Origin of the sequence: Halomonas gemina (assembly GCF_023554995.1) — a bacterium.
In the GTDB taxonomy this organism is placed as follows: Bacteria; Pseudomonadota; Gammaproteobacteria; order Pseudomonadales; family Halomonadaceae; genus Halomonas; species Halomonas gemina.
Genome location: NZ_JAMJPK010000005.1, coordinates 1 through 55056, shown reverse-complemented (window position 1 = coordinate 55056; position 55056 = coordinate 1). Strand labels below are relative to the sequence as shown.

Annotated in this window: 57 protein-coding genes and 1 rRNA gene (1 of these 58 only partly in view); 30 read left to right on the top strand and 28 right to left on the bottom strand. The window is 67.4% G+C overall.

The features are described from left to right. The 7 genes from M8009_RS11740 to M8009_RS11715 all read left to right on the top strand — a co-directional run. Positions 1-50 carry the 3' portion of an ABC transporter permease gene (locus M8009_RS11740; protein ID WP_250061303.1) on the top strand. It extends 682 nt beyond the left edge of the window, so only the last 50 of its 732 coding nucleotides appear in the window; the start codon falls outside the window, past its left edge; the stop codon is at positions 48-50. Positions 51-98: 48 nt separating this feature from the next. Then, positions 99-980, top strand: a complete 882-nt coding sequence (locus tag M8009_RS11735) for a glycine betaine ABC transporter substrate-binding protein (RefSeq protein ID WP_250061300.1) — start codon at positions 99-101, stop codon at positions 978-980. 71 nt (positions 981-1051) lie between these two features. After that, the gene (locus M8009_RS11730) at positions 1052-1936 is read left to right on the top strand and encodes a glycine betaine ABC transporter substrate-binding protein (RefSeq protein ID WP_250061299.1); all 885 of its coding nucleotides are present in this window, start codon (positions 1052-1054) and stop codon (positions 1934-1936) included. Positions 1937-2106: 170 nt separating this feature from the next. After that, positions 2107-2235: a hypothetical protein gene (locus M8009_RS19105; RefSeq protein WP_284047809.1), complete on the top strand. Its 129-nt coding sequence runs from the start codon at positions 2107-2109 to the stop codon at positions 2233-2235. Between the two features lie 34 nt (positions 2236-2269). Further along, complete coding sequence (locus tag M8009_RS11725; RefSeq protein ID WP_250061297.1) at positions 2270-3112, top strand: nitrilase-related carbon-nitrogen hydrolase; 843 nt, start codon at positions 2270-2272, stop codon at positions 3110-3112. 22 nt (positions 3113-3134) lie between these two features. Continuing rightward, positions 3135-4043 carry a complex I NDUFA9 subunit family protein gene (locus M8009_RS11720; protein WP_250061295.1) on the top strand — a complete coding sequence of 303 codons (909 nt, stop codon included), beginning with the start codon at positions 3135-3137 and terminating at the stop codon, positions 4041-4043. Positions 4044-4099: 56 nt separating this feature from the next. Continuing rightward, on the top strand, positions 4100-5077 hold the full coding sequence (locus M8009_RS11715; RefSeq protein WP_250061293.1) for a ribose-phosphate diphosphokinase: 978 nt from the start codon (positions 4100-4102) through the stop codon (positions 5075-5077). Between the two features lie 59 nt (positions 5078-5136). On the opposite strand, the gene M8009_RS11710 is transcribed toward M8009_RS11715, so the two are convergent. After that, entirely contained in the window at positions 5137-6177 is a 1041-nt protein-coding gene (locus M8009_RS11710; RefSeq protein ID WP_250061291.1) for a phosphotransferase, read from the bottom strand. Between the two features lie 244 nt (positions 6178-6421). Here M8009_RS11710 and M8009_RS11705 point away from each other — a divergent pair, with 244 nt between their 5' ends. Further along, positions 6422-7363, top strand: a complete 942-nt coding sequence (locus tag M8009_RS11705) for a 2-dehydropantoate 2-reductase (RefSeq protein ID WP_250061289.1) — start codon at positions 6422-6424, stop codon at positions 7361-7363. Between the two features lie 8 nt (positions 7364-7371). On the opposite strand, the gene gloA is transcribed toward M8009_RS11705, so the two are convergent. The 3 genes from gloA to M8009_RS11690 form a co-directional block, all read right to left on the bottom strand. After that, positions 7372-7905 (bottom strand): lactoylglutathione lyase, encoded by a 534-nt coding sequence (gene gloA, locus M8009_RS11700; RefSeq protein WP_250061287.1) that lies wholly within the window; start codon positions 7903-7905, stop codon positions 7372-7374. A gap of 76 nt (positions 7906-7981) precedes the next feature. Next, a complete protein-coding gene (locus M8009_RS11695; RefSeq protein ID WP_250061285.1) occupies positions 7982-9565 on the bottom strand; it encodes a GMC family oxidoreductase in 1584 nt (527 codons plus the stop codon). A 53-nt stretch (positions 9566-9618) separates the two neighbouring features. Further along, positions 9619-10188 carry a twin-arginine translocation signal domain-containing protein gene (locus tag M8009_RS11690; RefSeq protein ID WP_250061283.1) on the bottom strand — a complete coding sequence of 190 codons (570 nt, stop codon included), beginning with the start codon at positions 10186-10188 and terminating at the stop codon, positions 9619-9621. Positions 10189-10430: 242 nt separating this feature from the next. Here M8009_RS11690 and M8009_RS11685 point away from each other — a divergent pair, with 242 nt between their 5' ends. From M8009_RS11685 to M8009_RS11675, 3 genes are all read left to right on the top strand, one after another. Continuing rightward, on the top strand, positions 10431-10715 hold the full coding sequence (locus M8009_RS11685; protein ID WP_250061281.1) for a ribbon-helix-helix domain-containing protein: 285 nt from the start codon (positions 10431-10433) through the stop codon (positions 10713-10715). Between the two features lie 91 nt (positions 10716-10806). After that, complete coding sequence (locus M8009_RS11680; protein ID WP_250061279.1) at positions 10807-11445, top strand: DsbA family oxidoreductase; 639 nt, start codon at positions 10807-10809, stop codon at positions 11443-11445. Positions 11446-11549: 104 nt separating this feature from the next. Further along, a complete protein-coding gene (locus M8009_RS11675) occupies positions 11550-12692 on the top strand; it encodes a histone deacetylase family protein (protein ID WP_250061270.1) in 1143 nt (380 codons plus the stop codon). Here M8009_RS11675 and M8009_RS11670 read toward each other — a convergent pair. The 4 genes from M8009_RS11670 to M8009_RS11655 all read right to left on the bottom strand — a co-directional run bounded on the left by M8009_RS11670 (position 12677) and on the right by M8009_RS11655 (position 15970). After that, positions 12677-13828, bottom strand: coding sequence for a CapA family protein (locus M8009_RS11670; RefSeq protein WP_250061268.1), 1152 nt, complete (start codon positions 13826-13828; stop codon positions 12677-12679). The two genes, M8009_RS11675 and M8009_RS11670, sit on opposite strands and share 16 nt — an antisense overlap. A gap of 80 nt (positions 13829-13908) precedes the next feature. Next, entirely contained in the window at positions 13909-14412 is a 504-nt protein-coding gene (locus tag M8009_RS11665) for an Hsp20/alpha crystallin family protein (RefSeq protein WP_250061267.1), read from the bottom strand. A 185-nt stretch (positions 14413-14597) separates the two neighbouring features. Then, a complete protein-coding gene (locus M8009_RS11660; protein WP_250061265.1) occupies positions 14598-15035 on the bottom strand; it encodes a nucleoside deaminase in 438 nt (145 codons plus the stop codon). Positions 15036-15211: 176 nt separating this feature from the next. Beyond that, entirely contained in the window at positions 15212-15970 is a 759-nt protein-coding gene (locus M8009_RS11655) for a VIT1/CCC1 transporter family protein (protein WP_250061263.1), read from the bottom strand. A gap of 135 nt (positions 15971-16105) precedes the next feature. On the opposite strand from M8009_RS11655, the gene M8009_RS11650 reads away from it, so the two are divergent. The 6 genes from M8009_RS11650 to M8009_RS11625 all read left to right on the top strand — a co-directional run bounded on the left by M8009_RS11650 (position 16106) and on the right by M8009_RS11625 (position 22506). Further along, the gene (locus M8009_RS11650) at positions 16106-17851 is read left to right on the top strand and encodes a M14 family metallopeptidase (RefSeq protein WP_250061261.1); all 1746 of its coding nucleotides are present in this window, start codon (positions 16106-16108) and stop codon (positions 17849-17851) included. Positions 17852-17909: 58 nt separating this feature from the next. Next, positions 17910-18359, top strand: a complete 450-nt coding sequence (locus tag M8009_RS11645) for a GNAT family N-acetyltransferase (protein WP_250061259.1) — start codon at positions 17910-17912, stop codon at positions 18357-18359. Between the two features lie 90 nt (positions 18360-18449). Continuing rightward, complete coding sequence (locus tag M8009_RS11640; protein WP_250061257.1) at positions 18450-19544, top strand: SO_0444 family Cu/Zn efflux transporter; 1095 nt, start codon at positions 18450-18452, stop codon at positions 19542-19544. A gap of 95 nt (positions 19545-19639) precedes the next feature. Further along, positions 19640-20230, top strand: coding sequence for an NADPH-dependent FMN reductase (locus tag M8009_RS11635; RefSeq protein ID WP_250061255.1), 591 nt, complete (start codon positions 19640-19642; stop codon positions 20228-20230). A gap of 18 nt (positions 20231-20248) precedes the next feature. Then, positions 20249-21208: a zinc metalloprotease HtpX gene (locus M8009_RS11630; protein ID WP_250061253.1), complete on the top strand. Its 960-nt coding sequence runs from the start codon at positions 20249-20251 to the stop codon at positions 21206-21208. 47 nt (positions 21209-21255) lie between these two features. Beyond that, complete coding sequence (locus M8009_RS11625; RefSeq protein WP_250061251.1) at positions 21256-22506, top strand: M20/M25/M40 family metallo-hydrolase; 1251 nt, start codon at positions 21256-21258, stop codon at positions 22504-22506. Between the two features lie 69 nt (positions 22507-22575). Here M8009_RS11625 and M8009_RS11620 read toward each other — a convergent pair whose 3' ends face one another. The 6 genes from M8009_RS11620 to M8009_RS11595 form a co-directional block, all read right to left on the bottom strand. After that, positions 22576-23469 (bottom strand): ribose-phosphate diphosphokinase, encoded by an 894-nt coding sequence (locus M8009_RS11620; protein WP_250061249.1) that lies wholly within the window; start codon positions 23467-23469, stop codon positions 22576-22578. Positions 23470-23482: 13 nt separating this feature from the next. After that, entirely contained in the window at positions 23483-25066 is a 1584-nt protein-coding gene (locus tag M8009_RS11615; RefSeq protein WP_250061247.1) for a thymidine phosphorylase family protein, read from the bottom strand. Between the two features lie 95 nt (positions 25067-25161). After that, a complete protein-coding gene (locus tag M8009_RS11610; protein ID WP_250061246.1) occupies positions 25162-26109 on the bottom strand; it encodes a GGDEF domain-containing protein in 948 nt (315 codons plus the stop codon). A gap of 85 nt (positions 26110-26194) precedes the next feature. After that, positions 26195-26566: a thiol-disulfide oxidoreductase DCC family protein gene (locus M8009_RS11605; RefSeq protein WP_250061244.1), complete on the bottom strand. Its 372-nt coding sequence runs from the start codon at positions 26564-26566 to the stop codon at positions 26195-26197. A gap of 389 nt (positions 26567-26955) precedes the next feature. Continuing rightward, entirely contained in the window at positions 26956-27435 is a 480-nt protein-coding gene (locus M8009_RS11600) for an MgtC/SapB family protein (RefSeq protein WP_250061242.1), read from the bottom strand. A gap of 322 nt (positions 27436-27757) precedes the next feature. Further along, a complete protein-coding gene (locus M8009_RS11595; RefSeq protein WP_430886913.1) occupies positions 27758-27934 on the bottom strand; it encodes a hypothetical protein in 177 nt (58 codons plus the stop codon). A gap of 300 nt (positions 27935-28234) precedes the next feature. On the opposite strand from M8009_RS11595, the gene M8009_RS11590 reads away from it, so the two are divergent. After that, a complete protein-coding gene (locus tag M8009_RS11590) occupies positions 28235-28780 on the top strand; it encodes a phasin family protein (protein ID WP_250061240.1) in 546 nt (181 codons plus the stop codon). 273 nt (positions 28781-29053) lie between these two features. On the opposite strand, the gene M8009_RS11585 is transcribed toward M8009_RS11590, so the two are convergent. From M8009_RS11585 to M8009_RS11575, 3 genes are all read right to left on the bottom strand, one after another. After that, positions 29054-30544 (bottom strand): CoA-acylating methylmalonate-semialdehyde dehydrogenase, encoded by a 1491-nt coding sequence (locus tag M8009_RS11585; protein WP_250061238.1) that lies wholly within the window; start codon positions 30542-30544, stop codon positions 29054-29056. A 16-nt stretch (positions 30545-30560) separates the two neighbouring features. After that, complete coding sequence (locus tag M8009_RS11580) at positions 30561-31844, bottom strand: M24 family metallopeptidase (RefSeq protein WP_250061236.1); 1284 nt, start codon at positions 31842-31844, stop codon at positions 30561-30563. Between the two features lie 85 nt (positions 31845-31929). Next, entirely contained in the window at positions 31930-32811 is an 882-nt protein-coding gene (locus M8009_RS11575) for a HalD/BesD family halogenase (protein WP_250061234.1), read from the bottom strand. A gap of 109 nt (positions 32812-32920) precedes the next feature. On the opposite strand from M8009_RS11575, the gene M8009_RS11570 reads away from it, so the two are divergent. Beyond that, a complete protein-coding gene (locus M8009_RS11570) occupies positions 32921-33805 on the top strand; it encodes a LysR family transcriptional regulator (RefSeq protein WP_250061232.1) in 885 nt (294 codons plus the stop codon). Positions 33806-33899: 94 nt separating this feature from the next. Here M8009_RS11570 and M8009_RS11565 read toward each other — a convergent pair whose 3' ends face one another. After that, the gene (locus M8009_RS11565; RefSeq protein ID WP_250061230.1) at positions 33900-34376 is read right to left on the bottom strand and encodes a YbhB/YbcL family Raf kinase inhibitor-like protein; all 477 of its coding nucleotides are present in this window, start codon (positions 34374-34376) and stop codon (positions 33900-33902) included. Positions 34377-34529: 153 nt separating this feature from the next. Between M8009_RS11565 and M8009_RS11560 the strand changes: the two genes are divergently transcribed. Together M8009_RS11560 and M8009_RS11555 are read left to right on the top strand one after the other, a co-directional pair. Then, positions 34530-34991, top strand: coding sequence for a flavodoxin family protein (locus M8009_RS11560; protein WP_250061228.1), 462 nt, complete (start codon positions 34530-34532; stop codon positions 34989-34991). A gap of 263 nt (positions 34992-35254) precedes the next feature. Further along, positions 35255-36277: a TAXI family TRAP transporter solute-binding subunit gene (locus tag M8009_RS11555; protein WP_250061226.1), complete on the top strand. Its 1023-nt coding sequence runs from the start codon at positions 35255-35257 to the stop codon at positions 36275-36277. Positions 36278-36358: 81 nt separating this feature from the next. Here the strand turns inward: M8009_RS11555 and fadA are convergent, their stop codons facing one another. Together fadA and fadB are read right to left on the bottom strand one after the other, a co-directional pair. Continuing rightward, positions 36359-37537 (bottom strand): acetyl-CoA C-acyltransferase FadA, encoded by a 1179-nt coding sequence (gene fadA, locus M8009_RS11550; RefSeq protein ID WP_250061225.1) that lies wholly within the window; start codon positions 37535-37537, stop codon positions 36359-36361. A gap of 63 nt (positions 37538-37600) precedes the next feature. Further along, positions 37601-39802, bottom strand: a complete 2202-nt coding sequence (gene fadB / locus M8009_RS11545) for a fatty acid oxidation complex subunit alpha FadB (protein WP_250061223.1) — start codon at positions 39800-39802, stop codon at positions 37601-37603. Between the two features lie 163 nt (positions 39803-39965). On the opposite strand from fadB, the gene M8009_RS11540 reads away from it, so the two are divergent. Then, positions 39966-41297, top strand: a complete 1332-nt coding sequence (locus tag M8009_RS11540; protein WP_250061221.1) for a DUF5924 family protein — start codon at positions 39966-39968, stop codon at positions 41295-41297. A 69-nt stretch (positions 41298-41366) separates the two neighbouring features. Further along, a complete protein-coding gene (gene slyA, locus M8009_RS11535; protein WP_250061219.1) occupies positions 41367-41810 on the top strand; it encodes a transcriptional regulator SlyA in 444 nt (147 codons plus the stop codon). A 6-nt stretch (positions 41811-41816) separates the two neighbouring features. Here the strand turns inward: slyA and M8009_RS11530 are convergent, their stop codons facing one another. After that, positions 41817-42347 carry a preprotein translocase subunit YajC gene (locus M8009_RS11530; RefSeq protein WP_250061217.1) on the bottom strand — a complete coding sequence of 177 codons (531 nt, stop codon included), beginning with the start codon at positions 42345-42347 and terminating at the stop codon, positions 41817-41819. Between the two features lie 106 nt (positions 42348-42453). Here M8009_RS11530 and M8009_RS11525 point away from each other — a divergent pair, with 106 nt between their 5' ends. Then, on the top strand, positions 42454-42909 hold the full coding sequence (locus M8009_RS11525) for a universal stress protein (protein ID WP_250061215.1): 456 nt from the start codon (positions 42454-42456) through the stop codon (positions 42907-42909). Positions 42910-42992: 83 nt separating this feature from the next. On the opposite strand, the gene M8009_RS11520 is transcribed toward M8009_RS11525, so the two are convergent. Further along, entirely contained in the window at positions 42993-44924 is a 1932-nt protein-coding gene (locus tag M8009_RS11520; RefSeq protein WP_250061213.1) for an ATP-binding cassette domain-containing protein, read from the bottom strand. 100 nt (positions 44925-45024) lie between these two features. On the opposite strand from M8009_RS11520, the gene M8009_RS11515 reads away from it, so the two are divergent. Next, complete coding sequence (locus tag M8009_RS11515) at positions 45025-45912, top strand: TatD family hydrolase (RefSeq protein WP_250061211.1); 888 nt, start codon at positions 45025-45027, stop codon at positions 45910-45912. 1 nt (position 45913) lies between these two features. Continuing rightward, positions 45914-46468 (top strand): hypothetical protein, encoded by a 555-nt coding sequence (locus M8009_RS11510; protein ID WP_250061207.1) that lies wholly within the window; start codon positions 45914-45916, stop codon positions 46466-46468. Positions 46469-46484: 16 nt separating this feature from the next. On the opposite strand, the gene M8009_RS11505 is transcribed toward M8009_RS11510, so the two are convergent. Continuing rightward, on the bottom strand, positions 46485-48656 hold the full coding sequence (locus M8009_RS11505; protein WP_250061205.1) for a thiamine pyrophosphate-dependent enzyme: 2172 nt from the start codon (positions 48654-48656) through the stop codon (positions 46485-46487). 36 nt (positions 48657-48692) lie between these two features. Next, the gene (locus M8009_RS11500) at positions 48693-49268 is read right to left on the bottom strand and encodes an elongation factor P hydroxylase (RefSeq protein WP_347709843.1); all 576 of its coding nucleotides are present in this window, start codon (positions 49266-49268) and stop codon (positions 48693-48695) included. Positions 49269-49474: 206 nt separating this feature from the next. Here M8009_RS11500 and M8009_RS11495 point away from each other — a divergent pair, with 206 nt between their 5' ends. The 3 genes from M8009_RS11495 to M8009_RS11485 all read left to right on the top strand — a co-directional run bounded on the left by M8009_RS11495 (position 49475) and on the right by M8009_RS11485 (position 52734). Then, positions 49475-50866: an MATE family efflux transporter gene (locus M8009_RS11495; RefSeq protein ID WP_250061908.1), complete on the top strand. Its 1392-nt coding sequence runs from the start codon at positions 49475-49477 to the stop codon at positions 50864-50866. Further along, positions 50838-51920, top strand: a complete 1083-nt coding sequence (locus M8009_RS11490; protein WP_250061203.1) for a DUF3080 family protein — start codon at positions 50838-50840, stop codon at positions 51918-51920. The genes M8009_RS11495 and M8009_RS11490 overlap by 29 nt, the downstream gene beginning before the upstream one ends. A gap of 97 nt (positions 51921-52017) precedes the next feature. Beyond that, positions 52018-52734, top strand: a complete 717-nt coding sequence (locus tag M8009_RS11485; protein ID WP_250061202.1) for a hypothetical protein — start codon at positions 52018-52020, stop codon at positions 52732-52734. A 15-nt stretch (positions 52735-52749) separates the two neighbouring features. Here M8009_RS11485 and tusA read toward each other — a convergent pair whose 3' ends face one another. Further along, on the bottom strand, positions 52750-53001 hold the full coding sequence (gene tusA / locus M8009_RS11480; protein WP_106228983.1) for a sulfurtransferase TusA: 252 nt from the start codon (positions 52999-53001) through the stop codon (positions 52750-52752). Positions 53002-53042: 41 nt separating this feature from the next. Here tusA and M8009_RS11475 point away from each other — a divergent pair, with 41 nt between their 5' ends. After that, a complete protein-coding gene (locus M8009_RS11475) occupies positions 53043-53333 on the top strand; it encodes an antibiotic biosynthesis monooxygenase family protein (protein WP_106228982.1) in 291 nt (96 codons plus the stop codon). A gap of 11 nt (positions 53334-53344) precedes the next feature. Here M8009_RS11475 and rlmM read toward each other — a convergent pair whose 3' ends face one another. The 3 genes from rlmM to rrf form a co-directional block, all read right to left on the bottom strand. Continuing rightward, positions 53345-54418 (bottom strand): 23S rRNA (cytidine(2498)-2'-O)-methyltransferase RlmM, encoded by a 1074-nt coding sequence (rlmM, locus tag M8009_RS11470; protein ID WP_250061201.1) that lies wholly within the window; start codon positions 54416-54418, stop codon positions 53345-53347. Continuing rightward, positions 54415-54843, bottom strand: a complete 429-nt coding sequence (locus M8009_RS11465) for a DUF2721 domain-containing protein (protein WP_250061200.1) — start codon at positions 54841-54843, stop codon at positions 54415-54417. Before M8009_RS11465 ends, rlmM begins: the two co-directional genes overlap by 4 nt. A gap of 113 nt (positions 54844-54956) precedes the next feature. Then, positions 54957-55056: ribosomal RNA gene (gene rrf, locus M8009_RS11460) — 5S ribosomal RNA — on the bottom strand; the annotation flags it as partial.

Below are 55056 nucleotides of genomic sequence, written 5' to 3'. Positions count from 1 at the left end.
CCGTCGCGTTCCTGGTGGTGCCACGCGGGGTCAACCCGTCGCGCGCCTGATCGTTCGAACCGTGCCACATTATTGTTACACCACAAGGAGAAGCACTCATGAAACGCTTGATGACTACCCTGTCCAGCCTGGCCCTGGCCGGTGCCATGACCACCGCCGGTGCCGCCGAGATTACCGTTGGCGGCAAGAACTTCACCGAGCAGCAGATCCTCTCCAACATGACCACCCAATACCTTGAGGGGCTTGGCTACGATGTGGAGAACCGCTCCGGCATGGGCTCCGCCGTGCTGCGTCAGGCTCAGGAAAACGGCCAGATCGACCTCTACTGGGAGTACACCGGCACCTCGTTGATCAACTACAACGACGTCACCGAACGCCTGTCGCCCGAAGACACCTACGCACGGGTCAAGGAGCTCGACGCCGAGAAGGGCCTGGTGTGGCTGGAGCCTTCCGACGCCAACAATACCTACGCCCTGGCCATGCGCGAGGAGGACGCCGAAGAGCGCGGCATCGCCACCCTTTCCGACCTGGCCCAGGCGGTCAATGACGGCGAGGACCTGACCTTCGCCCTGAACGCGGAGTTCTATGCCCGCGAAGACGGCTGGCGCCCACTCCAGGAAGCCTATGACTTCCAGGTCGACCGCGGCGACGTCAGGCGCATGGACTCCGGCCTGGTCTACCCCGCCCTGCGCGACGGCGACGTCGAAGTGGGCCTGGTCTTTGCCACCGACGGGCGTATCCCGGCCTTCAACTTTCACGTGCTGGAAGACGACCAGAACTACTTCCCGGCCTACGCCCTGACACCGGTCGTACGCCAGGAGACCCTCGAAGAGAGCCCAGAGCTTGCCGAACAGATGAACGAGCTGTCGGCGCTGCTCGACGACGAAACCATGGCCGAACTCAACGCGCGGGTCGACGTGGAGCGCGAGAACATCGAAGATGTGGCCCGCACCTTCCTCGAGAACAACGAGCTGCTTTAATCAGGCCAGGACACTTCAAAGCCCCACCCCGAAAGGGGGGGGCAATTTCTGTCAGGAGCTAATTTGATTCTATGCAACATACTTTGAAGACCGCTCTAATCGCCGCCTTGTTGGCAGCTACATCTTCAATCGCCCATGCAGAGACAATTACCGTTGGCGGAAAGAACTTCACCGAACAGTTGCTCCTCGCCGACATGACGGTCCAGTATCTTGAAGCCAAAGGCCATGATGTCGATGAGCGTTCCGGAATGGGAACCTCTGTGCTTCGTCAGGCTCAGGAAACCGGGCAGGTAGATCTCTATTGGGAATACACCGGAACCTCGCTGATCAGCTACAACAAAGTGACCGAGAAGCTGACACCAGAAGAGGCCTATCAGCGCGTCAAAGAACTTGATGCAGAGAAAGGCTTGGTGTGGCTGGAACCCTCCGAGGCCAACAATACCTACGCGCTGGCTATGCGCGAGGATCATGCGAAAGAGCTCGGCATCACCTCCATTTCTGACCTTGCCGAAACTATCAATTCAGGCAATGAATTGGTGCTCGCCTCGAACGCCACATTCTATTCCCGTGATGATGGACTGCGCCCGATGCAGGAAACCTATGGTTTCGAGTTCGGCAGACGCAATGTCAAGCGTATGGACCAGGGACTCACGCTCCCGGCACTTGACCAGGGTGAAGTCGACGTAGCCATGACTACTGCGACCAATGGTCGAATTCCGGCATTAGACTTGACGGTGCTTGAAGATGACCGGCAGTTCTTTCCTGACTACGCGCTGACTCCGGTGGTGCGTCAGGAGACACTGGAAGCCAACCCCACCCTCGCCGATCAGATGAACGCGCTGTCGGCACTGCTCGATGACGAGACCATGGCTAGACTCAATGCTAAAGTCGATGTCGAGAAAGAAAGTGTTGAGGACGTAGCCCAGTCTTTCCTCGAAAGCAACGACCTGCTATAACGGCCAGGCATTGCCGGCACACGCATCGAGGCCGCCCACGGGCGGCCTTCTTGTGCTCTTAGCAGCCGGCCTGTCCTCGCCTACCGGCATGGCTAAGAACGGTACCTGGTTGGTCGACGACCGGCCGCCCCCTCGCTAGCATGACGCAAACTCACTGGAGACCGCCCCCGATGACGAATTCCTTCTTGCTGATGATGGGCGGCGCCCTGGTCGTGCTGGCGGTGCTGCACTGGCTGCTGTTCCGGCTAGTCAAGCGGGCGATGGCCCGCTCCGCGAAAAAGGTCCGACCCAAGGACTGATACCCTTCCCACCCCTCCACCAAGAGCCCCGATCATGCACTATCAGGACAGACTCCGGGTCGGCGCCGCCCAGATCAACGCCACCCTCAGCGAGGTGGATGCCAACCTGGCGCAGCATCTCGACATTATCCAGGACGCCTGCGAGCAGGGCGTCGAGCTGCTGGTCTTCCCCGAGCTCTCGCTCACCGGCTATGGGCTGGGTAGCCGGGTAATGCAGGTGGCGATGCCGCTGGAGGACCCGCGCCTGCGTGAGCTGGCACTGGCCTGCCGCGAGATGCAGACGGTGGTGGGCTTCGTCGAGGAAGCGAGTCCCGGCGAGTACTACAACGCGCTGGCCATCCTCCAGGACGGCGAGATCGCCGCGGTACACCGCAAGCTGAACCTGCCCACCTACGGCGGTCTCGAGGAGGGCAAGTGGTTCACCCACGGCAGCGAGCTCACCCAGACCCCGGTACGCCCCGGCTGGTCGGCCACCCAGCTGATCTGCGCCGACCTGTGGAACCCCGCACTGGTCCACGCCGCCCTGCTGCGCCGTCCCACGGTGCTCTGCGCGCCGATCAACTCGGCCTCGGGCATCGTCAGCGACGACTTCTCCAACGAGCAGAACTGGGCCCTGAACGTGCGCTTCTACGCCATGACCTACGGCACGCCGGTGATCATGGCCAACCGCTTCGGCCCCGAGGGCCAGAGCCACTTCTGGGGCGGCTCACGCATCCTCGGCCCGCGCGGCGAGCTGCTCGCCGAGGCCGAGGAGCGCGAGATGCTGATCACCGCCGAGCTGTCACGCACCGCCATCGCCCGGGCACGCTTCGAGCTGCCCACCCATCGCGATGCCGACACGCCACTGGTGCGCGAGCTGATGGCCGGCTACCGTTGAGCGACCACGCTGGAGGGCGATGATGCGCGAGGGTCCGGTCACGGTCTTCGGTGGCACCGGCTTTCTCGGCGACGCCATCGTCCGCGAGCTGGTCGAGGCCGGCCGCGCCGTGCGCATCGCCGCCCGCCACCCGGCCCTGCCCGCCTGGCTGGAGGACGGGGATCCGGTGGAACTCGCCACCGCCGACCTCCGCGACGAGGCGAGCATCGATGCGGCACTCGCGGGCGCCAGCGCCGTGATCAACGCCGTCAGCCTCTATGTCGAGACCCGCGATGCCAGCTTCGAGGCCATCCATGTCGCGGGCGCCGGGCGGCTGGCCGGCCGGGCCCGGGCGGCCGGCATCGAGCGGCTGGTGCTGGTCTCGGGGATCGGCGCCCGCCACGACTCGGCCTCGGCCTACGTGCGGGCCCGCGCCCGAGGGGAGGACGCGGTGCTGGAGGCCATGCCCAAGGCGATCATCGTGCGACCCAGCGTGCTGTTCGGCCCCGGGGACGCCTTCCTCACCGGCCTGGAGGGCCTGACCCGGCTGCCGCTGATCCCGCTGTTCGGCCGCGGCACGACCCGGCTGCAGCCGGTACACGTGGTGGACGTGGCGCGGGCCATCGCCCGGCTCACCGGCCACCCCGCCACCGAGCGGCGCCTCTTCGAGTTCGGCGGCCCCGAGGTGCTGAGCTACCGCGAGATCCTCGCGACGCTGCTCGCCCATCTGCAGCGCGAGCGACCGCTGGTGCCGATCCCCTTCCTCGCCTGGCGGCTACTGGCGGCCCTGGCCGCCTGGCTGCCTGGTCCGCCGCTGACGCGCGATCAGGTGATCCTGATGCAGGCGGACAACGTCGCCGACGCGGACATCGGCGGCTTCCGCGACCTGGACATCCTGCCCCGTTCGCTGCGCGAGAGCCTGCCATCCTGCCTGGCGACTTCCGACTCCTGACCCCCGAATGACTTTCTGGTCGTCAGACGCGGGACCCAGCGTCTATGCTGCATGACATGAAACTCTTCTCACTCAATGCCAGCCGGCCCTTCGGCGAGAAGGTGGCGCAGGCGCTTGGCATCCCCCTCGCCGAACACGAGGAACGCGACTTCGAGGACGGCGAGCACAAGGCGCGACCGCTGGAAAGCGTGCGTGGCGAGGATGTCTTCGTCCTGCAAAGCCTCAACGGCGACCCGGAACAGGGGGTCAACGAGCGGCTCTGTCGGCTGCTGTTCTTCCTGGGCAGCGTCCGCGACGCGGGAGCCCGGCGTGTTACTGCGGTGATTCCCTATATCGCCTATGCGCGCAAGGACCGCCGGACCAAGTCACGTGACCCCCTCACCTCACGCTATCTAGCCATGCTGCTGGAGGCCATGGGCATCGACGCTGTCATGAGCCTCGATGTCCATAATCCCGCGGCCTTCCAGAACGCCTTTCGCTGCCCCGCCCATACCCTCGATACGCGTCGCCTGTTCGCCGATCACATGCGCAAGCGCTGCGGCGAAGGGCCGGTGGTGGTGGCCTCCCCCGACCCGGGCGGCGTGAAGCGGGCACAGGGCTTCAGGGAAATGCTCGAACCCATGCTGGGCCGCGAGATCGGCTCGGCCTACATGGAGAAGCGCCGCAGCGAGGGCAAGGTCAGCGGCACCCTGCTGGCCGGCGAGGTCGAGGGTGCCACCGTGCTGGTCGTGGATGACCTGATCAGTACGGGTGGGACCCTGCTACGCGCCGCCCAGGCCTGCCTGGACCATGGCGCGCAGCGGGTATACGGCCTGGCGGCACACGGCCTCTTCGTCGGCGATGCCAACCGGGTGATCAGCGACCCGCAACTGGCGAAGATCATGGTTACCGACACCGTCCCGCCGACCCGCCTCGATGCCGAAGTGGCTCGCCAGCACCTGGAGGTAGTCAGTGCCGCCCCGCTCTTCGCCGAGGCGATCCGCCGGACTCATGAGAATGGCTCGCTCACCGAGCTGCTCGAGGGCCCTTCATAACGGCAGCACCCTCCTAGGTGTTTAGTCCCGAGTGGCCAGGGATCCATGCAGATTTTCTGCTAGTCGAGCTCACGACAGGCCCGCCGCGCCATGGCCAGGTACTGCCTGGCCCGCGGCTCCCACTTGTCCGGGGTGCGCGGATCCGGCTCGAGCAGGTGGGCGAGGGTCAGGCGCGCCCTGAGACAGGCGCGATAGGCCGTGTAGAAGGCCAGCAACCGCCTGCATGGCCGCTCGCCGAGCATCCGGGCACACTCGTTGACCAGCTGCTTGCCGACCCAGGCGGCACCCAGCCGGTCGCACTCGAGCCCAAGGAAGCTCAGCTCGTCGAAAGGGTCCACCCGCCGCAGGGGCTGGCTGAACTCGAGGCAGTCGATGACAACCGGGGGGTCGGTCAGGCAGACGTGCTCGGGGCGCAGGTCACCATGCCCCTCGACGACTCGCCCCTGGCGCACACGATCCCCCAGCAGGTCGGGCTCCTCCTTTAGCAGGCGCTCGAGCCGGCCCAGCACTGCTGCCACCTCGTCGCTCGGCAGCGAGAAACGCGTATCACCGATGACCTCCCGATTCCTGTCGTGTTCATGCGCGAAGTGGGCCAGGTACTCCTTCACCGAGATCTCGACAGGTTCGAGTCCCTGATAGAAGTCCGCGAGCCGTTCGGCGACGCGGGTGATCCGTGCCCTGGTGACGGTGCCCTTTGCCAGCGCCACATCCAGCAGGAGGTGCTCGGGCAGTCGCGTCATCACGACGAGCCAGTCGACCACCTCTCCCTCCCCATCGATCTCCAGGGTGCCTTCGGAAGTCAGCCTCAACGACGACACACCAAGGTAGACCTCCGGTGCCAGGCGGCGGTTGAGGCGCACCTCCTCATGACAGAGAAACTCGCGGTCGCGCAGGAAGTGGCAGTCGCGGTGCTTGTACTCGACGGGCTTCTTGAGCTTGTAGACACGCTCCCCCGCCAGGAAGACCCAGGCCATGTGGGTCTCCCTGACATCGACCTCACCCTCGAACTCGGGGTAAGCCCGAGAACTCGAGAGGAACTCGACCTTGTCCCGTAGAGAGACGTCATTTGCGGCAGCGTTGGGGGATGAATCCTTGGCCATATGTGTCCTCTCCCGACATCGCAAAAAGGTATCACACCCTCTTGACGAGCCACGACTCGAGCGTGATCGTCCCGATGCCGTCGCATCCTGCAGTCGATGTCGAGGTTGCCGTCAAGGTCCTGTGCCATGAACAAGGCCGGAAGCCGACACCGACCGGCCCCGCAGCTCCAGTTCGCCCATCGCCGCGGCGCGCCCATGGCGGTATGCTCGGCAGAGCCATCACCGACAGGAACGGAGAGAGAGAATGAAGGTCGCGATCATGGGCAGCGGCGGCGTGGGGGGCTACTTCGGCGCCCGCCTGGCACAGGGCGGCGAGGAAGTCACCTTCATCGCCAGGGGCGAGCACCTGGCGGCCATCCGTCGAAGCGGCCTGGCGGTGTCGAGCATTGAGGGCGACGTGACCCTCGACCCGGCCAGGGCCACCGACGACCCGGCCGAGGTGGGAATCGTGGATGCGGTGATCGTGGCGGTGAAGGCCTGGCAGGTCCGCGCGGCCGCCGAGGCGATCAGGCCGATGGTCGGCCCCCGGACCCTGGTACTGCCGCTGGAGAATGGCGTCGAGGCGGCGGACGTCCTGGCCGGGGTACTCGGCGAGGCACCGGTGCTCGACGGGCTTTGCGGCATCCTCGCCTGGCGCGAGGCCCCGGGCCGCATTCGCCATGCGGGCGTATCGCCCTTCGTGCGCCTGGGCACCCGGCACCCCGGTCAGGATGACGGCGCCCGACGACTGCGCGACGCCCTGGAGCGCGCCCCGGGCGTCAGTGCCGAGATGCCCGACGACATCCAGGCCGCGGTATGGAGCAAGTTCCTGTTCATCTGCGCGATGAGCGGCATCGGGGCCGTCACCCGGGCGCCCATCGGGGTGACCCGCACGCTACCCGAGACCCGCTCGCTGACCGAGCGCCTGCTCGCCGAGATCGAGACGGTGGCCCGGGCCCGAGGGGTAGCGCTGCCGGAGGACGCGGTGACGCGGGCCATGACCTTCATCGACGCGCTGCCGGCCGAGAGCACCGCCTCCATGCAGCGCGACATCATGGCGGGCCGTCCCTCCGAACTGGAGGCCCAGAACGGTGCCGTGGTGCGGCTGGGACGCGAGGCCGGTGTCCCCACCCCGATCAACGCCATGATCCATGCCGCCCTGCTGCCCCAGGAGCGGGCGGCACGCGGAGACGACGCCACCGGCTAGGCCGGGGCTCAGTCGCCCAGGGCGGAGAGCCGGTCGGCCTGGACGACCTCGATCCAGTAGCCGTCGACGTCCTTGACGAAGACCACATCCTTCATCTTACCCTGGTCCGAGCGCTTGACGAACTCCACCTCGTTGGCGTCGAACCAGGCCTCGGCCGCCTCCAGGTCCGGCACCGAGAAGCAGATGTGGCCGAACCCCTGGGGCTCGGCATTGCCGTCGTGATAGATCCGTCCCTCACGGCTCTCGGTCCCCCAGTTATGGGTCAGTTCCAGCACACCGCGCTGGCTGAAGGTCCAGACGGTGCGCTCGCCGGTCTCCTCCGGGACGCTCTCGCCGGCTTCCGGGCGCGCCAGGAAGTAGAGCGAGAACTGCATCGCCTCGAAGTCGAGCCGGCGCAGCACCCGCATGCCGAACACCCGGGTATAGAAGCCCAGCGCGGCCTCGGGATCCTTGATGCGCAGCATGGTGTGGTTGAGGCGAAAGCCATCGGCCTCGGGGGGTGGCGCCTGGACGCCGGGATACTGCTCACCTGCAAAGCTCATGTCGCAACTCCTTGATCGATGACGTGAATGAATGAGGAGCGCGCCCGGCCGAGGCCGGGCGCGTCATGCTGCTTCGTCAGACCTCGCCGCGCTGCATCAGCTGGCCGATGTGTTCGGCCTGGCGGATGGCCAGCGAGACGATGGTCAGGGTCGGGTTCTCCGCCGCGGAGGTGGTGAACTGACTGCCGTCCGAGATGAACAGGTTGGGGATCTCGTGGGCCTGGCCATAGCCATTGCAGACGCCATCCTCGGGGCGCTCGCTCATCCGGCAGGTGCCCAGGTTATGCGTCGAGGGGTAAGGCGGCACCTCGTAGATGTCCTTGGCTCCCACCGAGCGGTAGAGCTCGGCGCCCTGACGGTAGCCGTGCTCGCGCATGGCGATGTCGTTGGGGTGGTCGTCGTAGTGGACGTTGGCCACCGGCAGCCCGTAGCGGTCGGTGACGTCGGGGTTGAGGGTCACGCGGTTGCTCGCCTGGGGCAGGTCCTCGCCCACCAGCCACATGCCGGCCATGTTCTCGTACTGGTCGAGCGCGCCGGTGAAGCGCGGCCCCCAGGCACCGGGGTCGAGGAAGGCCGCCATGAAGGGCAGGCCCAGCGACAGGGTCTCCATCTCGTAGCCGCCGACGAAGCCCCGCTCGGGGTCATGGCGCGCTTCGTCGGAGACGATGCCGGCCATGGTGGTGCCGCGGTACATGTGCACGGGCTCCTCGAAGGTGGCGTAGACCGAGCCGGTCATGTGGCGCATGTAGTTGCGTCCCACCTGGCCCGAGCCGTTGGCAAGCCCCTCCGGGAACATCGTGCTGGCGGAGTTGAGCAGCAGGCGCGGCGTCTCCAGGGAGTTGCCGGCCACCGCCACCAGGCGCGCCTGCTGGCGCTGCTCGTTGCCCTCGGCATCGAAGTAAACCACCGCCGTGACCCTGCCGCTGTCATCGTGCTCGATGCGCGCCACGTGGGACTCCGGGCGCAGCTCCAGATGGCCGGTGGCGATGCCCTCGGGCAGCTCGGTGTAGAGGGTCGACCACTTGGCGCCGGTCGTGCAGCCCTGGAAGCAGAAGCCGCGCTGCTGACAGGCGGCGCGCCCGTCGCGTGGCGCGCTGTTGATGGCCATATGGCCGGTGTTGCACGAATAGCCGAGGTTCTTCGCGCCGGCGTACATCACCTTGAAGTTGTTGTTGCCGGGCAACCCCTTGTTGTCGTTGGTGCGGGTCACCCCCATGCGCCGCTCGGCGCGGTCGTAGTAGGGGGCCAGGTCGTCATAGGTGAGCGGCCAGTCGAGCAGGTTGGCGCCCTCGATCTCGCCGTAATTCGTCAGCGCCGCGAATTCGTGGGGCTGGATGCGCAGGCTCGCCCCGGCCCAGTGCACGGTGGTGCCGCCCACCGACTTGACGATCCAGGCCGGCAGGTTGGGAAAGTCCCTGGCCAGGCGAAAGCTGCCCGAGGTGGTGCGGGTATCGAGCCAGGCGAGCTGGGCGAAGGAGGCCCACTCGTCGGCCAGGAAGTCGGCGGTGGTGTGCAGGGCACCAGCCTCCAGCACCACCACGTCGATGCCCTGCTGGGCCAACTCGTTGGCCAGGGTGCCGCCCCCCGCGCCGGACCCGATCACCACCACGACGCTGGCATCGTCATGGGCGAAGGTCTTCTGGTTGTCGGTCATTGCCATCTTGGCGTCTCCACATGCGTTGTTGTTCTGGTCGTCGATCCCTCGGCGCCCCGTCAGGCCGTCGGCTCCTCGAAGGGCAGGTAGCCGCCCTCGGGCCGGGGCGGGTCGGGCAGCCAGGCAAGGTCATTGAAGCCCTTGGTCAGGTAGCCACCGTCACCCTCCGCGCCCTCGTAGCCGAAATGGGCGTAGGCCAGGGGGTTGTCGTAGAGCGAGACCACGGCGTCGCCACGGATGGCCTCGAAGAAGAGGGTGCCGGCCAGGGGGGCGAGGTGCTCGAGCCGTGCCGCGTCGTCCAGCGCCAGCCAGTCACCGCCCGCGGACCTGTCGAGCTCGGCGATGCCGTCGTCGAGCGTGGTGAGCAGCGCCCCCTCGACGGCCTTGCGATCGAGGCTCTTCACCACGTAGGCGTAGACGGCATCCTCGAGATCCGGGTGGGGGAAGATCTGCCGGGTGACCGCAAGCAGGACCTCGCCCTGGCGGGAACCCAGGTTGTCGAGCGGCATCGCCCAGCTGCGCGAGGGCGCCAGCAGGGCGATGGGGCCGCTGGCGAAGGCCAGGGTGCCGGCCAGAACGCCGCCACTCGCCTTGAGGAAGACGCGGCGGGAAATCGTGGGTGAACTCATCGCTGACCTCTCCGGTGTGGGTGGCGCAGCGCCCGAGGAGGGGGAACCGCGCCTTGCTTCTTGTTGTAGGAATCCAACGGTGGACCGGCCACCTCTAAGGAGAGTAGGCGCAAGCATGCCAGGACGGGTAACAGCGGGTTACTACATCGACGATGGTCTAATGCTCATGGACGATCACAGAGGGCAAGGTCGAACGAGCCGGGACCACTCTCCGGCACCCGGTCTCCTGCGGAGTGAACGCCATGTGCCACGTCTATGCCTCCACCGACCCCCAACGCTACGAATGCACCACCCGCTCGCTGCGCCTGCAGGGCAGCGTGACCAGCGTGCGGCTCGAGAACGAGTTCTGGGAGATCCTCGATCACCTGGCCCGCGACCAGCAGCTCTCCACGGGACAGTTCATCAGCGAGCTCTACGGGGAGGTGATGGCTACCAAGGGTGCGGTGCCCAACCTCACCTCGATGCTGCGGGTCGCCTGCGCCGTGCATCTGCACATCCGCGCCGAACCCGTCAGCCGCAGCGCCTGAAATCGCAGCGACCGCCCTCTCCCGCCATGTCCTGTCGGGCGAGGCGCTGTTACCCTCCCGGGTCCTGCCGCATCCCCACAGGAGGCACCCGATGACCCGGCCGCGCATTACCCTCGATGTCTTCAGCGACTACGTCTGCCCCTTCTGTTACCTGGAGGCCCCGGAGCTCGACGCCCTGGCAGAGCGCTTCGGCGACGTCGTGGCGATCCGCTGGCGAGCCTTCGAGCTGCGCCCCGAGCCCGAGCCGACCCTCGACCCCGACGGCGACTACCTGCACGACACCTGGGAGCGGGCCGTCTATCCCATGGCCGCGGAGCGTGGCATGACCCTTCGCCTGCCCCGCCTCCAGCCCCGTTCGCGGCTGGCCCACGAGGCCAGTGCCTGGGCCTGGATGCAGGAGGCCGTCCGGCCCGGGGCCGACGGCGCCATGCGCACGGCGCTGTTCCGCGGCTTCTTCGAGGAGAGCCTCGACCTGGCCGACCCCAAGGCACTCGTCCGCGTGGCGCAGGCGCTCGATCTGGATGGCGAGGCCCTGCGCCAGGCCCTGGCGCAGGGCGACTTCCGCCCGCAGGTAATGGCCGACCAACAGACCGCCCGGGAGCTCGGTATCGGCGGCGTGCCGGGCCTGCGCTTCTCGCTGGATGGGGAGCACGCCGGCGTGCTCGAGGGCGCCCAGCCGCACCGCCAGCTGTTTCTGGCCGTGGAACGTCTGCTCGACGCCATGCGCTGATATGACAGGCCGTTCTCCCCCCCCGATGCCAGCCCCCTGATATGCTGTAGTCACATGCATGAGCCACCACGATCTTATAATGTGCACACCATGGAGCTTTCACAGTGGCCGAACTGAACAGCGTGATCGCCTTCTATGACGAACGGATGCTGGCCCATGAACCGGACATCGAGGTGCCCTTCCTGCCGGGGCGCATGGACACGCGAGTCCGCTCACTGTTGTCGGGGCTGGGGGTGCCCTGGAAGTATCCCGAACACCCCGCCCGGCTCACCGCCATCCGGCATCTGCTGGAACTCGAACCGATTCCCGGGGTGACCTTCGAGACCGGCATGCCGGCAACTCGTGAGCAACTGGGGCGCGTCCACACCAGCTCCTACCTGGACAGCATCTTTGAGCTGCGCGGCAAGAGCGCCTGGCTGGACGTGGATACCACGGCCGTATCACCCGGCAGCGTCGAGGCCGCCGAGGTAGCCGCCGGCACGGCGATCGCCGCCGTCGAGGCGGTGGTAGTGGGGCGAGCCGAGAGCAGCTTCGCGCTGGTCAGGCCCCCCGGCCACCACGCCGAACCGGTGCGCGCCCGCGGCTTCTGCCTGTTCAACAACGTGGCGGTGGCTGCCGCCCATGCCCAGGCGGCGCTAGGCTGCCAGCGGGTCATGATCGTCGATTGGGATGCCCATCATGGGAACGGCACCCAGGACATCTTCTGGGCGGATCCGGATGTGCTGTTCTTCGATATCCACCGTGCCTCTCCCTTCTACCCCGGCACGGGGAGTCTCGAGGAGGTCGGCGTGGGCCTCGGGGATGGCGCCATCATCAATGTTCCCCTACCTGCCGATGCCGGCGACGCCGCCTTCCTCAAGGCTTTCCGTGAGATCCTGGTACCGGCGGCCGAGTGGTTCCGACCCGACCTGATCCTGGTCTCGACAGGGTTCGACCCCCACAGCCATGACCTGGCGCTGAATGTCTCCTATGACGGCTTTGCCGCCATGACCGGCATCCTGCAGAGCCTGGCACGCCGGCAGTGCGGGGGAAGGCTGGTCTTCGTGCTGGAAGGCGGCTACAACCTGATATCGCTGTCGCGCGGTGTCAGATCGGTGCTCAAGGTGCTGGCCGGCGACGAGCCACCGGAACCCGGCTTGCGCGGCCTTGCCGAGGTGGAGGCCGCGGCGGCCTTCCATCGCGGTGCCTTCGTCACCGAACCGGAAGCATCGGTTACACCGCCCGACGCCGGTCAGGACGGGCAGTAAAGCAAGACATCGGCTGAACGGCCTCGCCGCTCGCCTTGCCACTCGAGTACCAGCTGGCCATGGCCATCGTGCCGTACCCGGGTGCCGAGCGGCCGCCCCTCGCGATTCAGCATCCGGCACAGCCACTCGGCCTCATCGCGGGGGGCCCGATTGAGGCGGAAGTGACGGCGCTGCAGGGGCACCATGACCAGCCTTTTCAGGCGGCCGCCCGTGGGGCAGAGCGTCGGAAAGTAGAGCAGCGCCAGGTCGCCGCGGAAGCCCTCGTGGCCGGTGATGCCCTCATAGTCGTTGATCAGGTCACCGCAGCCGTAGAGGATCAGCCTGCCACGGTACACCTCGATGCCCAGGGCATGATGGGAAGAGTGGCCCCAGACCAGGTCCACGCCGGCCTCGTCGATCAGCCGGTGGGCGAACTCCCGATGCGCATCGGGGATCGCGTAGCCCCAATTGCCGCCCCAGTGCAGCGAAACCAGTGCCAGTTCTCCGGATTCGCGCCCGCGGGCGACGTCGGCGGCGATGGTCGACACGGCCTCGCGCGAGAGGTCGGCCAGCACATTGACCCCCGGCCTTTCATCACCGGCCGCCCAGTCGATGGGCACGCCGCTGCTGGGAAGGCCGAAGGCCAGCAGCCTCACGCGCCCGCCGGGCACCTCGAAGCGCGCCGGGACTCTTGCCTGGAGCCGATCCAGGCCGGCACCGGCCGTGGCGTAGCCCGCCTTGCCGAGCACCGCCAGGGTCTCGCCAAGCCCCTGCCTGCCCCAGTCCAGTACATGGTTGTTGGCCAGCACGCAGGCATCCACCCCCGCTGCGGCAAGCACCGGCAGGTTGGCGGGATGCATGCGGTAGTGGATCCCCTTGGGCTCGGCAGCGTCGCTGGTGGTGACCGCCGTCTCCAGGTTGATCAGGCGCAGGTCGGGGGCCTGGCGCTCGAGCCACGCCAAGGCGTCGCCCCAGACGTAGGCGAAGTCCACGGGATGCGGGATGGGGCCGGTCACGCGCTCGGCCAGCCGGACATAGTCGATGGCCGAGGTCATGTAGGGCTCGAGGATCCGGGGATCGCCGGGATGCAGCAGGATCTGGTCGATGCCGCGCGCGGTCATCACGTCCCCGGCCAGCCACAGGGTCACGTCGGCCATCGCCTCCCCCTGGTTCCAGGCAGTAACCCCAGCCACCGCGGCATGCCGGAGAGACCGACATGCCGCTTATTCTCAGCGGTTTACTTCACCTCGACCTTGCGGCGGTTGGCCTTCTTGCGCTTGGGCAGCGTCAGCTCGAGGACGCCGTTCTTGAAGCTGGCCGCCGCCTTGTCGGCATCGATCTCGCTGGGCAGTGCCACCGTCCGGGTAAAGGCCCCCTGGGAGATCTCGGAGTGGAAGTACTCGCCCTCCTCCTCCTTGCTCTCCTCGCGGTGCTCGCCCTTGATGGTCACCGCGCCGTCGGTCACCGAGACGTCGAGCTCCTCGCGCTCGAAGCCCGGGACCTCGGCGCGCACCACCACCTCGGTATCGCGGTCGATGACGTCGACCTTCGGCATGCCCTTCTCGAAGGCGGCAAAGCGCTGCCAGAGTGGGTGCTCCCAGCGCGACGGCATACCGCCACGATCGAAGAAGGTATCGAGCATGCGTTCGAACTCCCGGAACGGGCTCATCGCCCGCGACTCCGACGGCTGGGAAGGCTTCTCGGTCGAGACCGGGACATCCTTGGACGCTTTCTTTGCCATGACGATGACTCCTCGAATGCAGATCAGGAATGGCGAAGCCGATGGAAACTCGAGGTATCGGATACCGGGAAGCGCCGGCCACCTCGCCTCGAAAAGGCCCGCCCCATGATGAATGTAGTCCAGTCCCGCCCGGCCGACGTGACCCAGATCAGCATGTTTGTCGTCATGCCCCGACGCGAAACGGGCTACTCGCCGATGTCCTCGTGCCACAGTTCGGGCGAGGTGGCGATGAAGCCCTCCATCAGCGCGATGCACTCGGGATCCTGCAGCACATCCACCTCGACGCCACGCTCTCTCAGCAGCGCCTCCTCGCCCAGGAAGGTGCGATTCTCGCCAACCACCACCTTGGGGATGCCGTAGAGCAGGATGGCGCCGCTGCACATCGGGCAGGGCGAAAGGGTGGTGTAGAGGATACTCTCGCGGTAAGTCTCGGCCGGGTGGCGCCCGGCGTTCTCCAGGGCATCCATCTCACCGTGTAACACCGCACTGCCCAGTTGGACACGACGGTTGTGGCCACGGCCGATGATCACGCCGCGGTGCACCAGCACCGAGCCGATGGGGATGCCACCCTCCTCGAGGCTGTGGCGGGCCTCCTCGAACGCGGCGTGCATGAAGCGGTCCATTCGCTGACTCCCTGCTGCGTGACGGTGTGACCTAGCCTACGCTGCCCTCGCCCGAGCTTGCCAGCAACGAGGCCCAGCCAGTCCCGCTCGCCCTCGCGCAGCAGCTGAGTGCATCGAGTGGCCAGTTGGTCGCCATGGCCAGCGCAACCCCGCGATTCAACCTGTCCGGAGCCGAGCTACAAGCCCACACCGAACAGCGCCTGCGCCAGGTGGCCGGTGAGGAAGGCCAGCCCCGCCGCGGCACCGCCGATCAGCAGGGTCCGCAGCCCCGACTTCAGCACCGGCTGCTGGTAGACCAGGCTCTTGCCCATGCCGATCAGGAAGAACATCAGCCCGGCCACCGCCAGGCTCGCCAGGAACTGCCGGGTGGTATCCAGCCCGGGGATCGCATAGGGCAGCAGCGGCATGACGCCCACCACCAGGAAGGCGAGGAAGGTGGCCAACGCCGAGCGCAGCGGGCTCAATCCCACGGTCTGCAGGCCGTGTTCCTCGGAGACCATGGTCTCCACCCACACCTCGCGGTCGCTGCAGATGGTCTCCACCACCCGCTCCAGGGTCTCGCCGGCGAAGCCCTTGCGCTGGAAGATCTGGCGGATCTCCTCGCGCTCGCCCTCCGGCACCTCGTCGATATGGTGGTTCTCGCTGCGACGCACTCCGTCGACATGCTCGCGCTGGGCCTGGATCGCCTCGTAGTTGCTGACCGCCATGCTGAAGCCATCCGCCAGCAGGTTGGCAACACCCAGCACCAGCGCAACGGTGGAGGAGAACCCCGCGCCGAAGGCCCCGGAGACCACGGCGAAGGTGGTCACGCAGCCGTCGATGCCGCCGAGGATGGCATCGGGCAGATGCCGGAGCCGGGAAGGGGCACGCAGCCGCCGTTCGATCACCTCCGGGCGATGCTCGTGCTCCAGCGCCTCCCGCCGCCGGTCATTCATGGGGCCACCTCGCGCGCGATTCATCCTGCTTCCAGCTTGGCACAGCCGGCCAGGGACGGTAAGGCGCGGCGGCGAGGCCCCTTCCCGAAGGATGCTCCATACTGACAGCGCAACACGGCACGGCGAGGCATCGGCATGACCCAAGACACACTCAACGGCCCCTTCCGCCACCGCTACCTGAGCCACGAGGCGCTGACCCGCCAGCTCGAGACTTGGGCCCGGGACCACCCGCAGCTGGCCCGGCTGGAGAGCATCGGCACCAGCCCCGAGGGGCGCGAGCTGTGGGTGCTGACCCTCGGCCCCGAGCCGGATCGCCGGCGCCCCGCGGTCTGGGTGGATGGCAACATGCACGGCACCGAGCTGGCCGGCTCCAGCGTGGCCCTGGCCGTGGCGGAGATGGTCCTGGCGCTGCATCTGGCCCCCGAGCGGCTCCCCGGGGGGTGGCCCGAGCACCAGTGCCGAGAGCTGCGCGAGGTGCTGTTCTACATCTGCCCGCGCCTCTCGCCGGACGGTGCCGAACAGGTACTGCGCCAGGGGGGCTTCGTGCGCTCCGCCCCGCGGCGCACCGCCGGCAGTCCCGACCGGCCCCGCTGGCAAGCCGAGGACCTGGAGGGCGACGGCCGCTGCCGCTACCTGCGCCACCGCGACGCGGCGGGCGACTTCGTCGCATCCCCCGACCATCCGGGGCTGATGCTGCCGCGCCGGGTGGAGGATCCGCCGCCCTACTGGCGGCTCTACCCCGAGGGGGTGATCGAGCACTGGGACGGCGCGACGATCCCCGAGCCCGACTGGCTGGCCGACACCCCGGACTTCAACCGCAACTTCCCGTGGGGCTGGCGGCCCGAGCCGGAGCAGGTCGGCGCCGGCCACTACCCCGGTGACGCCCCCGAGACCCGAGCCGTCATCGACTTCGCCCTCGCCCACCCGAACCTCTACGCCTGGCTCAACCTGCACACCTTCGGCGGCGTCTTCATCCGCCCGCTGGTCGACGCCCCGGACAGCCGCATGGACCCGCAGGACCTCGCGCTCTACCGTCAGCTGGCCGCCTGGGGCCAGGCGCTCACCGGCTATCCCACGGTGAGCAGCTACGAGGAATTCAGCTACCAGCCCGAGACCCCGCTGCATGGCGACCTCACCGAGTTCGTCTATCACCAGCGCGGCTGCCTGGCCCAGGTCTGCGAGCTCTGGGACCTCTTCCAGCGCCTCGGCCTGCCGCGTCCCGAGCGCTTCATCGACCACTACACCGCCCTGGACCGCGAGCAGATGGAGCGGCTGGCGCAATGGGACCGGATCAGCAATGGCCAGCGGCTGTTCCGCGACTGGCGAGCGCTGACGCACCCCCAGCTGGGCGAGGTGGAGGTCGGCGGGCTGGACCCATGCATCGGCATCTGGAACCCGCCGCCGGAGATCCTGCCGGCGATCTGCGACGGCCTGGCGGCCTACTGGCTTCAGGTCGCCTCGATGATGCCGGGGCTGGTGATCGAGGCGCTGCACTGCACGCCGCTCGGGGATGGCGTCCACGCGTTGGAGGTGACGGTGGCCAACCACGGCTACCTGCCGAGTTACGGCGTAGAGGCCGCCCGGGCGCGCCCCTGGAACAGCGGCGTGGAGGCCGAGGCCATCGCCAAAGGCTGCCGGCTGCACGAGCCAGGCCGGGCGCGCCGGGCACTCGGCCACCTGGAGGGCTGGGGCCGCGGCCTGGGCGATGCCGCCCAGATGCCCTGGTTCCAGCGCTCCCGGGGCAACAGCCACCAGGCCCGTGTATGCTGGGTGGTCCTGGGCGAGGGCGAGGTGACCGTGCGGGTCACCAGCCCGCGGCTCGGTGAGGTGCACCGGACGATTCCGATCCCCGGGGAGCCCGATGCATCGGGCCCTGGCTGAGCCGCCGCGACGCCTCACCCTATGCGGCAGTTCATGCCCCCAACGGGAGGAGCAGGCGATGGACATCTCACTGAAGGACGTCACCCGCGAGAACTTCGAGGCCGTGATTGCGCTGGAAGTCGCGGCATCACAGCGTGACTATGTCGCCGACAACCTCTACTCGATTGCCGAGTCGAGCTTGCACCCGACCTACCGGCCTCGCGCCATCTATTGCGACGGGGAGGTGGTCGGCTTTCTCATGTACGAATCCTTCGCCCACCACGACCGGCCGCCGGCCTACAACATCTTCCGTCTCATGGTCGACCGACACCATCAGGGCAGAGGCATCGGGTACCGGGCCATGCAGCGCGTGCTGGACGAGATCCGGGCGCAGGGCCCCTTCGAGCGGATCGCGATCTGCTATGTGGCCACCAACCAGATCGCCCGGGACTTCTATGCCAGCCTCGGCTTCCAGGAGGCGGGGCTGAGCGAGAAGACCGGCGAGGTCATCGCCGAGATACGGCGGTAACGAGGGGTACAACACGCCCCGGCGTGCACCACGCTTGACGGACGGGTGACCGCCGGCCCCACAATAGGCATTCCTCCCGAGGAGCGCCCCATGTCCCTGCTGAGTGCCATCCTGGCCGTCGCCCTCTCCGCCGCCCCTTGGTTGCTGCTGGGGTTGGTGATGGCCGGGCTGATCAAGGCGTTGGTCTCCGAGGCCCTGCTCCAGCGCTGGGTGGGGGGCCAGGGGTTGGGCAGCATCGCGCGGGCGGCGGTGATCGGCGCCCCCCTGCCGCTCTGCTCCTGCGGGGCGATCCCCACGGCGCTGGCCATGTATCGCGGCGGCGCCTCGCGCGGCCCGGCCACCGCCTTCCTGATCGGCACCCCGGGCATCGGCGTGGATTCCATGGCCATCACCTATGCCCTGCTCGGCCCCTTCATGGCCGTGGCGCGGGCGACCAGCGCGGTGCTCACCGCCATCGTCACCGGCCTGCTGGTGGGCCGTACTTTTTCGACGAACAAGCCGACGGACATCCCGACAAGCGTGCCGGCCAGCGTCGCGCCCAAGGAGGAGGATGGCTGCGGGAGCTGCTGCGCCAGCGGCTGTGACGATTCGCGGGAGGCCGTTGCCGAGACCACCGCGCCGGGGCTTGCCGGCCGACTGGCCGACGGGCTTCGCTACGCCTTCACCGACATCCTCGACGACATCAGCCTCTGGCTGCTGGTGGGCCTGCTGGTTGCCGGGGCCCTGATCGCCCTGGTGCCGCCACAGCAGCTGGCCGCCCTGGGCAGCGGCCTGGGGGCCATGCTGATCATGGCGGTGATCGGCATCCCGCTCTACATGTGCGCCACCGCCGCCACGCCCATCGCCGCCGGGCTGCTGCTGGCCGGCGTCTCGCCCGGCACCGTGCTGGTCTTCCTGATCGCCGCGCCGGTCACCAGCCTGGCCACCCTCGGGGTCTTTCGCCGCGAGATGGGCAACCGGGCGCTGGTGGCCTATCTCGCCGGCATCCTGGCAAGCGCCGTGCTGCTGGGACTGGGCGTGGATGCCGTCGCGAACTGGTGGCAGCTCGACATCACCCGCCAGATCGAGGAAGTGGGCGAGCTGCTGCCGGCCTGGGTCGAGTGGCTGGGGCTCGTCGTGCTGGTCGCCCTGGCGGTGAAGCCACTGCGCCGCACGCTTGCCGACCACCTGCCCCACCCCGCCTGATCACGCCTGATCACGCCTGATCACGTCGACCCGGCAGGTGGCACCAGCACCGACATTCCCCTGCCGGGAAAACGATGGACCTTGAAGGAGCCTACATGACGGATCGTCAGCCTCACCCCCGCATCCTGGTCTTCGCCGGCAGCAGCCGCGCCGGCTCGTACAACAAGGCGCTGGCGCGCCTGGCCGCCGAGCGCATCGAGCGGCTGGGCGGCCGCCCGACCTTCATCGACCTGCGCGACCACCCCATGCCGCTCTACGATGGCGACCTGGAGGCCGAGCAGGGCCTGCCCGAGAACGCCCTGGTGCTGCGTCGCGGCCTGGCCGACCACGAGGGCCTGCTGATCGCCTCGCCGGAGTACAATGGCTTCATCACCCCGCTGCTCAAGAACACCCTGGACTGGCTGACCCGCCCCCACGAGGGCGAGAGCGGCCTGGCGCTGTTCGAGGGCAAGCTGGCCGCGGTGGTCTCCGCCTCGCCCGGCGGCCTGGGCGGCATCCGCAGCCTGGGGCTGGCCCGCCAGCTGCTCTCCAACATCGGGGTGACGGTGCTGCCGGACCAGCTCGGCGTGGCGTGGGCCGCGGATGCCTTCGACGAGGCCGGCCGACTGCGCGACGAGCAGCAGCTGGAAAAGCTGGACGCCATCTGCCGGCGGCTGATCGACAGCCTGCACCGGCTGCACGGCTGACCCCCACCAAGGAACGCGATGCCGATCGGGACACAACGCCTCTGGCGCAGCCGGGTGAAGAACGGCCTGCAGACCCTGCTGATCATGGCCGGCCTGGCCCTGGTGCTGGCCGTACCCGGCTACCTGCTGGCCGGCGGGCTCGGCATCGTCATGAGCCTGGGGGTCGTGGTGGCCGGCGCCTTAGCCGGCAGCTGGGTGCCGGCGCGCTACATCCTTGCCGATGCCGGGGCCGGCCTGCTCGACCGCCATCAGGCGCCGGCGCTCTACCGCCTGCTCGATACGCTCTACCAGCGCGCCGGCCTCAGCCGGCCCCCGCAGCTCTTCTACGCGCCCTCGCCGGACCTCAACGCCTTCGCCGTAGGGACCCGCCACGACGGCGGCATCGCCGTCACCGAGGGCCTGCTGCGCACCCTGACGCTGCGCGAGCTGGCCGGCGTGCTGGCCCACGAGGTGAGCCACCTGCGCCATGGCGACACCCGGGTGATGTCCATGGCCGCGGCCATGACCCGCCTGACCCTCTGGCTGACCACGGTGCTGCAGCTCAGCCTGCTGCTGATGGTGCCCTTGATCCTGGCCGGCGAACTCCACCTGCCCTGGAGCCTGCTGCTGGTGGTGGCCTTCGCGCCCAGTATGAGCACCCTGCTCCAGCTGGCCCTCTCCCGCAACCGCGAGTACACCGCCGACCTGGACGCCGTGGCCCTGACAGGCGACCCCGAGGGGCTGGCCTCGGCGCTGGCCGTGCTCGAGCGCCACCACGGCCGCTGGCTGGCCACGCTGTTCGGCCGCCACCCGCCCGCCGGGCTCGACTGGCTGCGTACCCACCCGCCGACGGAGGAGCGCATCCGCCGGCTGATGAGCGTCGACGAATCACTGGAATCGCCCCTGCATGATCATCACGACAACCACCACAAGCCTGCGGTGATCAACGAGCGTCCGGGCCCCATGGGCCGGCGCTACTGGATGCGTCGCCGGCGCTGAGGCGCTCGCCCCGTCCCCCACTTCCCGAACGAGCAAGAGAGAACGCCATGAGCGATACGCAAAAGCCCTGGAACAGCCCCATGCCCGAGCCGCAGTTCGACCTGATGCGGCGCATCCTCGCCGCCCCCAGCCCGGTGGGGCTCGAGGCCGCAATGACCTACGGCGTCCTCAAGCCCCACTTCGAGGGCTTCGCCCCGGAGGGCTGGCAGCTGCACCAGTTCAAGGGCCACGCCGGGGTGGTGCTCGACACCCATCCGGGCCGCGATGACCTCTTCAAGGTGATGATCATCGGCCATGCCGACAAGATCCGCATGCAGGTCCGCTCCATCGGCGAGGACGGCAAGATCTGGATCAACAGCGACTCCTTCCTGCCCAACGTGCTGATCGGCCACGACGTCACGCTGTTCAGCGAGGACCCTGAGGCGCCTGGCAGCTACCGGCGCATCCAGGGCGGCACCGTGGAGGCACTGGGCGCCATCCACTTCTCCGACCCGGCCCAGCGCAACGGCGAGAAGGGCATCAAGAAGGAGCAGCTCTACCTCGAGCTGCAGATCCACGGCGAGAACAAGAAGCAGCAGGTCGAGAACCTGGGCGTGCGGCCCGGGGATTCGATCCTCCTCGACCGGCCCATCCGCCACGGCTTCAGCCCGGACACCTTCTACGGCGCCTACCTGGACAACGGCCTGGGCTGCTTCGTCACCGCCGAGGTGGCGAGGCTGATCGCCGAGGCGGGCGGCACCGAGAAGGTACGCGTGATGTTCGCCATCGCCAGCTACGAGGAGATCGGCCGCTTCGGCAGCCGGGTGCTGGCCGGTGAGCTCGAGCCCGACGCCATCATCGCCGTGGACGTCAACCACGACTACGTGGCCGCCCCCGGCATCGGCGACCGGCGCATGCAGCCGCTGGAGATGGGCAAGGGCTTCACCATGTCGGTGGGCGCCATCGCCAGCGAGCAGCTCAACCGGATCATCGAGACCACCGCCCGCAAGCATGACATTCCCATGCAGCGCGACATCGTGGGGGTCGATACCGGCACGGACGGCATGGCCGGGGTGCTCGCCGCCGTGGACTGCGTGGCCACCTCCATCGGCTTCCCGATCCGCAACATGCACACCATCTCCGAGGCCGGCTACACCAAGGACGTGCTGGCGGCGATCCACGCCATCACCCATACCGTGCAGGCGCTGGACGCCCTGCCGGACCCGCACCGCGAGTTCCTCGACCACCACCCGCGCCTGGACCAGGCCGGGCCACTCGGGCACCAGGGAGCGGACAAACCCGAGCAAGCCGACAAGTAACAACGAAGCTCGAGTGAAACGCATGCAGCAGGGCGGGTCCATGGCCCGCCCTGCTTGCGCTGGGCAGCGCTAGTCGAGCCCGGCGAGCGCCTCGGCCAGCGGCGGCGCCATGGCGATGGCGTTGCTCTCGTGGGCGATGCAGTCGGTGCTCCAGACCTCGCCGACGCCGGCCGCCTGGATCACCGCCAGGGCATCGCCGGCGAACAGCGCATGGGTGATCGCCACGTCCACCGAGGCGGCACCGGCAGCGATCAGCGCCTCGGCGGCGCGCGCGACGGTGTGGCCGGAACTCGACACGTCATCCATCAGCACCACCTGGCGACCGGCGACCGCGACCTCCGGCAGTTCCACCTGCACATCCCGGTCGCCGTTGCGGGTCTTGCGGCAGGTGCCGACATCGAAGCCGGTGACCTCGCCGGCCTGGCGGACCCACTGCAGGGCCTCCTCGTCCGGCCCCAGCAGCAGGGGGTCGTGGCGCTTCGCGGCGATCAGCTCGGCCAGGCGCGGCGCGCCGGAGAGCGCGATGGCGTGTTCGAGGGGAATCGCCTGGTCGAGGCGCTCGATGCGGTGCAGGTGCGGGTCCACGGTGATCACGGCGTCGAACAGCTCGGCAAGAAAGCCGCCGACGATGGTCTGGCTGACGATCTCGCCGGGATGGAAGGCAATGTCCTGGCGCATGTAGGCGAGATAGGGCGCCACCAGCACCAGTCGACTCACGCCCTGCTGTCGGGCGTGTCGCGCCAGCAGCAGCAGCTCGACCAGCTTGTCGTTGGGCCGGTCGAGGCTGCGATAGAGCACCAGGGTCTCTGGCAAGGCGCCCGCCTCAACGAAGGGAAGCCGGAGCTTGAGCTCCTCGTCGGGAAAGCGGTGGCGCTCGACGGCGTGGGCGGGCAGGCCCGCCGCCTCGGCGAGGCGCTGGGCGGGGGCCGCCTCGTCCTGGAAGTGCAGCAGTACGCGGGTCATCGAACCTCCCTGTTCAGAACTCGACGTTGAGCCGGGTGATCTCCTCGGCGTGGCCGATGGCGATGCCGGACTCCCGCTCGGTGGACTGGTGGGCGAAGGTCAGCTCGTTGCGATAGGCGGCATGCACGCGATAGAGCGGCTGCCCCCTGGTGACCGGGTCACCGATGCGCCTGAGCAGGTCGACCCCCGCACCGGCCGCCTTGGGGGCACCGGCCAGGCGGGCGATGCGCGCCAGCTTGAGGTTGTCGATCCCGGTGACCACGCCGTCCGCCGTGGCCAGCACCTCGAAGCTGTGAGGGGCCAGCGGCGGGTTGTCCGGATCGAAGGGCCTGGCGCCCTGGGCCACGATGATCGCCTGCATCTTCTCGGCGGCACGGCCGTCGTCGAGGATGTCGCGGGCGATGCCGAAGCCGGCGCCACCGCGCACGTCCGGGTCGAACTCCAGCATCCGTCCGGCCAGGCGCAGCGCCTTCTGGCGAAGGTCCATGGGCGCCTCAGGGTGATTGGTGAGCACGCGCATCACGTCGCGGGCCTCCAGCACCGGGCCGATGCCGCGTCCCACCGGCTGGCTGCCGTCGGTGATCACCACGTCCAGGGTCAGGCCCATGCGCCCGGCCACGAACTCGAAGAGCCGGCGCAGTTGCCGCGCCTCGGGCATGGAGCGCACCTTGGCATGGGGACCCACGGGGATGTCGAGCAGCAGGTGGCTGGAGCCGGCCGCCGCCTTCTTGGAGAGGATGGAAGCGACCATCTGGCCCGGTGAATCGATGGAGAGCGGACGCTCCACCGAGATCAGCACGTCGTCGGCGGGCGAGAGCTGGCTGGTGCCCCCCCAGGCCAGGCAGCCGCGATGGGTACGCACGATCTCGCCCAGCACCTCGAAGGGCAGGTCGACATTGGCCAGCACCTCCATGGTGTCGGCGGTGCCCGAGGGCGAGGTGATGGCCCGCGAGGAGGTCTTGGGACACAGCAGGCCATGGGCGGCGACGATGGGCACCACCAGCATGGAGGTGCGGTTGCCCGGGATGCCGCCGATGCAGTGCTTGTCGACCACCGGATGCTCGTGCCAGTCGAGGCGGCGCCCCACCCGGCTCATGGCATCGCTGAGGTAGAAGACCTCTTCGCGGTCGAGCTCGCCGCGATCGCAGGCGACCACGAAGGCGGTCAGCTCGATCTTGGAATAGCGCAACTCGGCGATGTCGCGGATGATGTGGCGGAAGTCGTCCCGGGAGAGCCGCTCGCCGGCGAGCTTGCGGTGCAGGGCGGGAATCGAGGCCGGGGGCTCCGCCTGGGAGACGCTGACCGGATGGCCCTCCTCCACGCCCAGGGCCTCGAAGGCGTCCTCGGAGAGGCCGAGCTGCTGGGCGTCGACGATGGCAGCATCATCCACCACGTTGAGGCTCGCCAGGATGCGCTGGCCGTTGGCGCGGATCTCCACCTTGGAGAGCGCCTGGAAGCCCTCGGCGCGATAGAGGTCACACTCGCGATGCAGGTAGGCCACGTTCTCGCGGTAGGTATCGATGCCGACCCGCTTGAGCGAGAGCGGCGAGAGGGTATCGTCCAGGGCTTCCGCCCGGGTGGCATGGGTCGTCTTCATGACAGCCTTCCTTGCGGCGGGTGCCGGCCTGCCGGGCCGCGCGTCACGCGGGTAACGGATGGCCCCATCCTAGCAGCGCCCCGCAGGAGCGTCATTCACCCGGGGCCCAGCGCCGTGCAGACCCGGTCTCGTCCCTGATGCTTGGCGCGGTACATCGCCTGGTCGGCTGCGTTGAGCAGCTCATCCAGGCCGACCTCGTCACAGGGAGCCGCCGCCACCCCGAAACTCGCCGAGCCGCCAAGGCGCTGACCCGCGTACTCCATGGAACCAGAGCTCAGCGCCAGGCGCAGGCGTTCGGCCAGTTCCGCGGCATCACTCCGGGAAGTACCGGGTAGCGCCAGGGCAAACTCCTCGCCGCCGAAGCGGCACAGGATGTCGCTGCCGCGCAGCTGTGCCTGGAAGATCCTGGCCACCTCCCGCAGGACATGATCACCGGCCGCATGGCCATGGGCGTCATTGATCGCCTTGAAGTGGTCCAGGTCGATCAGCATCACGGCAAAGGGCTGCTTAGGGGGGAGACGTGCCAGCTGTTCGTGGCAGGCCGCAAAAAAGGCACGACGATTGAGCAGTTGGGTCAGCTCATCGCGGTAGGCCAGCCGCTCGACGCGGTGATGAGAGGCCTTGAGGGCATCCTCCAGTGCCTTGCGCTCGGTGATGTCGGTGGCAATCTCGACCCTCACCAGGCGCCCATCGCTCCACAGGATGGCCTGATCGCGGCACTGGTACCAGCGACCATCCTGGGTGTTCTGGAACTCCCACACCACGGCGGGCCCGGGCCGCCCCTGCGCATCCAGCAGCCGGGGATTGTTGCAGAACTCGCAAGGCCCGCTCTGCCCCTCCTGCAACACCTCCCAGCACTTGCGACCCTCCGGCTCGCCCCACTGCTGTCGCCCGTAGGCATTCAGGAACAGCAGATCATGAGTGTGAATGTCACTGACATAGACCGCCGCATCCAGGCTATCGAGGATACGCAGCAGATCCTCGCCGCTGGGCGAGGAAGTGGCGTCGTCGCGAATCGGGAGCGCGGGGATCTTGCGGGTCATGGGCTGCCTTTGGACATACCGGCCGTGGGCCATCGTGAACGATCGGGCCACTATGGCAGCCTGCCTTGGCGATGACCATTGGACCTCAGGGCAAGCGCCCTTCCCTCGCTAAACGCCGTCTGACCCAACGGTCGTAATACCAGCGCAGCGCTTCCTTGAGCCCCGGCAGGCCGATCAGCCAGGCCAGGGGCTTGAGGCGCGGCACCCGACGCATCAGCAGGATATAGGCGTCGATGCCTTCCCGAATGCGCCCGCCCTCCTCTTCCACATGCAGGGAGAGCAGCGCCGCCTGGGGGTCGACGCCCTTCTCGCGCAGCGTCTCATCGTGCTCGTTCACATCGCACCACGTCACCTGGTCACCGGCCTCCCTCGCCCAGCGTTCGTAGCGGGCGCGATCCCGCCGGCAGATGGGGCAGATGCCGTCGTAGTAGACCTTGAGCGGTGGCAGTTCAGACATTCGAGAATTTCCTTCCTGACGGACTACGTCGACTGACCCAGCCTGGCCGTGGGAGTTCATCGGCTTCTGGCGACGCCCTTACCCGCACGCCAGCCGACAGCCCCGATGGTGCCCCCACTTGCCAGCATGCGGGGTGATAAAACGCCTTCACACAGCACGGGATGCGGGAATTGATTTCATGATGATCAGCATATGGGGCCTGAGCCAGGCTGGTCTGCTTCACCCTTGATCAATGACCAATTTCTCGCCTTTTTCTCAAACAGAATATCATGTTTTCCGGCGCGTTACATGAACACCCCGTGGCTGCAAGGGCGGGGAAATGCATTCAATTTAATAGTCAGATATTATGCCGATATCATGAAAATGATCCAACTTCTGGCCACCCTATATCATGGAATATTATTGCGCATTGAACGAGTAAAGTAAGGCACCACGTACAGTACCAACCAGGCTAGAACCGTACACAACACTGCAGTCTGCTCGCGCCCCAGACCAACGGCTATTCCTATGGCTGCCGTGAACCAAATACCAGCTGCCGTGGTAAGCCCGGTAGCACCTTGGTCATCCTTGCCGGTGATGATGGTTCCGGCACAAAGAAAGCCGATGCCGGCAATCACTCCCTGAATGACACGACTCATTTCAGAGTCCGAAATGCCTGCTTGCTGTGGAATAAACATGAAAAGAGCAGCCCCCATGCAAACCAGCATATGGGTACGTACTCCTGCGGCCTTGCCACGCTGCTCTCGTTCGAGCCCAAGCAGGCCACCCAAGAGGGCCGCGAATAGCAATCGAATCACAACAACAACAAGTTCACCCAAATCATTAAAATCCGAAAATTCAGACATAATAGTACGACCGATAAGCTCCATCGCTTAGCTCCTGTAGAGTGTGACTCACGCTTAACCCAAAAATTCCTTGCTATATCCAAGCATCAAGCATCATCAGATCAAGGCGAAACACAGATAAAACCAATACACTATTTAAGCATCATATCAGAAATTGATATTATACCCTTTTATCGAAAAACAAAAGAGATTACACGCGAACTATATCCTTATATTCCAATGGCAGTCAGACTGACCGCCGTATAAACCCGCCTCATTCATCAGGGTGCTGAACCGAGAGGCTGACAGTATCGGCCCGCTTCACTGTCATCAGACGACTGAGTAGCCGGTTGGTCTATACAAAGATCTACGTGATGCGCCCGGTGTGCATCTTCAGCATGGCTGCGACCTTGAGCACCTGGTCACGCATTTGGAGCAGACTCACCTCGTTGCCTGCCATCATCTGCCGCACCTGCTGCACGGTGGAGTCGACACGATCCATCGAGGAGAGATACACATCGAGCGCCGATTTCTCGTCGCCCATGCGGGCTTCGGCCTTGCCGCGCCGGCGATACCGAGCCAGAACTTAATAAAGTTTATTTACCGTTCTGCAGCATTTTTGTGTGCTACCGCACGGAAAAAATTTCGATGGCTGTTTACGCTCTTTTCGGTGTAGTGGTAAATGCCGGCCTGACAAGGATCGTGGGGTTGGTGTTTCTACATCAACGGGCGAATCCAGCATCAGGTTTTTAAGGCTTGCTTGCTGAATAGCGGTTTTCACTTGAGTGACCCCATCACTTGAGCAATTATTTTACTTAACTTGTTAACGACAAGGAGAGGTTTGATGAGCGCCGAAAAGACCAAGACAGATAGCAATCAGGCTACCAAGCAAACCAGTGAGCAGTTAGAAAATGCCATCGTCGAGCCGGTGCGTGCCTACGGGGCACTGACCACTGATTACTTTGAACAACTATTCTCGGCACAGTTCGATGCCGTTCGCGCTTTTGCGGACACCAGTCTGGCTCAATCCCGCTCCTGGCTCGAAGTTAGAGATTCCGACAGTTTACAGCAGGTGATCGAGCAGCAGCAACAGGCCGTCAGGGAAATGAGTGAGCGATTGAAGGAAGACACTGACAAGATCCGGTCCTTGAGTCAGGAATACCTGAAGGGGACCCAGCAGCTGATGATGGAGAGCATGCAGTCGGGCCAGAATCAGCTCGAAGAGAACATGCAGAAGGGCCAGAAGCAGTTTCAGGAAAATCTTCAGAAGGGACAGGATCAAGTCGAGGACAGCCTTCAGAAGGATAAGGATGAAGTCGAGGATACTCAACAGAAAATCCAGCGGCAGACCGACAAGAGCAAGAAGTCGATCAGCACGTCGGATAAGTAATATTGTTTACTTTATAGCGATGACGTAACTTGCAGGGCCGCTCTCCTAGGAAAGCGGCCCTTTAGCTGTCTGGCTGCCGCTAGTCGTATCGGCCTTGGTGGGTAGGGGACAGCTTGTGACATAGCTGAGTCGTGGAGCCGCCTTGAGCGGGCCCGGGCTTGGTTGGCGAGCCCAGGGGCGGCGGGTCATGCCAGGGGGAGTATCGGCTGACGGACACAGCATCGCCCATCCATGGGGGATGGGCGATGGGAAGACACGGGAAGCGGGCGGGCGTCAGCTGGAGGGGAAGTTCAGCTGGGCCTGTTCCCGTGAGTTCTGGGCGGGCCAGCGCTGGGAGACGGCCTTGCGGCGAGTATAGAAGCGCACCGCGTCCGGGCCGTAGGCGTGGAGGTCACCGAACAGCGATTCCTTCCAACCACCGAAGCTGTGGAAGGCCACCGGCACGGGCAGCGGCACGTTGATGCCCACCATGCCTACCTCGATGGTGTCGGCAAAGCGCCGTGCGGCCTCGCCGTCGCGGGTGAACACGCAGGTGCCGTTGCCATACTGGTGGGCGTTGATCAGCGCGATGGCCTCCTCGAAGGTCTCAACGCGTACCACGCAGAGCACCGGGCCGAAGATCTCGTCGCGGTAGATGCTCATCTCCGGCGTCACTCGGTCGAACAGGGTGGCGCCCAGGAAATAGCCCGGCGATTCCTTCACCAGCGGGTGCTGGCGGCCGTCGACTACCAGTTCGGCGCCGGCTGCCTCGCCCTGTTCGATATAGCCGGCCACCTTGTCGCGGTGGGCAGCGTTGACCAGGGCGCCCATGTCGAGGCCCTTCTCGGTGCCGGGGCCGATCTTCAGGGTGCGCGCCTGCTCGCCGACCTTCTCCACCAGGGCATCGGCGGTGGCATCGCCCACGCAAACGGCTACAGAGATCGCCATGCAGCGCTCGCCGGCACTGCCGTAGGCGGCGCCGATCAGGGTGCTGGCGGCGTTGTCCAGGTCGGCGTCGGGCAGCACGATGGCGTGGTTCTTGGCCCCGCCCAGCGCCTGCACGCGCTTGCCGTTGTCGGCGCCACGGCGGTAGATCGATTTCGCCACCGGGGTGGAGCCGACGAAGGAGAGCGCCTTGACGTCCGGCGCGTCGATCAGCGCCTCCACGGCCTCGCGGTCACCGTGCACCACCTGGAAGAGCCCGCGCGGCAACCCTGCCTCGTCGAGCAGCTCGGCCATCTTGAGGGTGGCGGAAGGCACCTGCTCTGAGGGCTTGAGGATGAAGGCATTGCCGCAGGCAATGGCCATGGGGTACATCCACAGCGGCACCATGGCCGGGAAGTTGAACGGCGTGATGCCGGCGACGATGCCCAGCGGCTGGTGGTTGGACCAGGTGTCGATGCCAGGGCCGGCGTTATGGGAGGACTCGCCCTTGAGCAGCTCCGGCACGCCGCAGGCATACTCGACGTTCTCGATGCCGCGCTTGAGCTCGCCCATGGCGTCCTCGAGCACCTTGCCGTGCTCCTCGGCGACCAGGGCGCAGATCTCGTCGGCGTCGCGCTCCAGCAGCATCTTGAAGCGGAACATCACTTGGGCGCGCTTGGCCGGCGGGGTGTCGCGCCAGGCCGGCTGCGCCGACCGGGCGGCGTCGATGGCCCGCTCAACGGTCGCGGTGTCGGCCAGGGGCACGCGGGCGATCACCTCGGCGCTGGCGGGGTTGGTCACGTCCAGGTGGCGTTCGCCGTCCAGGCGCTCGCCGCCGATCCAGTGGGTCAGGGTCTGCATGTCGCGTCCTTGTGGTTCAGTATTCACGGCCGAGCAGGGCCTCGTTGAAGGGGTAGCGGGAGAGCTTCTCGACCCCGGTGTCGGTGATCAGCACCTCCTCCTCGAGCTTGACGCCGTCGGCGGCGTCCACCTCGCCGATGTAGCTCTCCACCGAGACCACCATGCCGGGTTCGAGGACGCCGTCCTTGGAGAAGCGGTCGAAGTCCATGTGGTGGGCCACCAGCGGCGTCTCGCCGTGCATGCCCACCCCGTGGATGATCGAGGGGTAGCGGCGGTCCAGGAAGCGCTCGGGGATCTTCCAGGCCTTTTCGGCGAGCTCGCGATAGCTCATGCCCGGCTTGAGGATGCCCATGTTGTGGTGCACCTGGTCATAGGCCATGCGGTAGATCTCACGCTGGTAGGCGCTGGGCTTGCCCGGGCCGACGTGGAAGGTGCGCGAGAAGTCGGAGTAGTAGCCGTGGCAGCCGATGGTATCGGTGTCGAGCGCCACCAGCTCGCCGGGGCGAATCTTGCGGTCGCTGGCTTCATGGAACCAGGGGTTGGTGCGCGGCCCGGAGTTGAGCAGGCGGGTCTCGATGAACTCGCCGCCACCGCGGATCACCTCGCCGTACATGATGGCGAACAGCTCGTTCTCGGTGACGCCGGGCTTGATCGCGGCCTCCACCTCGGCCACCGAGGCCTCGCTTGCCGCCATGGACTGGGCCAGGCAGGCGATCTCCTCGGGGGTCTTGATGCGCCGGCAGTGCAGGGTGTCCTGCATGCAGTCGAAGACATCCAGGCCCTGGGCCTCCAGCGAGCGGGCCAGGTTGAGCGCACAGCGGTCCAGGCCGACCTTCTTGTTGCCGCGGCCATGCACCTGGACCAGCTCGGCGATCTCCACGCCGAAGGGGTCCGAGGAGAGGTTGTCACGCTGGTTCACCGCCGACCACACCACCTTGGAGGTGCGCGACTCGTCGATGGTCTCCAGCCAGGTGGAGATATGCGCGCTGCCCGGATACTCGAAGAGGATGATCGGACCTTCCAGCGGCACATAGGCATAGCGCGTGGAGTTACGCAGGAAGTAGCCGAACATGTTGCGCGAGCCGGTGGCGTAGCGCTGGTTGTTGGGGTCGAACAGCACCAGGGCGGCGTAGCCCTGCTCGGCCATCATGGCGCGCAGGCGCTCCAGGCGCCCGGCGCGCAGCTGCACGGGGTCGAAGGCGGTGGGGATGCTGTCGCCGCTGGCCATCGGCGCAGACGGCACGACCGGAATCTGGTCCGGTTCGCTGTCGGTCAGTTTCTCTGACTCTACGATGCTCATGGGGTCTCTCGCTTTGTCGTCGGGGCGATGGCCGCCTGTATGCGCGGCCATCGGCAAGGGAGGTGGGAGGAGGCGGCGTCGAGGCTCAGTCGGCCAGGCTGTCCGAGCGGTTCATGCCCTCCTCGAGCAGCCGCTCGTGGATCGGCGCCATGCGACCGAAGATGTTCCTGGCGCGCTCGGGGCGGCCGATGAAGCCCGGCTCCTTGGCGTAGGCGAAGATCACGGTGTGGCGCTCCTTGTCGCCCTCCACCGGGGTGACCCGGTGCAGCGAGTAGCGGCCGAAGAACACCTGCAGGTCGCCAGGCTGGAGATCGAGGCTCTTGAGGCGCGAGCGGTCGCCGTCGATCACCTTTTCCACCTCCGCGAAGTTCTCGCCCTCGGGGCTGCGGATGCCCGGGGCATACTCGAAGCGGCCGCCGCCGTGGGACTGGCGGGTCATCATGGTGACGATGAACTCGTTAGTGTCGTAGTGCCACGGATGCTGGCAGCCCTCGCGCAGCACGTTGACCACCAGGTCGGCCAGCGGGTCGGCGTACTGGTGGATCTCCTCCATGCCCACCACGGCGCCGATGAAGCGCTGGAAACCGGGATGCTCGTAGACCTGGCGGATGATGGTGTCGCGGCCGATGCGGTCGCCGGCGACGAAGCCGTTGGTGCGGTCGTCGAAGCGGTTCACCGGATGGTGGGCCGGTTTCTCGGGGTCACCGGCACTGTTGTAGGGGTTGGTCTCGGTCTGGTTGTAGTGCGCTTCCGGCGAGAGGCGCTCGGTCTCGCGCTCGAGCCGCGCCAGGGCCTCCTCCGGAACGAAGTTCTTGAGCACCACGCAGCCGTCCTCGTCGAGCTGGCGACGGCACTGCTCGATCAAGGCGCGGCCGGCGTCGCCGTCCAGGTCATCGACGGGGTAGCGGGCCAGGTCAATGAGGCCATCGAGGGTGTTGGTCGTCTGGACGTCAGCGGTTGCCTGCATGGCTATCCTGCTCCTGAGCGTTTCGGGATGTGGTGGACAGCATAGTGACGCCTCATTCATAATAAAAATGAATGATTGAGATACAACCAATTTCAAGAGCTCATTGTTCATGGATACCGTGCTACTTCGCACCTTCGTCACCGTGGCCGAGTGCCAGGGCTTCAGCGCCGCTGGCAAGGTGCTGCATCGCACCCAGTCGGCGGTGAGCCTGCAGATCAAGCGTCTCGAGGACCAGATGGGGCAGGCGCTGCTGGAACGCACCAGCCGCAGCGTATTGCTGACCGCCCCGGGGGAGCGCCTGCTGCCCTATGCCCGCCACATGCTCAAGCTCGAGGACGAGGCCCGCGAGGCCTTGGGCGAGACGCGGCGGGGTGAGCTGATCCGCTTCGCCACCTCCGAGGAGCAGGCCGCCGCCTACTTGCCCGCCCTGCTGCCCCGCTACGCCGAGCGCTTCCCCGATACGCGCATGGAGATCCACTGCGACATGAGCGCCAGCCTGGTGAAGCGCTTCCAGGAGGGCCTGCTCGACGTGGTGCTGTCGATCCGCCATCTGCCGACCCAGTCGGGCCAGCTGCTCGGCTGGGAGCCGATGGTGTGGGTGGTGGCCGAGGGCGTCTCACCGGCCGACTGGGCGACGCTGCCCCTGGCGCTCAATCCGGAGGGGTGCATCTTTCGCGCCCATGCGCTCGCGGCCCTGGGCCGCGAGGAGCGGCGCTGGGAGGTTCACTATTCCAGCCAGTCGCCCACCGGCATCAACCTGCCGGTCCAGGCGGGCCTGGCGATGACGGTGAAGACCCCGCGCAGTGTGCCCGAGGGGTGCCGCATCGTCGGCGAGGCGGAGGGGCTGCCGCCGCTGGGACAGGTGGAGATCGAGCTGCACCGCCGCCCGGGACACACCAGCGAGGCCCTGGAGGCGTTCTGCGAGGAGCTGGAGCACCTGGTGATCGACCACGACGACGTGGCCGCCCCGGAGCCCGGCGAGGCCGTCATCTGAGCCGGGGGATAAACGCCGCGGGCCCGCGTCGCTCATCGACGCGGGCCCGCCTTCGCTACCGGGTCTACCGGGGCGCGATCAAGCACCGCGCGCCTCAGTCGCGCTGGTAGGTGCCCACCAGGCGATTCATGCCGATCAGGTGGGGCTCCGCCTGCTTGAGCAGCTCGGGCAACGAGAGGCCTTCCGGCAGGTCGGTGGCCTTGTCCAGCGCCAGCACCCAGAAGTAGTAGTGGTGTACCCCGTGGCCGTCCGGCGGCATGGGGCCCCCGTAGCCGGTCTTGCCGAAGTCGTTGAGCCCCGGGGTGCCCTCGCTGCTGCCCTCCTTGAGCGAGGTGGTGGAGGCCGGCAGGTTGTAGAGCACCCAGTGCACGAAGCCGTAGCTGCCGTTCTGTACCAGGGGGGCGTCCGGGTCGTGGCAAATCACCGCGAAGCCCTTGGTGCCCTCCGGGGCGCCCTGCCAGGTGAGGGCCGGCGAGACGTCGTCCCCTTCCCCGGTGTGTTTCGTCGGAATGGCACCCCCCGCCGCAAAGGCGGAGCTTTCGAGCTGCATGGTCGAGAGTGCAAAGGCCATGGTGATCAACCTCCCTGGATGTCCAAGATGTCAACGTATCGGCGTGACGGTGCGACAGCGCCGACTCAGCGTCGGAGAAAGCCCGGCGCCTGTCAACGCCACCTCTCCATGGCATGATGGCCGCAAGCCACGAGTTCAACCCGGGAGACCGCCATGCCTCGCCTGCTAATCGTCGCCCACGCCCCCTCGCCCAATACCCTCAAGCTGCGTGAGGCCGCCGAGCGCGGCGCCCGCCACCCCGACATCGAGGGCGTCGAGGTCACCGTCAAGCCACCCCTGGAGGCCGGCCCCGAGGATGTCCTGGGCTGCCATGCCATCCTGCTCGGCACCACCGAGAACCTGGGTTACATGAGCGGCGCCCTGAAGGACTTCTTCGACCGCAGCTACTACCCGGTGCTGGAAGAGAAGCAGGGCCTGCCCTGCGCGCTCTATGTTCGCGCCGGCCGCGACGGCACCGGCACCCGCCGAGCGGTGGAGGGGATCGTCACCGGCCTGCGCTGGAAGTGGGTGCAGGCGCCGCTGATCCTGCGCGGCGACTGGCAGGAGGATTTCGTCGAGCAGGTGGAGGAGCTGGGCATGTCGATGGCCGCCGGGCTTGACGCCGGCGTGCTCTAACCATATGCGATTAAATTCCGTTGATAGTCCCTTCCGACTTTTAAGCACCTGCTATACCTCAAGGACGCCCGTCTACTCACAGGGATTTTCGGGCCTTGTCGAACGCCGCATCGGCTGGTCGCGCGACAACGAGACAACAACAAGATCAACAGAACAACACAACCCGTCGACCAGACGCGATATGGAGTCTCGCCTTTTGGCTTCCGCCCAGCCCCTCTTGGTTCTGGAGTGCCTCTGGCCGACTCACTGACGCGAGGTGAGTCATGAAACCAACCGCAAGGCTGCTGGCCATCGGCCTGACCAGCCTGTTCCTCTGGAGCCCGCCGCCGGCACAGGCCGACGACCCCTTGATCATCGCCACCGCCAGTCCCGCCGGGGTCTACCACGTGGTCGGCCGAGCGCTCTGTCGCGCCGTCGATATGCCCTGCCGGGCGCAGCCGGGCGACGGCTCCAGTGCCAACCTGCGCGGGCTGCGACGCGGCGAACTGCAGCTCGCCATGGCCCAGTCGGACCTGCATCAGTATGCCACCTTGGGCACAGAGGGATTCCGGAAAGACGGCCCGAACGAGGAGCTGCGCTCGGTCTTCTCGCTGCACAGCGAGCCCTTCACCCTGGTGGTGCGCCGTGATGCCGGGATTCGGGACTTCGAGGACCTTCAGCAGCGCTCGGTGAACATCGGCAACCCGGGTTCCGGGCAGCGCGGCACCATGCTCCGGCTGATGGATGCCCGCGGCTGGAGCCGCACCAACTTCCGCCAGATCCACGACCTGCCGGCCGACCAGCAGTCCATGGAGCTCTGCCACGGCAACATCGATGCCATGGTCTATACCGTGGGCCATCCCAACGCCTCGGTGGCCCAGGCCATCCGGCTGTGCGATGCCAAGATCGTCGACGTGCAGGGCGACTTCGTCGATCTGCTGGTGGACGCCTACCCCTATTTCACGCGGGCCTCGATCCCCGCCGGCCTCTACGGCCCGGACCAGCCCGAGATACACACCTTCGGTGTCAAGGCCACCCTGGTCACCACGGCAGACACCGATTCCGACCTGGTCTACCGGCTGGTAGCCAGCGTCTTCGACAACTTCACGCGCTTCAAGGCGGCCCATCCTGCCCTGGCCCATCTGACGCCCCAGGCGATGATCCGCGAGGGGCTCAGCGCGCCACTGCATGAAGGGGCGCTGCGCTACTATCACGAACGGGGATGGCTCGAGCCCGAAAGCATGATGTCCGAGCGCAATGAGCAACGACGCCTGGCCGCCGTGCGCGCTGCGCTACTGGGCGAGTGACAACGCACCTCGCAACGCAGGACGGCACCCGAGTAGGGTGCCGTCCTGCGTATCACCGCGACCGTTATCAGGCCGTGCGGATTACTTGAGCCGTTCGAACACCGTGGCCACGCCCTGCCCCATGCCGATGCACATGGTCGCCAGGCCCAGGGTAGTATCGCGCTCCTGCATCACGTTGAGCAGGGTGGTGCTGATGCGCGCCCCGGAGCAGCCCAGCGGATGGCCCAGGGCGATGGCGCCGCCATGGAGGTTGACCTTGTCGTCCATGGCGTCGCGCAGGCCCAGGTCCTTGAGCACCGGCAGCGCCTGGGCGGCAAAGGCCTCGTTGAGCTCCACGTTCTGGATGTCGTCGATGGTCAGGCCCGCGCTCTTGAGCGCCTTCTTCGAGGCCGGCACCGGGCCATAGCCCATGATGGAGGCATCGCAGCCGGCCACGCCGGTGGAGAGTACCCGGGCGATGGGCTCGAGGCCCAGCGCCCTGGCGCGCTCGTAGCTCATCACCGCCATGCCGGCCGCTCCCACCGAGAGCGCCGAGGAGGTGCCGGCGGTGACGGTGCCGCTGCGAGGGTCGAAGGCCGGCTTGAGCTCGGCCATCTTCTCCAGGCTGGCGTCGCCGCGGATCACCTCGTCGCGGTCGACCCGCACCCGGAAGCCGTTGCCGTCGTGGCCCTCGATGCCGATGATCTCGCGGTCGAAACCGCCGTTCTCCATCGCCGCCTGGGCCCGCTGGTGAGAGCGCACGCCGAAGGCGTCCTGCTCCTTGCGGGAGATGCCGTGCATCTTGCCCAGCAGCTCGGCGGTCAGCCCCATCATCATGGCCGCCTTGGCCACGTGCTTGCTGGCCGCCGGATTGACGTCGACGCCATGGGTCATGCCGACGTGCTCCATGTGCTCCACGCCGCCGATGATGTAGAACTCACCCATGCCGGCCCGGATGTTGGCGGCGGCGATGTGCAGCGCACTCATCGAGGAGCCGCACAGGCGGTTGACCGTCTGCGCCGGCACGGTGTGCGGGATGCCGGTGAGGATCGCCGCGTTGCGGGCGACATTCATGCCCTGCTCCAGGGTCTGGTTGACGCAGCCCCAGATCACGTCGTCGACCTCGGCCGGGTCGAGCCCCGGGTTGCGGTCGAACAGCGCCTGCATCACCGCGGCGGAGAGATTCTCGGCACGCACGTGGCGGAAGGCACCCTGCTTCGCCTTGGCCATGGCGGAACGGGCACAGTCGACCACCACCACGTCTCTCGGATTCAAGCTCATCGATAACTCCTTAAATAGTGTCCGGAACGTCCCGACCGTTGCGTGGCATCTTGTGTGGAAGCATCAGCCCTGGGCCTTGCTGGCGTAGAACTTCTCGCCGGAGGCGGCCATCTGGCGCAGCTTTTCGGTGGGCGCGTAGAGCGGGCCGAGCTCCTCGGCCAGGCGCTCGGCCTGGGTGACGAAGGCGTCGACGCCCATGGCATCGATGTAGCGCAGCGCACCGCCGCGGAACGGCGGGAAGCCGATGCCGTAGATCAGCGCCATGTCGGCCTCGGCCGGGCTGCCGACGATGCCGTCTTCGAGGCAGCGCACGGTCTCCAGGCACAGCGGCACCATCATGCGAGCGATGATCTCCTCGTCGGAGAACTCGCGGCTCTCGCTGGCCACGCCCTTGACCAGCTCGATGGCGGCCTCGTCGCGCACCTTCTGCGGCTTGCCCTTGCGGTCTTCCTCGTAGGCGTAGAAGCCCTTGGCGTTCTTCTGCCCCAGGCGATCGTTCTCGAACATCACCTGGATGGCGCTCTTGCCCTTACCTTCCCCCCTGTCACCGGCCATGCCGGCCATCCGCTCCGGGAAGCCCTCGGCCATCACTTCGCCGGCGTGCACGGCGGTGTCCATGCCCACCACGTCGAGCAGGTAGGCAGGGCCCATGGGCCAGCCGAACTTCTCCATCACCTTGTCGATGCGCTGGAAGTCGGCGCCCTGCTCCACCAGCTGGCTGAAGCCGCCGAAGTAGGGGAAGAGCACGCGATTGACCAGGAAGCCGGGGCAGTCGTTGACCACGATGGGCGTCTTGCCCATGGCCCGGGCGTAGGCCACGGTGGCCGCCACGGCGGCATCACCGGTCTTCTCGCCGCGGATCACCTCCACCAGCGGCATGCGGTGAACCGGGTTGAAGAAGTGCATGCCGCAGAAGTTCTCCGGCCGCTTGAGGTTCTGGGCCAGGCGCGTGATCGAGATGGTCGAGGTGTTGGAGGTCAGGATCGTCTCCTCGCCTACCAGACCCTCCACCTCGGTGAGCACCGCATCCTTGACCTTGGGGTTCTCGACCACGGCCTCGACCACCAGGTCGACATGGCCGAAGTCGCCATAGGAGAGGGTCGGGCGAATGTTCGAGAGCTTCTCGGCCATCTGGCCGGTGGAGAGCTTGCCCCGCTCCGCCTGCTTGGCGAAGAGCTTGCGGGCCTCCTTGAGGCCGAGCTCGATGGCCTCCTCCTTGATGTCCTTCATCAAAATGGGCGTGCCCTTGGACGCGCTCTGGTAGGCGATGCCGCCCCCCATGATGCCGGCGCCGAGCACCGCCGCCTGCTTGACGGGCCGCGCCTGCTTCTCGTACTGGCTGCCCTTCTTCTTGACCACCTGGTCGTTCATGAACAGGCCGACCAGGTTGAAGGCCACCTCGGAGAGCGCCAGCTTGGCGAAGGCCTTGGCCTCGATGGCCTGGGCCCGGGCGCGCGACTCGCCGGCGCCCTTCTGGATGACCTTGATGGCCTCCACCGGTGCCGGGTAGTGCGGGCCCGCCTTGCCGGCCACATAGCCCTTGGCGGTCTCGAAGGCCATCATCTGCTCGATGGGGCCGAGCGTGAGCGGGGCGCTCTTCTCGGCGCGGCGGGCCTGGTGGTCGAGCTCGCCACGATGGGCGCGAGCCAGGATATCCAGGGCCGCGGCTTGCAGCTGCTCGCCCGGCACCACGGCGTCCACCGCGCCCATGCTGAGGGCGGCGTCGGCGCGATTCTCGGTGCCACCGGCGATCCACTCCACGGCATTGTCGGCACCGATGAGGCGCGGCAGACGCACACAGCCGCCCCAGCCGGGCAGGATGCCGAGCTTGGTCTCGGGCAGGCCGATCTTCGCGGACTCGGCCATGACGCGAAAGTCGGTGGTCAGGGTGATCTCGCAGCCACCACCCAGCGCCAGGCCATTGATGGCGGTGACGGTGGGGAACGGCAGGTCCTCGATGGCATTGAAGATGCCGTGCACCCGCTCGAGCATGGCCTCGATCTGCTCGGCGCCCTGCTCGAACATGCCATGGAACTCGGTGATGTCGGCGCCGACGATGAACGCCTCCTTGGCGCTGCCGATCACCAGGCCCTCGAGGCCTTTCTCGGCCCGGATGGCCGCGACGGCCTCACCCAGTTCCGCGACCACGGCGCTGGAGAGCTTGTTGATGGACTCGTCCTTCAGGTCGAAGGTGAGCGTGGCGATGGCATCGCCAGCGCCCTCGAGACCACGCGCCACCGTGATGGCATTGCCTTGATAGATCATCCACGAACCTCCATGCAGGAATTCATACGGCCGTTTGATTTTCGACAGCTTGGTGCAGCCGAGCCCGCACGTCAAGCCCCTGCCAACAGCATGGCACGTCCCCGGCGACTCACCCCAGCGGGACGAGCGCTGTTAGACTCGCCGGATGAACCGAGAAACGCCGATGGACGCGCCCCAGCCTTCTGCCCCCCCTGCCGCCGGCAGCTCGTCACCGCGCCTGAGTGCCTGGCAGGCCCGCCTCGAGAGCCTGGTGGAGCGCGTCCGGCCCTGGAGCTGGCTGTGGCCACCGATGGCCCTGGCCGCCGGGCTGGGGAGCTTCTTCCTGGTGGAGCGCCAGCAGTGGCTGGGGGCGATGCTGGCCCTGGGCATGCTGCTGGCCTGGGTGCTGCTGCTCTCCGAGAGCCTGATCGGCCGACTGCTGGCCCGGCGTGGCTACCCGACCCTGCCGCGTGGCGTAACCACCTTCATCGCCCAGCTGATCCACCAGGAGACGCTGTTCTTCACCCTGCCCTTCCTGCTCGCCACCACGGTATGGCACAGCGGCCAGGCACTCTTCACCCTGCTGGTCCTGGCCATGGCGCTGCTGTCGATCCTCGACCCGCTCTACTATCGGCTGGCCGGGCGGCTGCGCTGGCTCTACTTCGCCTTCCATGCACAGTGCGTGTTCCTGGTGGTGCTGGTCACCCTGCCGACCCTGCTGCACCTGACCACCGGGCAGAGCCTGCTGCTGGCCATCGGCGCCATGGTGCTGTTCAGCCTGCCGAGCCTGATGCACCTGCTTCGCCCCATGAGCCCCTCGCGCTGGCTGGCGATGCTGGCACTGCTGCCGTTGCTGGCCGGCGTGGCCTGGGCGGGACGCGTCTGGGTACCGCCGGCCAGCCTGTGGATCTCGGGCAGCGCCCTATCGCCCGAGTTCGATACCCAGGCCAGGAGCCCCCTCGGCAGCACGCCGCTGACCCCGGCGGCGCTGGCCAGCGAGGGGCTCTACGCCTTCACCGCAATCCATGCTCCCCGCGGCCTGCGCGAGGAGGTGGTGCATGTATGGCGACAGGACGGCGAGGAGGTCGACCGCATCCCGCTGGAGATCCAGGGGGGCCGCGAGGCCGGCTACCGGGCCTGGAGCCACAAGCAGAACTTCCCCGCGGACGCGCGTGGCACGTGGCGCATCGACGTGATGACCGACAGCGGCCAGCGGATCGGGATGCTGCGCTTCACGGTGACTGACGACGCCCGGGCGGCCACCCTGGCCGACGGTACCATCCAGCGGCCCTCGGGCATTCCCGGCCTGGATGTCCGGCGGCTGCTGCCCCGGCCCGAGTCGGCCCCCAAGGACGCCGCCGAGGAGGACGTCCAGCAGGAGGCATCGGCGAAGGCGCCCACCTCCCCGGGAGTCGAGGAGGCCCCAGACGGCGAGAAGCAGGCAGGCGAGGCAGGCGAGGCAGGCGAGGCAGGCGAGGCAGAGGATGACGCGGGCGCTGAAGAGAGGGTGCAATGATAAGCCTGCTTGCATTCCACGTCGGCGGTTCGGACAATCCGCTCAGGCTTCTCCCGGATGCACAGACCCATGCACCAGAACATCGGCTTCCAGCTGTCCCGCGTGCCGCGCCTGTGGCGTGCCGTCATCGACCGGCGACTGGCGCCGCTGGGCCTGACCCAGACCCGCTGGATCACCCTCTACCACCTCTGGCGACTCGGTGATGGCCAGCCCCAGTGTGACCTGGCCCGCGCCATCGGCGTCGAGGCCCCCTCCCTGGTCCGCACCCTGGACCAACTCTCCGAGCAGGGCCTGATCGAGCGGCGCGGCTGCGAGCAGGACCGCCGCACCAAGCGGATCTTCCTGACCCCCGAAGCCACGCCGCTACTGGAGCAGATCGATGCGGTGGTCAACCAGGCGCGCAGCGAGATGCTCGCCGGCCTCGACGACGCGGAGGTCGCCCAGCTGGCGAGCCTGCTGTCGCGCATCGAGGAGAACGGCCTGGCGATCCAGGCCCACGAGGACACCGAGTGACGGACCTCAGGCGCGCGGCCCCTCCAGGGGCGCGTCCTTCCCGAGCTGGTCGGGACGCCCGGCGAGGGCGTCGCGCAGCGCCGTGAAGTCCTCCAGGTAGCTGGAGAAACGCTCGGCATCCTGTGACTCCCACCACCAGAGGCCGAGCGCCGCCCGGTTCGACTCCAGCACCATGGCATCCAGCGGCAGGCGCGTCAGCAGCGCCTCGAGGGGTGCCTCGGCTGCCGTCGGCAGGGGCCGCAGCGGCTCGACGCGCCAGCACCAGCCATGGCGGAACGGCTTGAGCGCCGGTCCGGCCTCGGTGTCCCGTACCAGCATGAAATCGGGCCCCGGCTGCTGTGGCGGATAGGGCCAGCGGTAGTGGGGCATGACTCCCTTGGCATCATGCAGCGGCGGCCGGGCCAGCTTGACGGTGACGCCGGCCCGGCTCATGGCCGTGCGCATCCGCGCCACCCGCTTCTGGCGCGGGTTCGGCTTGAGCCAGAGTACCGGCGAGATCACCAGCATCACCGCGACGAGAATGATCAACCAGGCCATGCCGTTCTCCCTGTGAATCTTGATGCAAGTCGTTGTCTTGTCACGCAAGGCGTCCTAGAGTGGAAGCATCCCCAAACACGCTGGATGCTGTACGGAGAGTCACACCATGAGCAACGAATATCGTCATGTCCTGGTCGCCGTCGACCTGACCAAGGACTCCCACAAGGTGCTTGAGCGAGCGATGCAGATCGCCGACCGCAACCAGGCCAAGCTGTCCATCATGCATACCCTGGAACCGCTGGGCTTCGCCTATGGCGGCGATATCCCCATGGACCTCACCAGCATCCAGGACCAGCTCGACGAACACGCCAAGCAGCGCCTGGCCGAGATCGCCGATACCCACGTGCCCAAAGAGAACCAGCATGTGGTGGTGGGCATGCCCGATACCGAGATCCACCGCTTTGCCGAGGAGCAGGACGTCGACCTGATCGTGGTCGGCTCCCACGGCCGCCATGGCTTCGCCCTGCTGCTCGGCTCCACCTCCACCGGCGTGCTGCACGGCGCCCAGTGCGACGTGCTGGCCGTGCGGGTGGGCGCCAAGGGCGAGAAGAGCGAGGAGTAACCGGCCTCGGCCCACTCCACCGGAAAGGCGCCCCCAGGGCGCCTTTCGTGTTTCAGGTCCGAGGCAAGCAACTCATCGCGCTCTCACTCGCCGGCCGCCATTGCCTCCAGCTCCATCCAGCGCTCCATGGCCGCTTCCAGCTCGGCCTGGATGTCGTTCAGGGACTGCAGGGTCGCCGAGACGGTCTCGGCATCCTGCTGGTAGAAGGCCGGGTCGCCCACCTGCGCCTCGAAGGCGGCCACCTCGCATTCCAGACGCTCGATCTCGGCCGGCAGGCCATCGAGCTCGCGCTGCAGCTTGTAGGAGAGCTTGACCGGCCGGTTCACCGGGGAAGCCTCGGAGGCTGACCTGGCCGATACCGAGGTGTCGCTCGCCGCCGGGGCCGCGGGTTCGGCCTGCTGACGCGCCGCTCCCTCCCAAGGCGCCGGCGGCAGTCGCCCCCCCTGGCGTACCCAGTCGCTGTAGCCCCCCACATACTCGCGCACCCGTCCCTGGCCCTCGAAGGCCAGCACGCTGGTCACCACGTTGTCCATGAAGGCACGGTCGTGGGAAACCAGCAGCAGGGTACCGTCGAAATTGAGCAGCAGCTCCTCGAGCAGCTCCAGGGTCTCGACGTCGAGGTCGTTGGTCGGCTCGTCGAGCACCAGGACATTGGCCGGCTGGGTGAACAGCTTGGCCAGCAGCAGGCGATTTGACTCGCCACCGGAGAGCGCCTTGACCGGCTGGCGCACCCGCTCGGGGGTGAACAGGAAGTCCTGCAGGTAGCTCATCACATGGCGGTCGCGACCGCCCACGGCGATGCGGTCGCTGCCCTGGGCCACGTTGTCGTAGACGCTCTTCTCCGGCTCCAGCCCGGCGCGCAGCTGGTCGAAGTAGGCGACCTGCAGCTTGGTCCCGAACTGCACCTTGCCCGCGGTCGGCTCGAGCTCGCCGAGCAGGATCTTGAGCAGGGTCGTCTTGCCGGCACCGTTGCGACCGATGAAGCCGATGCGGTCGCCGCGCTGGATATCCAGGCTGAGGTCATCGATCACCACCTCCGCGCCGAAGCGCTGGGTGACGTGCTCGAGGCTCACCACCCGCTTGCCGCTGCGCCCACCGCTGTCGACGGCGAGCGAGGCCTTGCCCTGGCGTTCGCGGCGTTCGCTGCGCTCCCGGCGCAGCTGCTCCAGCGCCCTCACCCGGCCCTCGTTGCGGGTGCGACGTGCCTTGATGCCCTGGCGGATCCAGGCCTCCTCCTGGGCGAGCTTCTTGTCGAACTCGGCGTGCTCGCGCGCCTCGACCTCCAGCTCGTGGTTCTTCTGTTCCTGATAGGCGGCGTAATCGCCGGGATAGCGGCCCAGGCGCCCGCGGTCGAGCTCGAGGATCGCCGTGGCGAGCCGCGACAGGAAGGCACGGTCGTGGGTGATGAAGAGCACGGCGCCATTGAAGTCCAGCAGCTGCTCTTCCAGCCAGGCGATGGTGTCGAGGTCCAGGTGGTTGGTGGGCTCGTCTAACATTAGCAGGTCGGGTTCGGCGACCAGTGCCCGGGCCAGCGCCACGCGGCGCCGCCAGCCACCGGAGAGCGCGGCCATCTCGGCGTCGGCGGGCAGCCCCAGCCGGGTCAGCACCACGTCGATGCGCTGGTGGAAGGACCAGCCGTCGATCGCCTCGATCCGCGTCTGCAGCTCGGCCATGCGGCGCATGTCCGGGTCCTCGTCGTGGATCAGGTGGTGATACTCGGAGAGCAGCTCACCGGCCTCGGGGAGGCCCTGGGCGACCACGTCGAAGATGGTCTGGCCGGTGGCATCCGGCAGCTCCTGGGCGAGCACGCCGATCTTCAATCCCGGCGCCCGCCAGATGTTGCCGCCGTCGGCCTGGATCTCGCCGGCTACCAGCTTGAGCAGGGTCGACTTGCCGGTGCCGTTGCGCCCCACCAGGGCGAGGCGCTCGCCCTTCTCCAGCACCAGGTCGGCACCGTCGAGCAGTACCTGGTTACCGTAGGCCAGTTGCAGCTGTTCCAGACGTAGCAGGGTCACGCGCTCACCTCTTCATTCATTGAGGGCGCTAGTGTAACGCATGGCCGGCCCGGCGTGGCGACGGGTACAATGCGCGCCTGATCCCTGAAGGAGTTCCGCCTTGGTTGCCCCGACCGACACCTTCGACGACGTCCTGCCCGAGGCCCTGCGCTTCACCTCGCCTGCCCCGCTGGTGGACATCGGCGCCAACCTGACCCACGAGAGTTTCGCCCGCGACCTGCCGGCGGTGCTGGCCCGTGCCCGGGCGGCGAACGTCACCACCCTGATCCTCACCGGCACCGACCGCGAGCACGCCGAACAGGCCGTGGAACTGGCGCGTCGCCACCCGGGACTCTTCGCCACCGCCGGGGTGCATCCCCATGACGCCAGCCAGTGGGATCCGGCGCTGGCGCGGGCGATGCGCGACCTGCACCGCCAGCCCGAGGTGGTGGCGGTGGGCGAGTGCGGCCTGGACTTCAACCGCAACTTTTCCACCCCCGCCGAGCAGGAGCGCGCCTTCGAGGCCCAGCTCGGCCTGGCGGCGGAGAGTGGCAAGCCGCTGTTCCTCCATGAGCGGGATGCCGGGCGACGCATGCGCGAGATGCTGCACGCCTGGCGCGACGATATCGCCGATGCGGTAATCCACTGCTTCACCGCCGACCGCGAGACCCTCTACGGCTACCGGGACCTGGACCTGCATATCGGCCTGACCGGCTGGCTGTGCGACGAGCGTCGCGGCCACCACCTGCGCGAGCTGGTCGACGAGATCCCCCTGGACCGGCTGATGGTGGAAACCGACTGCCCCTACCTGCTGCCGCGCAATTTACCTGCCAAACTCAAGGGCAGACGCCACGAACCGGCGCTCCTGCCATGGATCGTGCGGGAGATCGCCCACTGGCGGGGCATGGACGAGGCCGAACTGGCCCGTGCCACCACCGCGACCGCGCTCGCCTTCTTCCGCCTGCCGGCGGGCGAGACGCGCCACGCCACCGAACATGAGGAGTCCTGACATGGCCGGCCCCGAGAGCAAGGAAATCCCCGGCTTCATCGCCGTCGAGACCGGCGAGGATGGCGGGTTGCCGCTGGCCATCGCCTGGACGCTGCCCGACGGGCGGGTCAAGCACACCCTGATCCAGCCGGACGACGACTGGCTGGACGGCGAGATGGTCTCGCTGGGCGAGTACAGCCTGGAGGAGCTCAACAGCATGGGCGTGAGCCCGCTGGACGTGATCCGCGAGCTCGAGAACGACCACTTCAGCGAAACCCTCTTCACGGCCGGCGTGAGCGATGACGAGGCGGCGATCTCGCGGCTCTTCGACACCTATGGCCTCGACCCCTTCGTCGAACTGGCCCCGGCCGAGAGCCTCTACGATGACCTCGAGCCCGGCGGCTGGTCCCGGGCCCGGGGCGAGCTGTTCGGCGAGCTGGGCCTCGAGCCGCTGCGTCCCGAGCACGAGGTGGCGGTGATGCTCAACCTGCACCGGCGACTCGCCCCCGGCGTCGCGCCCCCCGAGGCCACCCCCTTCGATGGCCGTCTGCTGGACGGCGACGACGCCGACGACTGAGCGGGCCCCACGGCAACTACGCCCGCGACCGCCCCAGCAGCGCCAGGGCCCGCTCGACGATGCCCGCCACCGAGGGCAGCGTGACCGTGGCGGCGGGCCCCAGGGCAATGAAGCTGTCCTCGGCAGTCAGCCGCGCCAGGCGCTTCCCCGACACGCCGCGCTCGACCAGGCCGGTGATCAGCTCCTCGCTAAGCGAGCCCGACCGCCGACACTCATCGACGATCAGCACGCGATCGCAGTCAGCCACCCGGCGACGCAGAGCGGCGTGGTCGATCGCGGTCAGCCAACGCAGGTCGATGAGACGCAAGGCGATGCCCTCGGCCTCGAGACGCACGGCCGCCTGCCGTGACAGGTGAAGCCCGTTGCCGTAGCTGACGATGGCCAGATCACGCCCCTCTCCCCATTGGCCGAGCTCGCCGACTGCCAGGCGGTAGTCCGGCCCCGGATCGACACAGCAGCCGCGATCATCGCCCTCCTCCAGCAGGTCTCGAGCGTGGTAGCGGGCGATGGGCTCGAGGAGCACCACCACCCGCTGCTGCTCGTCGGCCAGGCGGACCGCTTCCTGCAGCAGCCCCACCGCCTCGGCCCCGCTGGAGGGGCAGGCCACCAGCAGCCCGGGGATGTCGCGCAGCACGGCAATGGCATTGTCGTTGTGGAAGTGGCCGCCGAAGCCCTTCTGGTAGCCGAGCCCGGCGATGCGTATCACCATGGGGTTGGTGTACTGGCCGTTGGAGAAGAAGCTCAGCGTGGCCGCCTCGCCGCGCAGCTGGTCCTCGGCGTTGTGCAGGTAGGCGAGGAACTGGATCTCGAGGATCGGCACCAGGCCGCTCTGCGCCAGGCCGATCCCCAGCCCCAGAATGCTCTGCTCGTCGAGCAGCGTATCGATCACTCGGTGCGGGCCGAACTGCGCCTGCAGACGCTGGGTGACCCCGTAGACGCCGCCCTTGCGGCCGATGTCCTCCCCGGCCATCACCAGGTGAGGGTAGCGGGTCATCAGCCGCGCCAGCGCCTGGTTGATCAGCCTGGCCATGGGGGCCGGGGTGGCGTCGACCTCCCCCTGCCAGGATCGCTGCCGACCGGGGCGCGATGGCGGCACGATACTGGCCATGACCTGCTCGACGCGCTCCAGCTTGGGTTTCCAAATCACCGCCTCGGCTTCTCGGGCCACCCGATCGCCGATCTCGCGGTAGCGCTCGGCGACCTCCTCCACGGAGAGCACGCCGTGGCGGCGTAGCAGGCCGGCACTGACCAGCAGCGGATCGCGGGCCTCATCCGCCTCGATGCGGGCAGCCGGCAGGTAGGCCTGCTGGGCATCGGAACCGGCATGGCCGAACAGCCGCACGCAGTGCATGTGCAGGAACACCGGCTGACGCCGGATGCGGGCGATACGCGCCGCCTCGCAGGCGACGCGCCAGGTGTCCAGCAGATCGAGGCCATCACAAGCGAGATAGTGGAAGCCGGGGCGCGCGCGCATGCTGGCGGCGATCCAGCCGGGCGGCGTGGGCATGGAGATGCCGATGCCGTTGTCCTCGCAGACCATCACCAGCGGCATGGGTGCGCCCTGCCAGGCGGCCCAGCCCGCGGCATTGAGGGCGCCCTGGGCGGTGGAGTGGTTGAAGGAGGCATCCCCGAAGCTGCAGATCACCACGCTGTCCGGCGGCCACTCGCCGCCACCGCCCAGGCGACGCCACAGGCCGAGGCTGTGGGCCGCCCCCACCGCCTTCGGCAGGTGGGAGGCGATGGTGCTGGTCTGCGGCGGGATGCCGAGGGATCTTGAGCCCAGCACCTTGTGGCGGCCGCCTGAGATCGGGTCCTCGGCCGAGGCCGCGAAGCTCAACAGCAGATCGCGGATCGGCGTCTGGCCCGGCACGGCACGGCTGCGCTGGATCAGGAAGGCGGCATCACGGTAGTGCAGGAAGGCGGGATCGCCGGGGCGGAAGGCCCGGGCGATGGCGGCGTTGCCCTCATGGCCGGCGCTGCCGATGGTGTAGAAGCCCTCGCCCCGTGCCTGGAGCCGTCTAGCCTGGAGGTCCAGGTGGCGACTGGTCAGCTGGGACTCGAAGAGCTCGACCAGCCCCTCGGGGCCGAGCCCGACGGCCTCGGGGGAGTGATCGTGAGACGGCGCGGGCCAGGTGTCATCATGCAGGGCGGCGAGGAAGCGATGTTCCTGAGGCAGGGAGTCGGCCACGGTCGGCCTCCGGTCGGCTGGGCGATGCCTCTCAGCCTAGTCGATCGTCTCGACAGCCCGCGACTCGACCGGTTCGAGCCAACGACGGCCGGACGCCACGGCCTCCTCGAGGCTGGCCCCGTCACCGTAGAAGGCGGCCAGCGCCTGCCGGAAGGCTGCCGCGCGCCCCGGCAGGCCCTCCCGCAGGTAGCGGTCGGCACGCGCCTCGACCCGAGCCTGGAAGCCCTCGCGGTCGACCTCCACTTCGCCCAGGTTGTCGACGCTGACGTTGAAGGGCAGGCCGCAGGCCCTCGAGAAGAGCAGCTCCAGCGCCTGGGGCGCTACCTCCACCGCCTCGAAGTCGCGCTGCTGGCGGGCATCCCGGCCGTCGGGCAGGTACCAGTAGCCGTAGTCCTCGAGCCATCGCCGCCGGGCCCCGGCGATACACCAGTGGCTGACCTCGTGCAGGGCGCTGGCGTAGAAGCCGCGGGCGAAGATCACCCGGTGCCAGGGGCAGGCATCGTCCGCCGGCAGGTAGAGCGGCTCGTCGCCGCCGCGTACCAGGCGGGTCTGGTAGCGGGGCTGGAAGAGGCCGTCGAACAGGGCCATCACATCCTCGAGTCGGTGGCTCACACGGGCTCCTGGAAGGCGTAAAGGGCGCCATTATAGGGGCAGGCCGGGGCACAGCGAAAATCGTTGCCCCCTGATAGACTGGGCGGCCTGCCGGCGCCCGTCCTGAGCCCGACGCTATCGCCCCGACCTCGACGCATGGAGCTGCTGCCTTGGCCTCGTTCGCCTCACGCCTGCTGGTCACCAGTCGCCAGGAAACGCGGCCCCTGATGCGCCTGGCGCTGCCCATCTGCGGGGCCCAGCTGGCCCAGGCGGGCATGAGCGTCGTCGACGTGATGATGACCGGACGACTCAGCGCCACCGACCTGGCGGCGGTCTCGGTGGGTTCCAGCCTGTGGCTGCCGCTGATGCTGTTCATGACCGGTACCCTGATGGGACTGACACCGATCGTCGCCCAGCTGCTGGGAGGCGGCCGCACGGCGGGCATCCGTCCCAGCGTCCACCAGGCGCTGTGGATCGCCCTCGTCCTGGGCATGATCGCCGCGGCGCTGCTGTGGTTCACGGTGATGCCGGTGTTTCGCCTGATGGCGGTGCCCGAGGAGGTCGCCGGGCGCGCCGCCGCCTACTTGGCCGCCGTGGCTTTCGGCATGCCCGGGGTGGCCCTCTTCCAGGCGCTGCGCGCCTTCTCGGACGGCATGAACCATACCCGACCGTCGCTGTGGATCAGCCTGGTCGGCCTCGGCGTGAACATCCCCTGCAACTTCGTGCTGATCTACGGCGGCGAGGGGCTGACGGGGCTGTTCGGCGATTGGCTTCCCGGCAGCGTTCAGGGCCTGCAGGCCCTCGGCGCCCTGGGCTGCGGCATTGCCACGGCGCTCTCCATGTGGGTGATGGGCCTGGCGATGATCGCCTACACCCGCCGCTCCCGGGCCTATGGTGACGTCGCGCTCTGGCATTCGCCCACGCCCCCGCGCTGGCCGCTCATCGGCGAGCTGCTGCACGTGGGCGTGCCCATCGGTGTGGCGATCTTCGTGGAGGTGACGCTGTTCACCCTGATCGCCCTGTTCATCGCCAGCCTCGGCGAGATCACCGTGGCGGCGCACCAGGTGGCGCTCAACTACACCTCGATCCTCTTCATGCTGCCGCTCTCCCTGGGCATGGCCCTGACCGTGCGGGTCGGTAACACCCTGGGGCAGGGCCGCCCCGAGGCCGCCCGGCTGGTGGCCTGGCATGGCATTTTGGTAGCGCTAGCCGTGGCGGCGCTCAACAACTTGCTGCTGTGGTTCTCCGCCGAGCCGGTGATCGGGCTTTATACTCATGACAGCGAGGTGCAGCGCCTGACCCTGACGCTGGTCGGCCTGGCGATGCTCTACCAGGTCTCGGACGCCCTGCAGGTCAACCTGGCCGGGGCCCTGCGAGGCTACAAGGACACCCGCATCGTCATGCTGATTACCCTGTTGGCCTACTGGCTGGTGGGGCTGGGGGGAGGACACTGGCTGGGCGCGCATGGCCTGTTCGGGTGGATCGACCCGCTGGGCGTGTACGGCTACTGGATCGGCCTGATTGCCGGCTTGACCACCGCCGCCGTGCTGCTGGGAGAGCGGCTCAGGCGCATCAGCAAGGCGACGACCCATGGACAGATCGAGATTCCTGCCGGCTGATGCCGGCCATGCTTCCCGCCTTCGCGGAACCCGGGGACTGGTGGCGATACTGTTGCTGCTGCTGGCCGGCTGCGGCGAGGGCGACAGCGAGACGCTGCTGCGCGACTACCAGCAGCGCCTCGCCGAGAGCCTCTCCCGCGAAGTGCCGCGGCGCTCGACTCCGGACAACATCGGTGCCTTCCCCGAGCATGACCAGCGGCTGTTCGAGATTGCCGGGACCCGCGAGGGCATGCTCGACATCTATGCCCTGCGCGAGTGCCACATCGCCAACCTCGTGGCGGGACGCAACAACCAGCTCGGCATGGTGGCGGCCCCCAGCCAGCGCTGGCTCTACGAGCTCGAGCTGTGGCGCCGGCTGAGTAGCTGCTGGAACGGCGAGGTGCCGGACGCCCTCTCCGATGACAGCCGCGAACGCCTGGCCCGGCTCACCGCCACCAAGACCGATCAGCTGCCACGGGTCAGCTGGAACGCCCTGTTCGCCTCCGAAGAGTGGGTCAAGAACTTCTCCCGGGCGAGCTCTCCCCTCTCCCCCGACGCCCTCGACGAGGTCGAGCCGCGCAGTGCCGCCCTGAGCTACCTGCGCGAGGCGACCCTGCATCAGTTCGACCGTGACTGGCTGGCCGACTCGGCCACCCTCGAGGGTCACCTCAAGACCCTGCAGGAGCGCCCGCTCTCCGCCGAGCTGCTGCGCGCCCTGCTGCTGGCCGAGCAGCGCCTGGGCGAGGCCTCGACGCTGATCGAAGAGACCCTGGAGCACCTCGACGGGGCAGCCTGCCGCCGGGCGGCCGACGACCTGGCGGATTCCCCCGAGGCGACCCGGCTGGCGGCCTGGCTGGACGACCTCGACCGCGCCGCGCGGCACTGGCTCGGGGCCATCGACGCCCTCCTCGAGGTGCATGTAGCCCCCCCGCCGGCGGTGACCGACTATCGGCGACGCTGGCTCTCGTTGAGCGCCCCCGAGGCCCCCCTGCCGGCCTTCACGGCGGCCCGCGACCACCATGCTGCACTGCGCCTCCGGCTCGCCCGTCACTGCGGATCAGCCACCGGGACTTAACCTCGGCAATCACTCTGTGCTATTGATGAGACAACAGTGACGCAGTGCGCTGCTGACCAGGCCGATGCCGTGACCACGCAGCACTTGGAGGGACATCATGGGAATCCCGCAGTCACCCCGCTCCGCCCGGGTCATCGACCTGGAGGCCATGCGCCAACGTCAACTGGCCCGACGCCGGTTGGTTCGTCTTTCGCCCGAGCTGGATAACCTGGAGATGGTCTATCGGCTCGCCTCGGATGCCGACACCCTGTACGGCATGCCCCTGCTGGCCTGGGGACTCCAGGAAGATGGCGAGGTAGTCGGCCTGGTGCCCTGGATGGAAGCCCTCACGCCCTGCCACCGGCTGGATGACGCCGAGCACGGCCATTTCATCGGCTACCGCGACCCGGAGACCGAGGAGCTCTTCGAGGAGGCGCCCGAGCACAAGGTGCTGGAGCTCGAGCATGCCGCCGCCTACTTCGATTACGAAGAGACCGACGAGACCACGCTGATCCAGCAGCTTCCCGAGACCCAGGGGACCCATGCCCTGTGCATGGACGAGAACGATGCGCCCTGGCAGCTGAAGCAGGTCTTCGGCTGGCGCCTCTACAGCGACGGCACCGTGGAGGCCCTGCTCGCCGACGAACGCCTCGTCGAGACCACCCCGATCCTGCCCGGCGATCCCTGCCTCTATCCCGGCCACAGTCGCCACCGCGTGGTCTACTTCTTCCAGCGGCAGATCGCCAACCGCATCCGCCACGAGGACCCCACCACTCTCGAGGCCCTGGCGCTGATGGTCATGCCCGGCAACGACGTTGACACACCGGCCGAGTGACGGGCTGGCCGCGACTCAGCCGAGACGGATAAAGTAGAGGTAGCTGCCGTCATCTTCCTGCTGGTGCAGGAGCTCATGCCCGAGGAAACTGCAGAACTTGGGGATGTCACGGGTCGTGGCCGGGTCGCTGGCGATCACCTTGAGCACCTCCCCCGCGTGCATGTCTCGCACCTTGTTGTGCATCAGCATGATCGGTTCGGGGCAGTAGAGCCCAGTGGTATCGAGTTGCGCATCACAGGCCGGCAGGGAATCCGCGGAATCAACCATCGATGACCTCGTTGCAGGACAGTTAAGTAAGGGAGTAACGGATGATAAAGATCATTATCGAACGTCGTATCATGCCCGGCCTGGAGGAGGAATACGAGGCGGCTGCCCGGGAGGCCATGCGCCATTCCCTCGGCGCGCGTGGCTTCGTCGGCGGCGAGAGCCTCGTCGAGCTTGGCCACAGCGATCGACGTCTGATGATCACCAAGTGGCGCGACATGCGCGCCTGGAAGGAGTGGTACCAGAGCGAGACACGTGCCCGGGTCATGCAGAGCCTGCTGCCACTGCTGACCGAAGAGGAGCGTATCCGCATCTACGAGCCGACGACCCACTGACGGCGCGCGGGTCAGGCCCCGTCCAGGATCCGAACGTGTACCGTCACCTCCTCGCGATCATGGTAGAGGTGGCGACATGCCACCTCGGCCCGCACGCCGGCCTCGGCGAGGGCCGACTCCAGACCCGACAGGCAGCGGGAGACCTCCTGCCAGCGCCGCTTCATGGGCAGCTTCAGGTTGAAGACCGCCTCCCGGCACCAGCGACGTAACAGCCAGCGCTGGACCATCGCCATCACGCGTGATGGCTTGTCGACGATATCGCACACCAGCCAGTCGAGCCGGCCGGGCGGCTCCCAGATGAAACCGTCCTCGCGCAGGTGTTCCACCAGCCCCGTGGCCATCAACCCCTTGTCCATGGGGCCGTTGTCGATGGCATAGACATGCATCCCGCGCTGCACCAGCTGCCAGGTCCAACCGCCGGGGGCAGCGCCCAGGTCGGCCGCCTGCATGCCCTCCCCGAGGCGTTCGTCCCATTCGTCTCGCGGGATGAACTCGTGCCAGGCTTCTTCCAGTTTAAGGGTGGAGCGGCTCGGTGCTCGATGGGGAAAGCGTAGCCGGCGAATTCCCCCGGGGAGTTCGCTGCGGTTGCCGGGAAAGCTCATGCCCAACTGCACGCGATCACCGTCACTCCACAGCAGGTGAAGCCGGCGCCCGCCGGCCTTGCGCCGCAGGGCGCCCCGCTTCTTGAGCAGCGACTCCAGCGGTCGCTTGAGCGCCTTGATCAACCCGGCGAGGGCCTTGGCCTCGTTGGTGTCCGGTGTCTCCTGCCAGACCGAGTCGAAGCTCCAGCCGCTCGCCACGACCTGCTCGATGATCGGGGTCAGACGATCCTCGCGTGGAAGCGAGAGCGGCGGCAACGCGAGCAGGCTCTGGCGGGCAAACACCAGGCTTTGCAGCGGTAATGCGCGATGCAGCGCGTTGGCCGGGGCATCGCCGCCGGTGATGAAGCGCACGAAACCGGCGTCGGGCTTGACGTCGGACTCTCCCTGCCAGCCGAGCACCATTGCCTTGTCCTCGAGCTCTGCCGCCAGGTCCGGCTCGAATCCCGGGCGACAATAGAGCAGCAGTTCACCGGGCACGCTCATGGGCTGGCCTCCTCGGCCGCCACCGGGGAAGAGCCCTTCCTCTGATCCTCGATATCCTGCAACTGGACATTGAGCGCATTGGTGGAAATGGTCACCTCCCAGAGTGAATAGATCAGCGATATGGACAGGGTCACCAGGCTCACGCCGAAGAGCAGCATGCCCAGCAGTTCGAGCGACAGGAAGAGTGCGAACATCGACAGCGTACAGAGCAGGAAGCTCAACACGCCCGCCACCTGCATGCGCTTGGTCAGGGATATGCGCCGACGCAGCAGCACGATCTGTCGGGCGGTGCCGGACTGATGACGGTCGCGCTCCTCGTCCGCCAGTTTGCGGATCAGCTGGGCGAGCACCAGGAAGCGGTTGGTATAGGCCAGCAGCAGCAGCGAGATGGCGGGAAACAGCAGGGCCGGGGTGGTCAACGTCACGAAACGATCTCCGGTTTTCATTCGCAACGCCATGATAACAGGTGACACTTCCACGGGCCGCGCATGAAAAAACCCCGAGCTCTCAATGAACTCGGGGTTTTTTCTGAATAGGTGCCTGACGATGACCTACTCTCGCATGGGGAGGCCCCACACTACCATCGGCGCTGAGCGGTTTCACTGCTGAGTTCGGCATGGGATCAGGTGGTTCCCGCA

Excerpts from the sequence above, each read along its gene's own strand:
- M8009_RS11735 (WP_250061300.1), top strand. The coding sequence starts at position 99 with ATGAAACGCTTGATGACTACCCTGTCCAGCCTGGCCCTGGCCGGTGCC.
- M8009_RS11730 (WP_250061299.1), top strand. The coding sequence starts at position 1,052 with ATGCAACATACTTTGAAGACCGCTCTAATCGCCGCCTTGTTGGCAGCT.
- M8009_RS19105 (WP_284047809.1), top strand. The coding sequence starts at position 2,107 with ATGACGAATTCCTTCTTGCTGATGATGGGCGGCGCCCTGGTCGTGCTG.
- M8009_RS11725 (WP_250061297.1), top strand. The coding sequence starts at position 2,270 with ATGCACTATCAGGACAGACTCCGGGTCGGCGCCGCCCAGATCAACGCC.
- M8009_RS11720 (WP_250061295.1), top strand. The coding sequence starts at position 3,135 with ATGCGCGAGGGTCCGGTCACGGTCTTCGGTGGCACCGGCTTTCTCGGC.
- M8009_RS11715 (WP_250061293.1), top strand. The coding sequence starts at position 4,100 with ATGAAACTCTTCTCACTCAATGCCAGCCGGCCCTTCGGCGAGAAGGTG.
- M8009_RS11710 (WP_250061291.1), bottom strand. The coding sequence starts at position 6,177 with ATGGCCAAGGATTCATCCCCCAACGCTGCCGCAAATGACGTCTCTCTA.
- M8009_RS11705 (WP_250061289.1), top strand. The coding sequence starts at position 6,422 with ATGAAGGTCGCGATCATGGGCAGCGGCGGCGTGGGGGGCTACTTCGGC.
- gloA (WP_250061287.1), bottom strand. The coding sequence starts at position 7,905 with ATGAGCTTTGCAGGTGAGCAGTATCCCGGCGTCCAGGCGCCACCCCCC.
- M8009_RS11695 (WP_250061285.1), bottom strand. The coding sequence starts at position 9,565 with ATGGCAATGACCGACAACCAGAAGACCTTCGCCCATGACGATGCCAGC.
- M8009_RS11690 (WP_250061283.1), bottom strand. The coding sequence starts at position 10,188 with ATGAGTTCACCCACGATTTCCCGCCGCGTCTTCCTCAAGGCGAGTGGC.
- M8009_RS11685 (WP_250061281.1), top strand. The coding sequence starts at position 10,431 with ATGTGCCACGTCTATGCCTCCACCGACCCCCAACGCTACGAATGCACC.
- M8009_RS11680 (WP_250061279.1), top strand. The coding sequence starts at position 10,807 with ATGACCCGGCCGCGCATTACCCTCGATGTCTTCAGCGACTACGTCTGC.
- M8009_RS11670 (WP_250061268.1), bottom strand. The coding sequence starts at position 13,828 with ATGGCCGACGTGACCCTGTGGCTGGCCGGGGACGTGATGACCGCGCGC.
- M8009_RS11665 (WP_250061267.1), bottom strand. The coding sequence starts at position 14,412 with ATGGCAAAGAAAGCGTCCAAGGATGTCCCGGTCTCGACCGAGAAGCCT.
- M8009_RS11660 (WP_250061265.1), bottom strand. The coding sequence starts at position 15,035 with ATGGACCGCTTCATGCACGCCGCGTTCGAGGAGGCCCGCCACAGCCTC.
- M8009_RS11655 (WP_250061263.1), bottom strand. The coding sequence starts at position 15,970 with ATGAATGACCGGCGGCGGGAGGCGCTGGAGCACGAGCATCGCCCGGAG.
- M8009_RS11650 (WP_250061261.1), top strand. The coding sequence starts at position 16,106 with ATGACCCAAGACACACTCAACGGCCCCTTCCGCCACCGCTACCTGAGC.
- M8009_RS11645 (WP_250061259.1), top strand. The coding sequence starts at position 17,910 with ATGGACATCTCACTGAAGGACGTCACCCGCGAGAACTTCGAGGCCGTG.
- M8009_RS11640 (WP_250061257.1), top strand. The coding sequence starts at position 18,450 with ATGTCCCTGCTGAGTGCCATCCTGGCCGTCGCCCTCTCCGCCGCCCCT.
- M8009_RS11635 (WP_250061255.1), top strand. The coding sequence starts at position 19,640 with ATGACGGATCGTCAGCCTCACCCCCGCATCCTGGTCTTCGCCGGCAGC.
- M8009_RS11630 (WP_250061253.1), top strand. The coding sequence starts at position 20,249 with ATGCCGATCGGGACACAACGCCTCTGGCGCAGCCGGGTGAAGAACGGC.
- M8009_RS11625 (WP_250061251.1), top strand. The coding sequence starts at position 21,256 with ATGAGCGATACGCAAAAGCCCTGGAACAGCCCCATGCCCGAGCCGCAG.
- M8009_RS11620 (WP_250061249.1), bottom strand. The coding sequence starts at position 23,469 with ATGACCCGCGTACTGCTGCACTTCCAGGACGAGGCGGCCCCCGCCCAG.
- M8009_RS11615 (WP_250061247.1), bottom strand. The coding sequence starts at position 25,066 with ATGAAGACGACCCATGCCACCCGGGCGGAAGCCCTGGACGATACCCTC.
- M8009_RS11610 (WP_250061246.1), bottom strand. The coding sequence starts at position 26,109 with ATGACCCGCAAGATCCCCGCGCTCCCGATTCGCGACGACGCCACTTCC.
- M8009_RS11605 (WP_250061244.1), bottom strand. The coding sequence starts at position 26,566 with ATGTCTGAACTGCCACCGCTCAAGGTCTACTACGACGGCATCTGCCCC.
- M8009_RS11600 (WP_250061242.1), bottom strand. The coding sequence starts at position 27,435 with ATGGAGCTTATCGGTCGTACTATTATGTCTGAATTTTCGGATTTTAAT.
- M8009_RS11595 (WP_430886913.1), bottom strand. The coding sequence starts at position 27,934 with ATGGGCGACGAGAAATCGGCGCTCGATGTGTATCTCTCCTCGATGGAT.
- M8009_RS11590 (WP_250061240.1), top strand. The coding sequence starts at position 28,235 with ATGAGCGCCGAAAAGACCAAGACAGATAGCAATCAGGCTACCAAGCAA.
- M8009_RS11585 (WP_250061238.1), bottom strand. The coding sequence starts at position 30,544 with ATGCAGACCCTGACCCACTGGATCGGCGGCGAGCGCCTGGACGGCGAA.
- M8009_RS11580 (WP_250061236.1), bottom strand. The coding sequence starts at position 31,844 with ATGAGCATCGTAGAGTCAGAGAAACTGACCGACAGCGAACCGGACCAG.
- M8009_RS11575 (WP_250061234.1), bottom strand. The coding sequence starts at position 32,811 with ATGCAGGCAACCGCTGACGTCCAGACGACCAACACCCTCGATGGCCTC.
- M8009_RS11570 (WP_250061232.1), top strand. The coding sequence starts at position 32,921 with ATGGATACCGTGCTACTTCGCACCTTCGTCACCGTGGCCGAGTGCCAG.
- M8009_RS11565 (WP_250061230.1), bottom strand. The coding sequence starts at position 34,376 with ATGGCCTTTGCACTCTCGACCATGCAGCTCGAAAGCTCCGCCTTTGCG.
- M8009_RS11560 (WP_250061228.1), top strand. The coding sequence starts at position 34,530 with ATGCCTCGCCTGCTAATCGTCGCCCACGCCCCCTCGCCCAATACCCTC.
- M8009_RS11555 (WP_250061226.1), top strand. The coding sequence starts at position 35,255 with ATGAAACCAACCGCAAGGCTGCTGGCCATCGGCCTGACCAGCCTGTTC.
- fadA (WP_250061225.1), bottom strand. The coding sequence starts at position 37,537 with ATGAGCTTGAATCCGAGAGACGTGGTGGTGGTCGACTGTGCCCGTTCC.
- fadB (WP_250061223.1), bottom strand. The coding sequence starts at position 39,802 with ATGATCTATCAAGGCAATGCCATCACGGTGGCGCGTGGTCTCGAGGGC.
- M8009_RS11540 (WP_250061221.1), top strand. The coding sequence starts at position 39,966 with ATGGACGCGCCCCAGCCTTCTGCCCCCCCTGCCGCCGGCAGCTCGTCA.
- slyA (WP_250061219.1), top strand. The coding sequence starts at position 41,367 with ATGCACCAGAACATCGGCTTCCAGCTGTCCCGCGTGCCGCGCCTGTGG.
- M8009_RS11530 (WP_250061217.1), bottom strand. The coding sequence starts at position 42,347 with ATGGCCTGGTTGATCATTCTCGTCGCGGTGATGCTGGTGATCTCGCCG.
- M8009_RS11525 (WP_250061215.1), top strand. The coding sequence starts at position 42,454 with ATGAGCAACGAATATCGTCATGTCCTGGTCGCCGTCGACCTGACCAAG.
- M8009_RS11510 (WP_250061207.1), top strand. The coding sequence starts at position 45,914 with ATGGCCGGCCCCGAGAGCAAGGAAATCCCCGGCTTCATCGCCGTCGAG.
- M8009_RS11495 (WP_250061908.1), top strand. The coding sequence starts at position 49,475 with ATGCGCCTGGCGCTGCCCATCTGCGGGGCCCAGCTGGCCCAGGCGGGC.
- M8009_RS11490 (WP_250061203.1), top strand. The coding sequence starts at position 50,838 with ATGGACAGATCGAGATTCCTGCCGGCTGATGCCGGCCATGCTTCCCGC.
- M8009_RS11485 (WP_250061202.1), top strand. The coding sequence starts at position 52,018 with ATGGGAATCCCGCAGTCACCCCGCTCCGCCCGGGTCATCGACCTGGAG.
- tusA (WP_106228983.1), bottom strand. The coding sequence starts at position 53,001 with ATGGTTGATTCCGCGGATTCCCTGCCGGCCTGTGATGCGCAACTCGAT.
- M8009_RS11475 (WP_106228982.1), top strand. The coding sequence starts at position 53,043 with ATGATAAAGATCATTATCGAACGTCGTATCATGCCCGGCCTGGAGGAG.
- rlmM (WP_250061201.1), bottom strand. The coding sequence starts at position 54,418 with ATGAGCGTGCCCGGTGAACTGCTGCTCTATTGTCGCCCGGGATTCGAG.